At 70.1% G+C, this 53,251-nt stretch carries 47 protein-coding genes, 4 tRNA genes and 1 pseudogene (1 of these 52 running past the window's edge); 23 read left to right on the forward strand and 29 right to left on the reverse strand.

Annotated features, from left to right (window positions below; translation table 11 throughout):
• Together ACZ69Q_RS17920 and ACZ69Q_RS17925 are read right to left on the reverse strand one after the other, a co-directional pair.
• Window positions 1-147, reverse strand: partial view of an SDR family oxidoreductase gene (locus tag ACZ69Q_RS17920; RefSeq protein ID WP_471042667.1) — the 5' end (the start) only. The gene continues 1,611 nt to the left of window position 1, outside the view; the window shows 147 of its 1,758 coding nt (coding positions 1-147); it begins with the start codon at window positions 145-147; its stop codon lies off the left edge, out of view.
• Between the two features lie 8 nt (window positions 148-155).
• Window positions 156-1,007: a M24 family metallopeptidase gene (locus ACZ69Q_RS17925; protein WP_471042467.1), complete on the reverse strand. Its 852-nt coding sequence runs from the start codon at window positions 1,005-1,007 to the stop codon at window positions 156-158.
• A 254-nt stretch (window positions 1,008-1,261) separates the two neighbouring features.
• Here ACZ69Q_RS17925 and ACZ69Q_RS17930 point away from each other — a divergent pair, with 254 nt between their 5' ends.
• From ACZ69Q_RS17930 to ACZ69Q_RS17955, 6 genes are all read left to right on the forward strand, one after another.
• Window positions 1,262-2,245 (forward strand): ABC transporter ATP-binding protein, encoded by a 984-nt coding sequence (locus ACZ69Q_RS17930; protein WP_471042670.1) that lies wholly within the window; start codon window positions 1,262-1,264, stop codon window positions 2,243-2,245.
• Complete coding sequence (locus tag ACZ69Q_RS17935; RefSeq protein ID WP_471042470.1) at window positions 2,235-3,158, forward strand: ABC transporter permease; 924 nt, start codon at window positions 2,235-2,237, stop codon at window positions 3,156-3,158. Before ACZ69Q_RS17930 ends, ACZ69Q_RS17935 begins: the two co-directional genes overlap by 11 nt.
• Window positions 3,155-4,066, forward strand: coding sequence for an ABC transporter ATP-binding protein (locus ACZ69Q_RS17940; RefSeq protein ID WP_471042473.1), 912 nt, complete (start codon window positions 3,155-3,157; stop codon window positions 4,064-4,066). The genes ACZ69Q_RS17935 and ACZ69Q_RS17940 overlap by 4 nt, the downstream gene beginning before the upstream one ends.
• Before the next feature lie 10 nt (window positions 4,067-4,076).
• Complete coding sequence (locus ACZ69Q_RS17945) at window positions 4,077-4,796, forward strand: ABC transporter permease (protein WP_471042476.1); 720 nt, start codon at window positions 4,077-4,079, stop codon at window positions 4,794-4,796.
• A 144-nt stretch (window positions 4,797-4,940) separates the two neighbouring features.
• Entirely contained in the window at window positions 4,941-5,243 is a 303-nt protein-coding gene (locus ACZ69Q_RS17950) for an SGM_3592 family protein (RefSeq protein WP_471042479.1), read from the forward strand.
• A gap of 283 nt (window positions 5,244-5,526) precedes the next feature.
• Window positions 5,527-5,631, forward strand: a tRNA-OTHER gene (locus ACZ69Q_RS17955).
• Window positions 5,632-5,717: 86 nt separating this feature from the next.
• On the opposite strand, the gene ACZ69Q_RS17960 is transcribed toward ACZ69Q_RS17955, so the two are convergent.
• From ACZ69Q_RS17960 to ACZ69Q_RS18000, 9 genes are all read right to left on the reverse strand, one after another.
• A complete protein-coding gene (locus ACZ69Q_RS17960) occupies window positions 5,718-6,524 on the reverse strand; it encodes an HAD family hydrolase (protein ID WP_471042481.1) in 807 nt (268 codons plus the stop codon).
• The gene (serS, locus tag ACZ69Q_RS17965; RefSeq protein ID WP_471042483.1) at window positions 6,521-7,798 is read right to left on the reverse strand and encodes a serine--tRNA ligase; all 1,278 of its coding nucleotides are present in this window, start codon (window positions 7,796-7,798) and stop codon (window positions 6,521-6,523) included. Before serS ends, ACZ69Q_RS17960 begins: the two co-directional genes overlap by 4 nt.
• A gap of 600 nt (window positions 7,799-8,398) precedes the next feature.
• A complete protein-coding gene (pheA, locus tag ACZ69Q_RS17970; RefSeq protein WP_471042486.1) occupies window positions 8,399-9,331 on the reverse strand; it encodes a prephenate dehydratase in 933 nt (310 codons plus the stop codon).
• Between the two features lie 138 nt (window positions 9,332-9,469).
• On the reverse strand, window positions 9,470-10,843 hold the full coding sequence (efeB, locus tag ACZ69Q_RS17975; protein WP_471042489.1) for an iron uptake transporter deferrochelatase/peroxidase subunit: 1,374 nt from the start codon (window positions 10,841-10,843) through the stop codon (window positions 9,470-9,472).
• 8 nt (window positions 10,844-10,851) lie between these two features.
• A complete protein-coding gene (locus tag ACZ69Q_RS17980; protein ID WP_471042491.1) occupies window positions 10,852-12,858 on the reverse strand; it encodes a copper resistance CopC/CopD family protein in 2,007 nt (668 codons plus the stop codon).
• A gap of 13 nt (window positions 12,859-12,871) precedes the next feature.
• The gene (locus ACZ69Q_RS17985; protein ID WP_471042493.1) at window positions 12,872-13,327 is read right to left on the reverse strand and encodes a copper chaperone PCu(A)C; all 456 of its coding nucleotides are present in this window, start codon (window positions 13,325-13,327) and stop codon (window positions 12,872-12,874) included.
• Window positions 13,324-13,977, reverse strand: coding sequence for an SCO family protein (locus tag ACZ69Q_RS17990; protein WP_471042496.1), 654 nt, complete (start codon window positions 13,975-13,977; stop codon window positions 13,324-13,326). The genes ACZ69Q_RS17985 and ACZ69Q_RS17990 overlap by 4 nt, the downstream gene beginning before the upstream one ends.
• Before the next feature lie 114 nt (window positions 13,978-14,091).
• Window positions 14,092-14,829, reverse strand: a complete 738-nt coding sequence (locus ACZ69Q_RS17995; RefSeq protein ID WP_471042499.1) for a YcnI family copper-binding membrane protein — start codon at window positions 14,827-14,829, stop codon at window positions 14,092-14,094.
• 209 nt (window positions 14,830-15,038) lie between these two features.
• The gene (locus ACZ69Q_RS18000; protein ID WP_471042502.1) at window positions 15,039-15,872 is read right to left on the reverse strand and encodes a hypothetical protein; all 834 of its coding nucleotides are present in this window, start codon (window positions 15,870-15,872) and stop codon (window positions 15,039-15,041) included.
• Between the two features lie 268 nt (window positions 15,873-16,140).
• On the opposite strand from ACZ69Q_RS18000, the gene ACZ69Q_RS18005 reads away from it, so the two are divergent.
• From ACZ69Q_RS18005 to ACZ69Q_RS18015, 3 genes are all read left to right on the forward strand, one after another.
• Window positions 16,141-16,590 carry an ATP-binding protein gene (locus tag ACZ69Q_RS18005; RefSeq protein WP_471042504.1) on the forward strand — a complete coding sequence of 150 codons (450 nt, stop codon included), beginning with the start codon at window positions 16,141-16,143 and terminating at the stop codon, window positions 16,588-16,590.
• Window positions 16,591-16,692: 102 nt separating this feature from the next.
• Window positions 16,693-17,610, forward strand: coding sequence for an intradiol ring-cleavage dioxygenase (locus ACZ69Q_RS18010; protein WP_471042507.1), 918 nt, complete (start codon window positions 16,693-16,695; stop codon window positions 17,608-17,610).
• Between the two features lie 11 nt (window positions 17,611-17,621).
• Entirely contained in the window at window positions 17,622-18,449 is an 828-nt protein-coding gene (locus tag ACZ69Q_RS18015) for a triphosphoribosyl-dephospho-CoA synthase (protein WP_471042510.1), read from the forward strand.
• A 103-nt stretch (window positions 18,450-18,552) separates the two neighbouring features.
• On the opposite strand, the gene ACZ69Q_RS18020 is transcribed toward ACZ69Q_RS18015, so the two are convergent.
• Complete coding sequence (locus ACZ69Q_RS18020) at window positions 18,553-20,037, reverse strand: aminopeptidase P family protein (protein WP_471042513.1); 1,485 nt, start codon at window positions 20,035-20,037, stop codon at window positions 18,553-18,555.
• 193 nt (window positions 20,038-20,230) lie between these two features.
• On the reverse strand, window positions 20,231-21,742 hold the full coding sequence (locus ACZ69Q_RS18025; RefSeq protein ID WP_471042672.1) for a PP2C family protein-serine/threonine phosphatase: 1,512 nt from the start codon (window positions 21,740-21,742) through the stop codon (window positions 20,231-20,233).
• Between the two features lie 503 nt (window positions 21,743-22,245).
• Between ACZ69Q_RS18025 and ACZ69Q_RS18030 the strand changes: the two genes are divergently transcribed.
• Window positions 22,246-22,905, forward strand: coding sequence for a bifunctional DNA primase/polymerase (locus ACZ69Q_RS18030; RefSeq protein WP_471042515.1), 660 nt, complete (start codon window positions 22,246-22,248; stop codon window positions 22,903-22,905).
• A 55-nt stretch (window positions 22,906-22,960) separates the two neighbouring features.
• Window positions 22,961-23,632, forward strand: a complete 672-nt coding sequence (locus ACZ69Q_RS18035; RefSeq protein WP_471042517.1) for a hypothetical protein — start codon at window positions 22,961-22,963, stop codon at window positions 23,630-23,632.
• Window positions 23,633-23,874: 242 nt separating this feature from the next.
• On the opposite strand, the gene ACZ69Q_RS18040 is transcribed toward ACZ69Q_RS18035, so the two are convergent.
• The 3 genes from ACZ69Q_RS18040 to ACZ69Q_RS18050 form a co-directional block, all read right to left on the reverse strand.
• Window positions 23,875-24,840 carry a DUF5926 family protein gene (locus ACZ69Q_RS18040; RefSeq protein ID WP_471042520.1) on the reverse strand — a complete coding sequence of 322 codons (966 nt, stop codon included), beginning with the start codon at window positions 24,838-24,840 and terminating at the stop codon, window positions 23,875-23,877.
• Between the two features lie 262 nt (window positions 24,841-25,102).
• Entirely contained in the window at window positions 25,103-25,741 is a 639-nt protein-coding gene (locus ACZ69Q_RS18045) for an ATP-binding protein (RefSeq protein ID WP_471042523.1), read from the reverse strand.
• A 254-nt stretch (window positions 25,742-25,995) separates the two neighbouring features.
• The gene (locus ACZ69Q_RS18050; protein ID WP_471042526.1) at window positions 25,996-26,823 is read right to left on the reverse strand and encodes a glycerophosphodiester phosphodiesterase; all 828 of its coding nucleotides are present in this window, start codon (window positions 26,821-26,823) and stop codon (window positions 25,996-25,998) included.
• 292 nt (window positions 26,824-27,115) lie between these two features.
• Between ACZ69Q_RS18050 and ACZ69Q_RS18055 the strand changes: the two genes are divergently transcribed.
• Together ACZ69Q_RS18055 and ACZ69Q_RS18060 are read left to right on the forward strand one after the other, a co-directional pair.
• Window positions 27,116-28,675 (forward strand): S1C family serine protease, encoded by a 1,560-nt coding sequence (locus tag ACZ69Q_RS18055; protein WP_471042529.1) that lies wholly within the window; start codon window positions 27,116-27,118, stop codon window positions 28,673-28,675.
• Between the two features lie 313 nt (window positions 28,676-28,988).
• Window positions 28,989-29,243, forward strand: a complete 255-nt coding sequence (locus ACZ69Q_RS18060) for a hypothetical protein (protein WP_471042532.1) — start codon at window positions 28,989-28,991, stop codon at window positions 29,241-29,243.
• Window positions 29,244-29,379: 136 nt separating this feature from the next.
• Here the strand turns inward: ACZ69Q_RS18060 and ACZ69Q_RS18065 are convergent, their stop codons facing one another.
• The gene (locus tag ACZ69Q_RS18065) at window positions 29,380-30,453 is read right to left on the reverse strand and encodes a M4 family metallopeptidase (protein WP_471042535.1); all 1,074 of its coding nucleotides are present in this window, start codon (window positions 30,451-30,453) and stop codon (window positions 29,380-29,382) included.
• An 845-nt stretch (window positions 30,454-31,298) separates the two neighbouring features.
• Here ACZ69Q_RS18065 and ACZ69Q_RS18070 point away from each other — a divergent pair.
• Together ACZ69Q_RS18070 and ACZ69Q_RS18075 are read left to right on the forward strand one after the other, a co-directional pair.
• Window positions 31,299-31,739 (forward strand): hypothetical protein, encoded by a 441-nt coding sequence (locus ACZ69Q_RS18070; RefSeq protein ID WP_471042538.1) that lies wholly within the window; start codon window positions 31,299-31,301, stop codon window positions 31,737-31,739.
• 378 nt (window positions 31,740-32,117) lie between these two features.
• Window positions 32,118-32,204, forward strand: a tRNA-Ser gene (locus ACZ69Q_RS18075).
• Between the two features lie 46 nt (window positions 32,205-32,250).
• Here ACZ69Q_RS18075 and ACZ69Q_RS18080 read toward each other — a convergent pair.
• Window positions 32,251-32,682 (reverse strand): hypothetical protein, encoded by a 432-nt coding sequence (locus ACZ69Q_RS18080; RefSeq protein ID WP_471042540.1) that lies wholly within the window; start codon window positions 32,680-32,682, stop codon window positions 32,251-32,253.
• Between the two features lie 192 nt (window positions 32,683-32,874).
• Window positions 32,875-33,741, reverse strand: coding sequence for a bifunctional DNA primase/polymerase (locus tag ACZ69Q_RS18085; protein WP_471042542.1), 867 nt, complete (start codon window positions 33,739-33,741; stop codon window positions 32,875-32,877).
• Between the two features lie 376 nt (window positions 33,742-34,117).
• Between ACZ69Q_RS18085 and ACZ69Q_RS18090 the strand changes: the two genes are divergently transcribed.
• The 6 genes and pseudogenes from ACZ69Q_RS18090 (at window position 34,118) to ACZ69Q_RS18115 (ending at window position 40,320) form a co-directional block, all read left to right on the forward strand.
• Entirely contained in the window at window positions 34,118-34,444 is a 327-nt protein-coding gene (locus ACZ69Q_RS18090; protein WP_471042544.1) for a hypothetical protein, read from the forward strand.
• Window positions 34,445-34,935: 491 nt separating this feature from the next.
• Complete coding sequence (locus ACZ69Q_RS18095; RefSeq protein WP_471042675.1) at window positions 34,936-35,964, forward strand: bifunctional MaoC family dehydratase N-terminal/OB-fold nucleic acid binding domain-containing protein; 1,029 nt, start codon at window positions 34,936-34,938, stop codon at window positions 35,962-35,964.
• A gap of 14 nt (window positions 35,965-35,978) precedes the next feature.
• Window positions 35,979-36,395, forward strand: a pseudogene (locus ACZ69Q_RS18100) (MaoC family dehydratase); the annotation flags it as partial.
• A gap of 185 nt (window positions 36,396-36,580) precedes the next feature.
• A complete protein-coding gene (locus tag ACZ69Q_RS18105) occupies window positions 36,581-37,747 on the forward strand; it encodes a lipid-transfer protein (RefSeq protein WP_471042546.1) in 1,167 nt (388 codons plus the stop codon).
• Window positions 37,748-37,893: 146 nt separating this feature from the next.
• A complete protein-coding gene (locus tag ACZ69Q_RS18110; RefSeq protein ID WP_471042548.1) occupies window positions 37,894-38,454 on the forward strand; it encodes a SigE family RNA polymerase sigma factor in 561 nt (186 codons plus the stop codon).
• Between the two features lie 222 nt (window positions 38,455-38,676).
• A complete protein-coding gene (locus ACZ69Q_RS18115; RefSeq protein WP_471042677.1) occupies window positions 38,677-40,320 on the forward strand; it encodes a long-chain fatty acid--CoA ligase in 1,644 nt (547 codons plus the stop codon).
• 101 nt (window positions 40,321-40,421) lie between these two features.
• Here ACZ69Q_RS18115 and ACZ69Q_RS18120 read toward each other — a convergent pair whose 3' ends face one another.
• A complete protein-coding gene (locus ACZ69Q_RS18120; protein ID WP_471042551.1) occupies window positions 40,422-44,741 on the reverse strand; it encodes a PAS domain-containing protein in 4,320 nt (1,439 codons plus the stop codon).
• Between the two features lie 549 nt (window positions 44,742-45,290).
• Window positions 45,291-45,785: an SSI family serine proteinase inhibitor gene (locus tag ACZ69Q_RS18125; RefSeq protein ID WP_471042554.1), complete on the reverse strand. Its 495-nt coding sequence runs from the start codon at window positions 45,783-45,785 to the stop codon at window positions 45,291-45,293.
• A 169-nt stretch (window positions 45,786-45,954) separates the two neighbouring features.
• Here ACZ69Q_RS18125 and ACZ69Q_RS18130 point away from each other — a divergent pair.
• Window positions 45,955-46,045: transfer RNA gene (locus ACZ69Q_RS18130), tRNA-Ser, on the forward strand.
• Between the two features lie 222 nt (window positions 46,046-46,267).
• Window positions 46,268-46,340: transfer RNA gene (locus ACZ69Q_RS18135), tRNA-Arg, on the forward strand.
• 80 nt (window positions 46,341-46,420) lie between these two features.
• On the opposite strand, the gene ACZ69Q_RS18140 is transcribed toward ACZ69Q_RS18135, so the two are convergent.
• The 8 genes from ACZ69Q_RS18140 to traB all read right to left on the reverse strand — a co-directional run.
• On the reverse strand, window positions 46,421-47,704 hold the full coding sequence (locus ACZ69Q_RS18140; RefSeq protein ID WP_471042556.1) for a tyrosine-type recombinase/integrase: 1,284 nt from the start codon (window positions 47,702-47,704) through the stop codon (window positions 46,421-46,423).
• Window positions 47,704-47,901 (reverse strand): helix-turn-helix domain-containing protein, encoded by a 198-nt coding sequence (locus ACZ69Q_RS18145; RefSeq protein ID WP_471042559.1) that lies wholly within the window; start codon window positions 47,899-47,901, stop codon window positions 47,704-47,706. Before ACZ69Q_RS18145 ends, ACZ69Q_RS18140 begins: the two co-directional genes overlap by 1 nt.
• 174 nt (window positions 47,902-48,075) lie before the next feature.
• Window positions 48,076-49,224, reverse strand: a complete 1,149-nt coding sequence (locus tag ACZ69Q_RS18150) for a DUF3631 domain-containing protein (RefSeq protein WP_471042561.1) — start codon at window positions 49,222-49,224, stop codon at window positions 48,076-48,078.
• Window positions 49,221-49,568, reverse strand: a complete 348-nt coding sequence (locus ACZ69Q_RS18155; protein ID WP_471042564.1) for a hypothetical protein — start codon at window positions 49,566-49,568, stop codon at window positions 49,221-49,223. The genes ACZ69Q_RS18150 and ACZ69Q_RS18155 overlap by 4 nt, the downstream gene beginning before the upstream one ends.
• Before the next feature lie 77 nt (window positions 49,569-49,645).
• Entirely contained in the window at window positions 49,646-50,551 is a 906-nt protein-coding gene (locus tag ACZ69Q_RS18160) for a bifunctional DNA primase/polymerase (protein ID WP_471042567.1), read from the reverse strand.
• Window positions 50,552-50,641: 90 nt separating this feature from the next.
• Window positions 50,642-50,968 (reverse strand): hypothetical protein, encoded by a 327-nt coding sequence (locus ACZ69Q_RS18165; protein ID WP_471042570.1) that lies wholly within the window; start codon window positions 50,966-50,968, stop codon window positions 50,642-50,644.
• An 11-nt stretch (window positions 50,969-50,979) separates the two neighbouring features.
• On the reverse strand, window positions 50,980-51,288 hold the full coding sequence (locus ACZ69Q_RS18170) for a hypothetical protein (RefSeq protein WP_471042573.1): 309 nt from the start codon (window positions 51,286-51,288) through the stop codon (window positions 50,980-50,982).
• 169 nt (window positions 51,289-51,457) lie between these two features.
• The coding region (traB, locus tag ACZ69Q_RS18175; RefSeq protein ID WP_471042576.1) for a plasmid transfer protein TraB at window positions 51,458-53,251 on the reverse strand (1,794 nt) is incomplete at its 5' end.

Raw genomic sequence — 53,251 nt, forward strand, 5'->3', positions numbered from 1 at the left:
CGGGGCGACCTCGGACCACACCTCCTTGCTGTCCGGATAGCCGTGCACCAGGATCACCGTCGGTTGCCCGGGGTCGCCCAGCTCGGCGACGCACAGCTCGACGCCGCCGGTCCGTACGACGCGCTCGCGCGCGCCCTGAAGAGTCAACGGCACCGTCACTTCTCCTCCGCCCAGCGCCGCACGTGCGGCAGATCGTCGTCCAGCCAGAAGGCGCTCTGCTCGGGGTCCGCGGAGTCGGTGACGACCAGGATCTCCTCGAACTTCGCGCCCGTGCCCCGGAAACCCAGGTGGGGTTCGACCGCCCACAGGCCCGGCTGCGGCGGGTGGTCGGAGAAGCGGTACGGCGACCACAGCGGGGACCAGCCCTCGCGGTGACCGTGCAGCGCGTCACTCGCCAGGCCCTTCAGGGACTGGGTGCCGAACCCGAACACATGCGCTGACCAGCGGCGCTGCTCGACCCGGTCGACCTTGTGCGCGATCACACCGAAGGGATAGGCGCGATGCCGGTTGGCGTAGCCCTGGCGGACCATGAGGCGGTCCACGTCCTCGTAGATCTCCCGAAGCGACCTGCGCTCGCGCACCTCGCGCAGGATCAGCTCCCGGTGCGCCTCCAGGTCGGCCATCAGCTTGTCCTGGACCGGGTTGATACCGAGCGAGCCGGAGTAGCCGATGTCGGCCGTGTAGCCCTTGTACACGGGGGCCATGTCCAGGATGAACGGCATCCCGGGCGCCAGCCGGCGGTTGGTGGGGAAGAACTGCAAGGGGATCCGGAAGTTCACGAACGCCGTGCGGTCCCCGAACCAGGCGAAGGGCAGATGGAACCAGTCACGGACGCCGCGCTCACGCAGCCACTCGCGCTGCATGCGCGCCGCCTCGCGCTCGGTGATGCCCGGTTCCAGTTGCGCCGCGACGGCCTCCGCGCACTCGTACGCCAGCCGCTGGACCTGCCTGAACCCGCGCAATTCCGCGGAAACCACCGAGCTCTCGCCCGAAACCGCCGTAGTCATGCCACCGCCCCACCTGTCCACATCGACTGCGGTACGTGTCCGTAACTTGACACCGGTGAATGTGACAGTTGTTAGAGGCTGCGTCAATAGGGCCGTCGAAGGCTGTGGAAAACCCCCATGATGTGGAAAACCGGGGCGTCGTTGTTCGACCTCAGGGTGACCCCTAGGGCCCCGTAGTCCTGGAGGTTGACTTCAAGACAGCTCTGCGGGGTGACGCCGGGCGTGGTCCGCGTCACTACCTTCGTGGTGTGACTGTGATCGCGACCGAAAGCCTGAGCAAGCGGTTCCCCCGGGTGACCGCGCTTGACCGGCTGACCATGGACATCGGGCCCGGGGTGACCGGACTCGTCGGAGCCAATGGAGCCGGCAAGTCCACCATGATCAAGATCCTGCTGGGTCTGTCCCCCGCCACCGAGGGCCGTGCCGAAGTGCTCGGACTCGACGTCGCCACCAAGGGCGGCGCCATCCGCGAGCGCGTCGGGTACATGCCCGAGCACGACTGCCTGCCGCCCGACGTCTCGGCCACCGAGTTCGTCGTGCACATGGCCCGCATGTCCGGCCTGCCCCCCACCGCCGCGCGCGAGCGCACCGCGGACACCCTGCGCCACGTCGGCCTGTACGAGGAGCGCTACCGCCCCATCGGCGGCTACTCGACCGGCATGAAGCAGCGGGTGAAGCTGGCGCAGGCCCTGGTGCACGACCCGCAGTTGGTGTTCCTGGACGAGCCGACCAACGGCCTCGACCCGGTCGGCCGCGACGAGATGCTCGGCCTGATCCGCCGTATCCACACCGACTTCGGCATCTCGGTCCTGGTCACCTCGCACCTGCTGGGCGAACTGGAGCGCACCTGCGACCACGTCGTCGTCATCGACGGCGGCAAGCTCCTGCGCTCCAGCTCCACCACCGACTTCACCCAGACCACGACGACCCTCGCCATCGAGGTCACCGACAGCGACGACCACCCGGACGGCACCCGCGCGGTGCGTGACGCGCTCCACGCGCGCGGGGTGGAGGTCCTGGACGGCAGCGGCGGCCTTCCCGGCGCCGGCCACATCCTGCTGCTCACCGCGCAGGGCGAGGAGACCTACGACCTGGTGCGCGACGTGGTCGCCGACCTCGGCCTCGGTCTGGTGCGCATGGAGCAGCGCCGGCACCACATCTCGGAGGTCTTCACCGACGGCGAGCAGAGCAACAGCACCGACGCACAGCGGAAGGAGGCGGTCGGCCATGGCAATTGAGCACCCCGTAGCCGCGAAGACGGGTGACCAGACCCGTATCCACAACATCGGCTATCGCAACTACGACGGCCCCCGCCTCGGCCGCTCCTACGCGACCCGCTCGCTGTACTCGCAGTCCCTGCGCGGCTCCTACGGCCTCGGCCGCTCGGTGAAGTCCAAGGTGCTGCCGATGCTGCTGTTCGTGGTGATGTGCGTGCCCGCGGCCATCATGGTCGCCGTCGCGGTCGCCACCAAGGCCAAGGACCTGCCCGTCGACTACACGCGCTACGCGATCATCATGCAGGCCGTGATCAGCCTGTACGTCGCTTCGCAGGCACCCCAGTCCGTCTCCCGCGACCTGCGCTTCAAGACCGTGCCGCTGTACTTCTCGCGGCCGATCGAGACCGCCGACTACGTCCGGGCGAAGTTCGCGGCGCTGGCCTCCGCGCTGTTCACCCTGACCGCGGCCCCGCTGCTGGTGCTCTACGTGGGCGCACTGCTGGCCAAGCTCGACTTCGCCGACCAGACCAAGGGATTCGCGCAGGGACTCGTCTCCGTGGCACTGCTCTCGCTGCTGTTCGCCGGCATCGGCCTGGTCATCGCGTCCGTCACGCCGCGCCGCGGCTTCGGCATCGCCGCCGTGATCGCCGTGATGACCATCTCCTACGGAGCCGTCTCCACGCTCCAGGCCATCGCCGACGCGCAGTCCATCAACGGCGGGGGCAGCGCCGACGCCATCGCCTGGATCGGCCTCTTCTCGCCGGTCACGCTCATCGACGGTGTGCAGTCCGCCTTCCTCGGCGCGACCTCCGCCTTCCCCGGCGGGGTGGGCCCGAGCAATGGTGAAGGCGTCGTCTACGTCCTCGTCAGCCTGGGCCTGATCGCCGCCAGCTACGGCCTCCTGATGCGCCGCTACAAGAAGGTGGGACTGTGACCACGCTCCAGATCGACCACGTCTCCCGCTGGTTCGGCAACGTGGTCGCCGTCAACGACATCACCATGACGATCGGCCCCGGCGTCACCGGCCTCCTCGGCCCCAACGGCGCCGGGAAGTCCACCCTCATCAACATGATGGGCGGCTTCCTGGCCCCCTCCACCGGCACCGTCACCCTCGACGGCCAGCAGGTGTGGCGCAACGAGTCGATCTACAAGCACATCGGTATCGTCCCCGAGCGCGAGGCGATGTACGACTTCCTCACCGGCCGCGAATTCGTCGTCGCCAACGCCGAGTTGCACGGCCTGGGCGACAAGGCCGCCCAGAAGGCGCTGGCCACGGTCGAGATGGAGTACGCGCAGGACCGGAAGATCTCCACGTACTCCAAGGGCATGCGCCAGCGCGTGAAGATGGCGAGCGCCCTGGTGCACAACCCCTCGCTGCTGCTGCTCGACGAGCCCTTCAACGGCATGGATCCGCGTCAGCGCATGCAGCTCATGGACCTGCTGCGGAAGATGGGCGACGAGGGCCGCACGGTGCTGTTCTCGTCCCACATCCTCGAAGAGGTCGAGCAACTCGCCTGGCACATCGAGGTGGTGGTCGCCGGACGGCACGCGGCCAGCGGTGACTTCCGCAAGATCCGCCGCCTGATGACCGACCGCCCGCACCGCTACCTGGTGCGCTCCAGCGACGACCGCACCCTCGCGGCCGCGCTGATCGCCGACCCGTCGACGTCCGGCATCGAGGTCGACCTCACCGAGGGCGCGCTGCACATCCAGGCCGTCGACTTCGGCCGCTTCACCACGCTGCTGCCGAGGGTGGCGCGTGACCACGGCATCCGCCTGCTCACGGTCTCGCCGTCCGACGAGTCCCTCGAGTCCGTCTTCTCGTATCTCGTCGCGGCGTAGGAGGCCGAAGATGTACGACCCCACAGTCGCCAGGCTCACCTATCGAGCCCTGCTCGGCCGCCGCCGGGCCCTCATCCTGGGCGCGCTGCCCGTGCTGCTCATCGCGATCTCGATCGTGGTGCGCGCGCTCGCCGGAGCCGACGACCAGACCGCGTCCGACCTGCTCGGCGGGCTGGCGCTGGCCACCATGGTGCCGATCATCGGCGTCATCGCCGGCACCGGCGCGATCGGGCCCGAGATCGACGACGGCTCGGTGGTGTACCTGCTGTCCAAGCCGGTGAAGCGGCCGACGATCATCTTCACCAAGCTGATCGTTGCGATCGCCGTGACGATGGTGTTCTCGGCGCTGCCGACCCTCATCGCCGGGTACATCCTCAACGGCAACGGCCAGCAGATCGCCGTCGCCTACACGGTCGCCGCGCTGGTGGCCTCCATCGCCTACGCCGCGATCTTCCTGCTGCTGGGCACGGTGTCCCGGCACGCGGTGGTCTTCGGTCTCGTCTACGCGCTCGTCTGGGAGGCCCTGTTCGGCTCCCTGGTCGCGGGCGCGCGCACGCTGAGCGTCCAGCAGTGGTCGCTGGCGGTGGCCCAGAAGGTCGCCGGCGGAGACCTGGTCACCTCGGACGTCGGCCTGACGACAGCCACGGTGCTGCTCGCGGTGGTCACGGTGCTCGCGACCTGGTACGCGGGCCAGAAGCTGCGGTCGCTGACGCTCGCCGGCGAGGAGTGAGCAGGCGGCGAGTGAGCAGCCGGGGAGAAGGAAGCGGGGCGTAAAGGAGCGGGCCCCTGAGCGGGCCCGCTCTTGACGAGGGCTTCACCCGTGGCCGGGGACACTGGGCCAAACGGGGTGTACTGCACGAACTGGAGGACGGGGATGGCAGGCGGCCAGTCACAGCACGAGGATCGCGAGCAGTCGCGGGACGACACCTGGGACGCCCCGGTCCTGGACGACCTGGCCCGGGACGCCCCGGTCCTGGATGACCTGGTCCGGGACGACCTGGTCCTGGACGACGACTTCATCCGTGCTGCCGAGACCTCGGAACCGTCCGCCCGGGCCCGGATGCTGGCCGCGCGCTGGCGCCGGGAGGAGCCCGAGCCGCAGCCGTGGCGCTCCGACGAACCGCCCGCGGGCTGGTTCTTCAGCAAGGCGCGGCGGCGCAAGTGGCGCCGCAGGTAAGGGGCGTACGGCGCCTTCCCGGGGCCTCTTAATCGGTGGCGCCCAACTCGTCGTACAGGCACAGTGGTTATGTCCACATCGCCGGACGGTGAGTCCGGCGCCACGTTCTGGGAGAGGAGCCGGACGATGTCCATGCACGACAGTACGTCCAGCTCCCGTCAGGGCAGCCGGCGGCGGACTTCGGGGTAATCCCTACTCCTCCGTAGAGTCCGTACCGCACGGGGAGCTGCCCGGGGCGGCCGCTTCGAGCACGCGATGTCGCTCTCGCGTGGGCCGCCCACCCGGAGGATTGGCCGAGTGGTAAGGCACTGGCTTGCGCTGTGTTCCATCAGGGGCGAGTCATGGTCGGGTTGGAAAGCCCGCGCACGTTCGATCCGTGCATCCTCCGCAAGACGTTGCCACTGGGGCTGGGCCGTTGTGCCGGGCTTGGCGCCTGCTGAGAAGTGACCCATGCCGGGGTCGCGCAGCCCGGCGTCAGGCGCCCAGCAACCGCTCCAGCACCACCGCGATCCCGTCCTCCTCGTTGGAGGCCGTCACCTCGTCCGCCACCGACTTGAGCTCGTCATGGGCGTTGGCCATGGCCACGCCTCGCGCCGACCAGGCGAACATCGGGATGTCGTTGGGCATGTCGCCGAAGGCGATCGTGTCCGCCGCCTTCATGCCCAGGCGGCGGGCCGCCAGGGACAGGCCGGTCGCCTTGGACAGGCCGAGGGGGAGGAGCTCCACGATGCCCTCGCCCGCCATCGCCACGGTGACGAAGCCGCCCGCGGACCGGCGAGCGGCCTGCGCCAGCTCGTCGTCCGTCAGGTCCGGATGCTGTATGTAGATCTTGTTCAGCGGGGCGGTCCACAGGTCCGACGCGTCCGTGAACGGGGTCGACGGAAGGTTGCCCGTGACCGCGTAGCCGGGGCCCACCAGGACCTCGCCTTCCAGACCGTCACGGCTCGCCGCGAGGAACAGCGGGCCGACCTCCGCCTCGATCTTGGCCAGTGCCACGCCCGCGAGCTGGCGGTCCAGGGTCACCGACGTCAGCAGGCGGTGCTCGCCGGCGTCGTACACCTGCGCTCCCTGACCGCACACGGCCAGGCCCCGGTAGCCGAGGTCGTCGAGGATGTGCCGCGTCCAGGGGACCGCCCGGCCCGTGACGACGATGTGCGCGGCACCGGCCTGTGTGGCCGCGGCGAGCGCGTCACGGGTGCGCCGGGAGACCGACTCGTCGGAGCGCAGGAGCGTTCCGTCGAGGTCGGTCGCGATCAGCCTGTAGGGGAAGCCGGCACTCACTTCGCGACCGGCTCCAGGAATTCACGGCCGCCCAGGTAGGGGCGCAGCACCTCGGGGACCCGGACGGTGCCGTCGGCCTGCTGGTGGTTCTCCAGGATCGCCACGATGGTGCGCGGTACGGCGCACAGCGTGCCGTTGAGCGTCGCCAGCGGCTGCACCTTCTTGCCGTCGCGCATGCGGACGGACAGCCGGCGTGCCTGGAAGCCGTCGCAGTTGGACGCCGAGGTCAGCTCGCGGTACTTGCCCTGGGTCGGGATCCACGCCTCGCAGTCGTACTTGCGGGATGCCGACGAGCCCAGGTCGCCCGAGGCCACGTCGATCACCTGGAAGGGCAGCTCGAGACCGGTGAGCCACTGCTTCTCCCACTCCAGGAGCCGCTTGTGCTCGTTCTCCGCGTCCTCGGGGGCGACGTACGAGAACATCTCGACCTTGTCGAACTGGTGCACGCGGAAGATGCCGCGCGTGTCCTTGCCGTATGTGCCGGCCTCACGGCGGAAGCACGGCGAGAAGCCCGCGTAGCGCAGCGGCAGCTTGTCGGCGTCGAGGATCTCGTCCATGTGGTACGCGGCGAGCGGGACCTCGGAGGTGCCGACCAGGTAGTAGTCGTCCTTCTCCAGGTGGTAGACGTTCTCCGCGGCCTGGCCGAGGAAGCCGGTGCCCTCCATGGCGCGCGGGCGGACCAGCGCCGGGGTGAGCATCGGGGTGAACCCGGCCTCGGTGGCCTGGGCGATCGCGGCATTGACCAGCGCCAGTTCCAGCAGGGCGCCTACGCCTGTGAGGTAGTAGAAGCGGGAGCCGGACACCTTGGCGCCACGCTCGACGTCGATGGCGCCCAGCGCCTCGCCGAGCTCCAGATGGTCCTTGGGCTCGAAGCCCTCGGCACCGAAGTCGCGGATGGTGCCGTGCGTCTCCAGCACGACGAAGTCCTCCTCGCCGCCCACGGGGACGTCGGGGTGGACGAGGTTGCCGAGCTGCAACGCGAGGCGCTTGGTCTCGTCGTCGGCGTCGTTCTGCGCGGCCTCGGCGGCCTTGACGTCGGCCTTGAGCTGCTCCGCCTTCTGAAGGAGCTCCGCGCGCTCCTCGGGAGAGGCCTTGGGGATGAGCTTGCCGAGCGACTTCTGCTCGGAACGGAGCTCGTCGAAGCGGACGCCGGACGACCTGCGCCGCTCGTCGGCAGACAGGAGGGCGTCGACGAGCGCGACGTCCTCTCCACGGGCGCGCTGCGAGGCGCGCACTCGGTCGGGGTCCTCACGAAGCAGGCGAAGGTCAATCACGCGCTCAAGGCTACCGGGGCGGGGTGACAGCCCACGACCCGCTATTCCGAACTGCGGCTTACGTTCCGTCATGAGGGAATTGCGAGGCGTGTCAATAAAAGGTGTCTCACTCCCTGGAACGGGTAAGGCGCACGGTCCCGGGTTGACTCGATTCCCTTGTGGAGAACGGGACTTGGGCCGCGGTTGTCCACAGGAGTCCCCAGCCTCCGAAGAGTTATCCACAGGGTGTGTGGATGAACTGTGGACGCCGGAATTGATCACTCCGTAACTCGGTGATCAAGTAGAGGATTCCCAGGACAAACCCATCCCACCCGCTCTTTTGAGTGGAAAACGGTCGCCCCAAAGGATTGCCCAAAGGAAAAGAGTGGACGAAGGGTGACTTGCTTACCGGTGGACTCCGGGACGGCCTGGGGGGCGATTTGTCGACAGGTTCACCCTCGACTATCGACTTGTCCCCAGGTCGAGATGAGTACCTGTGGATAACCTCTGTGGATAACGATAATCGGCTGGTAGTACCGGTTGGAAACCGGCACGAAAGCGGCTCCGGAGCAGCTTGGGAGCAGCTCGGGAACCGCAGGCCGACCGGGGCGACGGCGCCGCTCAGAACCGCCCGTCCTGGCAGCGCGCCACCCAGTCCGCCGCCAACACGAACGCCTCGTCCGACGTCCCCAGGCGCGGCCGCTCCGCGTCCCCCGGCTTGATGTCCGCACGCGGATACGACCCCAGGAAGCGCACCTCCAGGCAGATCCGCTTGAGCCCCATCAGCGCCTCGGCGACCCGGCGGTCGGAGATATGGCCCTCGGCGTCGATGCAGAAGCAGTAGTTGCCGATGCCGGCGCCGGTCGGCCGGGACTGGAGCAGCATCAGGTTGATGCCACGTGTGGCGAACTCGCCCAGGAGGTCGCGCAGTCCACCGGGATGGTCGTCGCGCTGCCACAGCACGACGGACGTCTTGTCCGCACCCGACGGCGCGGCGGGCCGTGCCGGCCGGCCCACCAGTACGAACCGGGTCTGGGCGTTCTCCGCGTCGTGGATCCCGGTCTCCAGGGCCTCCAGACCGTACAGCGCGGCGGCGAACTCGCCGGCGAAGGCCGCGTCGTACTGGCCCTCCTGGACCAGTCGCGCGGCGTCCGCGTTCGACGCCGCCGACTCCCAGTGGGCGTCGGGGAGGTTGTTCTTGAGCCAGTTGCGCACCTGGGGCTGGGCGGCCGGGTGCGCGGAGACCGTCTTGATGTCCGACAGCTTCGTGCCCGGCCTGACCAGCAGCGCGAAGGTGATCGACAGCAGCACCTCGCGGTAGATCATCAACGGCGCGCCCGCGACCAGCTCGTCGAGCGTGGTCGTGATGCCGCCCTCGACGGAGTTCTCGATCGGTACGAACGCGGCCTCGGCCTCACCGACGCGCACGGCGTCCAGCGCGGACTGCACGGACACGTAGGGGATCAGTTCCCGGGTCGCGGCCTCGGGAAGCGTGCGCAGGGCGGCCTCGGTGAAGGTGCCCTCAGGGCCGAGATAGGCATAGCTCGCTGGCATGACCTCACCCTAATGGGCCTAGTGAAACCCGGCGCACGCCTCTCGGCCCCGCGCCACCCCTCAGAGCGACCTCACTGCCGTATGACCGACCTCACTGCCGTACGACTGTGCAGAACCCGCACGCCCCTCCCGGCCCCGTCACCCCTCCAGCAGCCGCTGCCCCACGTACTCCCCCTCCGCCGCGCCGCCCGGGACCGCGAACAGGCCGCTTGCCTCGTGGCGGATGTACTTCGACAGGGCGTCGCCCCGGTCGAGCTTGCGCTGGACGGTGACGAAGCCGCGCAGCGGGTCGGCCTGCCAGCAGATGAAGAGCAGGCCCGCGTCGGGCACGCCGTCCGCGTCGATGCCGTCGTGGTACGAGAACGGGCGTCGCAGCATCGCCGCCCCGCCGTTCTGGTCGGGCCGGGTGATACGGGCGTGGGCGTTGATGGGGACGACCAGGTTCCCGGCCTTGTCCGTCTTCTCCAGGTCCATCTCGGTCGTCTCGGTGCCCCCGGACAGCGGCGCCCCGTCGGACTTGCGGCGCCCGATGACGTCCTCCTGTGCCTTGACCGAGAGCTGCTCCCAGTCGTCGAGGAGCATACGGATGCGGCGTACGACGGCGTAGGAGCCGTTCGCCATCCAGGCCGGGTCCTTCGAGCCGGACTCCGGCACGAAGATGCGCTCGTCGAAGTCGGCTTCCGCCGGCTTCGGATTGCGTGTGCCGTCCATCTGGCCCATCAGGTTGCGGGCCGTCATCGGATGCGAGGTGGCACCCGGCGAGCGGTTGAAGCCGTTCATCTGCCAGCGCACCTTGGCGGCCTGCCCCGCGTCTTTCTGGATCGCGCGCAGGGCGTGGAAGGCGACCAGCGCGTCATCGGCACCGATCTGCACCCACAGATCACCGTTGCTGCGCGCTTTGTCGAGCTGGTCGGAGGAGAAGTCGGGCAGCGGGTCCAGGGCGAGCGGACGCTGCTTCTCCAGGCCGGTCCGCGCGAAGAAGCTGTACCCGAAGCCGAAGGTGATCGTCAGCGATGACGGCCCGGCGTCCCGGGCGACATCCGTGTCGTCCTGTTGGGCGGCCTCGCCCGCCATCAGCCGCCGTGCCGTCTCCGACCAGCGGCGCAGCAACGCCGCCGCCTCCTTGCGGCCCGCGCCCGCTGCCAGGTCGAAGGCGACGACGTGACCACGCGCCTGGAGTCCCTGGAGGATGCCGGGCTGATGTTTCCCGTGAAACATCACCTGATCGGCCCCCAGCGAGGCGAGCGGTGTCGCCTCGGCGGGCCGGGCTGCATACCCCACGGCCCCGCCCGCCGCGCCCAGCACCAGACCGGTGGCACCGGCCGTCCCGAGCAGCCGTCGCCGCGAAAGGACCCCCGCGCGGGAGGCGCCTTCGGAGGCGTCGTCGGAAGCGCCGCCATTAAGTGGGCTCTCGCCCTTGGGCGCCGGCGTCGACGTCGGCTTGGACGTCGCTTTGGACGCCGCCTTGGGCGTCCTCGGAGTGCGGGCCTCCGGAATGGACTGGTCAGCCATGGTGAGGGTCAGCCGATCTGCGCGTTCTTGGAGACGGTGGCCTGGTCGATGTCGGAGGTCCGCACGGTCACGGCGACCTTCCATTCGCCGGCCATGGGGATCTGTACCCCGCTCGCCGACCAGTGTCCGGTGGCGATGTGGTCGGGGACGACGGGCAGCGGACCGATGTCCTGGGACTCCAGGGTGAAGGCGACCTTCACCTCGGGGATGTCGAAGGCGCGGCCGTTGGGACGCTGCACGTACACATGCATCTCGTTGCCACCCACGCGCGCGGGATCGAGATCGACCCGGACCACGCCCTTGCCGTCCTCGCCACCGGTGTCGAAGGACATGTCCAGGGTCAGCGCCCCGGCCGACGACGCGTCCGCCGCCGAGGACGAGGCCGCGGCCCGGGCCTGCTCCTCCGTACGCCCCGGCTCGGTCGACGTCAGCATGGTGGTGACGGCGAGCAGGACGACGGCGACGCCCGCCTCGGCGAACACCGAGCGGCGCAGCCCGAACCGGTTCGGGTCGGCGTCGCGCCGCTGCTTCTGCCGTGCGGTGTCGATCGCGGCCTGCTGCCGGGCGAGCTGAGCGACCCGCTCGGAGTCGCCGTCCGACTCGTCCGACACGGCTGCGGTGGCGCTCTTCTTGCCGGAAGCCGCGGTTCCCTTGCCCGCGGAGCCGGAACCCGAACCGGAGGCGGAGGCGGAACCCGAACCGGAGCCGGAGGCCCCCGCCCGCGCGGCGGCAGGCTCCTTCTCGTCGGCGCCCGCGCCCGACTCCTCCCGCGGCTTCACCACGACGGCCTCGGCCAGCCGGCCGGTCCACCGCCGCGAGAGGCACGCGATCCCCACCAGCAGCACCACGAGCCCGATCTTGACCAGCAGGAGCTGCCCGTAACGCGTGTCGGTGAACGCCGTCCACGAACCGAGCTGCCGCCACGACTGGTAGATCCCGGTCGCGACCAGCGCGAGCACGCTGCCGAAGGCGAGGCGCGAGAACCGTCGTACGGCCGTTGCGTCGACCGGGGTGTCCGCGGGCGCCCGGTAGAGAGCGACGAGCAGTGCGGCCAGCCCGCCGAGCCAGCCCGCGACGGCCAGCAGATGGATGATGTCGACCGGCATCGCGATCCCGGCCTGGAGCCCGGTCGAGGCGTGCTCGGACATCGCCCAGCTCGCCGCGAGCCCCGCCGACACCACGACCCCGCCGATGGCGAGCCCGAACGTCAGGTCCCGCTTCTCCTCGTCCTCACGCTTCTCGTACGCCCCGAACAGCACGGCGATGAACAGTGCCGCCGCGGCGAGCAGCAGCAGCCGGGACACCAGTGCCGCACCGGTCTTGGTCTGGAGCACCTGCCCGAGCAGGTCCAGGTCGAAGATGTCGCCGACCTTGCCGGTGCCGGTGTACGAGCCGCGCAGAAGCAGCAGGCCGAGCGTGGCCGCGGTCAGCGCCAGCCAGCCGGTGACGGTGAGCCGCTGAAGCGCCCGCACCCCCGCCCCGCGCTGCCAGCAGGCGAGCACGAAGGCGGCGCCGCCGACCATGACGATGAAGCCGGCGTACGACACGTACCGCCCGAACCCGTAGAGCGTGCCGACGACTCCGCCGCCCGCGGTCTGCCCGGAGACGGAGACGGTGGTCTGGGAGGGCGCGCCGATGGAGAAGGTGTAGGCGCCGGCGACGGGATGGCTGTCCTCGGACACCACCTGGTAGGTGACGGTGTACGTGCCGTCGGGCAGGCCACCGTGGAGCTTCACGGCGTACGTCGAGCCGCTGAGGTTGGCCGGGTCGCCGCGGTCGACGCGCTTGCCCTTGGGGTCGAGCACCCGCAGGGAGTCGTCGGACAGGGCGACCTTCTCGGAGAAGGTCAGCGAGACCTGTGCCGGGGCCTTGCCGACCACCGCCCCCTGCTGGGGGGCGCTGCCGGTCACCGCGGCGTGCGCGGAGACCGGCCCGGCACCGGCGAAGAGCAGGCCGGTGGCGGCCAGGAGCAGCAGCACCAGGGTCCGGACGCGGGGTGCGATGGTCTGGGTCAAGGCGATCTCTCCCTCAGTGTCCGGTCTTCGGGTTGTACGTCGCCGACTTCACCGGCATCCGGACCGTGACGGTGCCGGACTCGGTGAAGTGGAGCTTCACGGTCACCGTCTCGCCCTGCACCGGCTTTCGCTTCAGCTTCTCGAACATCAGATGGCTGCCGCCGCTTTTGAACACGAGTTGACCGTGCGCGGGGACGGGGAGGTCCTTGGCCTCCTGCATCGACGAGTCGACGGTCTCGTGGGCGGTCACCTCGCCGACGTCGCTGGTCACGGACGTCAACTCGTCCTTCGTACCGCCCTTGTTGGTGACCGTCAGATAGCCGGCCGCCATGGAGTCGGACACGGGCTGCGGCATGTAGGCGCCGCTGACCGACACCTCGGCCGCGGAGCCCTGGCCGTCATCGGAGCCGCAGCCCGCCAGGACCAGGGCACCGGTCAGTACCGCGACGGGCGCGACGAGGCGCCTCACGGCTTCTCTCCCTTGATCAGCTTGGGGAGGTCCTTGGTGTAGTCGTCGACGGTGGCGTCCTCGGTGTAGAGGACGTACCCGGCGTCGGTCTTCGGCGAGAACGCCACGACCTGGGTGCCGTGGGTGGAGACCATCTTGCCGTTCTTGTCCTTGTGCGGCGCCTCGATGGAGATGCCGAGGGTGCGGGCGCCGGCCTGGATGGTGGCGAAGTCGCCGGTCAGGCCGACGACCTGCGAGTCGATGCCCTTGAGCCACTTGCCGAGCGCGACAGCGGTGTCGCGCTGCGGGTCGGTGGTGACGAACACGATGTTCAGCTCGTCCTGCTCCGCCTTGGGCAACTGCTTCTTGGCGACGGCGATGTTGTTCATCGTCAGCGGGCAGACGTCGGGGCAGTTGGTGTAGCCGAAGTAGATCAGCGTCGGCTTGCCCTGGGTCTCCTTGCGGAGGTCGTACTTCTTGCCGTTCGTGTCGGTGAGGACCAGGTCCGGCTTCTCGAACGGCTTGTCGAGCACGATGGCCGCCTTGTCCGAGCCGGGTTCCTCGGAGACCACGGTCACGGGCGAAGCGCTGTCGTCGCCGTTGCCGCAGGCGGTCAGGGTCAGGGTCGCGGCGGCGAGCAGGGCAGCCGCGGCGAAGGTCTTCTTACGCATGCCAGGTCTTCTTACGCATAGAAAATGTCCTAGTTGTCCAAGTCGGCCCATGGGCGAGGGCTCAGGCGCGCACCGGGGGCGTGCCCCGGTGCGCGCCGTGAACCGAAGGGGCCGTCAGGCGTCGGTGCGCCGACGGCCGGCGAGCACGCCGTACGCCACACCCAGCGCGCCGACGACGATGCCCACCACGCCGAGGACACGGGCGGTGGTGTCGCTGCTGTCGGCGGGCTCGGCGGCCTCGGTCTTCGCGGCGGCGGCCTCGGCGTCCTCGGAGTGGGAGGCCTTGTCGGAGGAAGAGGAGCCGTGGTGGCCTTCCTCGGCGGCGGACAGCGCGAGCACCGGAGCCGGGTTCTCGGGCTCGTCCTGGCCCTCCTGCGGGACCTCGATCCAGCGCACGACCTCCTTGTTGGAGTACGTCTGGATCGCCTTGAAGGCGAGTTCGTCGGTGTCCTCGGGGAGCTGGCCGATGGAGACCGGGAACTTCTGGAAGTAGCCCGGCTCGACGCCCTTGCCGTCGGCGGTCCAGGTGATCTTGGAGACCGCCTCGGAGATCTTCTCGCCGTGCATCTCGATCGGCTTGTCGAGCTTGGACTTGGTGACCTCGATCTTCCAGCCGTCCATGGCCTCCGGCATCGCGGACGCCAGCGGGTGGTCGGTCGGGAAGCTGACCTCGAGCTTGGTGGTCGAGGCGTTGTCGCGCTCGTTGGGCACCTTGAAGTCGACGACCGCGTAACCACCCTTGGCGGCCGTGCCCTCCGGCTGCACGCTGACGTGGGCGAAAGCGGGCACGGACAGGGCGAGCACGGCCGTGCCGGCGAGGGCGCCTGCGGCGGCGATACGAGAGGCCTTCATGCGGAGCACTCCACTGTGAGTGAGATTCGGATTCCGGTGGTGAAGAGGAGTACGCGCGCGTAGTGGTGCCCGATCAGCGGGAAGGCCGGGAAGTCCGGCCGGAAGAGATCGCTGGATCGGAGAATTCGCGCACGCGCGCGTGCCGCACGACGGCGGCCTCCCACGGAAGTGGAGTCAACCCACGGAAGTGGAGCGAAGGTCGCGTCGTGTCAGGCGGCGAGGGCGAGCGCGTCGGCCGGCGGGCCGCGCCTGATCACGGTGTGCTGGAGGGCGACCGTGCGTGGCGCGCGGCGCGCGGGGGACTCGGTGCGCAGGAAGCGCGGGCCCGCCTCGGGTGCGCCCGGGAGCCCGGCACGCAGGGCGCGCACCAGCGCGAGCGCCCCGCGCAGGGAACGTACGAAAGCCCCCTCGGCGACCGAGTGCGCCGACAGCGCGGACATCTCGACTATCCGCAGCAGGGCCAGGTCCCCGCGCCGCAGCAGCCACCCCGCGACGACCGCCGCCAGTACGTGGGCGAGCGCCATCGGCAGGGACGGCAGCAGCGAGGCGGGAGAGCCGGCGGCAACGGACATGGCGTCCGCCGAGGAGTGCGAGGCGTGCGCCCCCGTGGCCGGGCCGATCCGCGCATCGGTGAGGAGCCGTTGGGCCTGGGCGGGGCTGATGGCCGCCGCGGCGGTGCCGCACACGAGCCGCGCGGCCCGCTCGACGAGCGCGGCGTCGGACAGGGACCCGGACCCGGATGCCGCGGACGGCGCGGTCACCGTCACATGCTGACCCAGCCCGAACACCGTGTGCAGAACGGTCTGGCCGACCGCGAGCAACGCCGCGATGCCGGGCAGCGAGCGCTCGCGCCCCGCGAACGGCAGGGCGACGACCAGGACCCCGAGGAACCCGGCGCCCAGCGTCCACAGCGGAATCGTGGCGCAGGAGCCGAGTACATGCCCGACCCCGGCCAGCACGACGCAGACCGCGGCGAACACCGCGGCCCGCAGGACCCGGAGATCGCTTCCGGAGCGCGCCGTGCGCGGGTGGGGGGCAGTCATGGCGGGCTCATCATCGCACTGGCCTTATGACCGCCATACGGCAGGTCCGCAAGATGAGGTACGGGCGGTTGGGGACGAAGAAGAGGTACGGGGTATACGGGGCTGTAGAGCCGGAAGATCACCTTCTGGTGTGGGCCGCCCCCACATACACCGATTACGGCGTGGGCGCATCGACCATATGGGCGGCATCACGTCAAGGATGTGCTTACGGCCGGGCACTCGTGGCAATACGTAACGGTATGTCGAGCCGCGGCCAGGAGGCTGGAGCATGAGCATCTGGTGGTCACTCCATTTGCGCCGTGAAGCCGCGAGCGTTCCCCTCGCCCGGCGCCTGCTGCTCGGCACCATGGAGACGGCGGGGGTGGACCCGGACATCTCCTACGACCTCTCCGTCGCGCTCAGCGAGGCCTGCGCCAACGCCGTCGAGCACGGCGGCGGCGTCACGACCGACGGCTCCCCGCAGGCGTATCGAGTCACGGCCTATCTGGACGGCGAGAAGTGCCACATCGAGGTCGCCGACTCGGGTCCCGGCTTCACGGCACCCCATCGCGCCCCCCGTCTTGCGTCCTACGACGCCGAGGACGGCAGGGGCCTGTGCCTCATCAGCGAGCTCGCCGACCACGTCCAGATCGGCAACAAGCCGGACCGGGGCGGTGCCGTCGTGAGCTTCGACAAGATCCTCAAGTGGCGCAAGGACGCCCCGCTGATGGCGGTGTAGCGCCGGCGGAAAGGTCCTGCGCCGCCTGCTTCCTCGGCACTCACAGCCGTCGCACAGCGGCGCCCCAAGCCCCTGATGGGCGGCGTCCCTAACTTCCTGGCCATGACGGGAAACCACAAGGACAAGTCGATCACCCGGCGCCGCGCCCTCGCGGTGACCGGGGGCACGGTCGCGGCGGGCGGACTCGCGGTCGCCGGTTATCAGGCGGCCTTCGCCGACACCGCCACGACCACGGCCGAAGGGGCAACGGCGGCTTCCGCGAGCCCCTCGGAGAGCTCCGGCTGCATGACGCTGATGTCGAGCGTCACCGAAGGCCCGTACTACCTCGACGGCGCCTTGGTGCGGAAGGACATCACCGAGGGCAAGAGCGGCGTCCCGCTGACCCTGCGGCTCACCGTCGTCGACGCCACCGACGGCTGTACTCCGGTCAAGGGCGCCGCCGTCGAGATCTGGCACTGCGACGCCTGGGGCTACTACTCCGGCTACACCACGGCCAACCCCGGCGGCTCCGCGCCCGCCGAGAGCGAGGACGGCTCGACCGCCGACGACGACACCTACCTGCGCGGCTACCAGATCGCGGGCGCCAACGGGGTCGTCAAGTTCGAGACGATCTTCCCCGGTTGGTACACCCCGCGCACCTGCCACATCCACCTCAAGGTGCACACCGGCGGCCAGCAGGAGGACGGCACCTACGAGGGTGGCAAGGTCAACTACACCGGCCAGCTCTTCTTCGACGACGAGAGTGCCGAGGAGATCTTCACGCTGGAGCCGTACTCCAAGCACTCCGGCAGCTACACCACCCTCGACGACGACATGGTCTACGACGGTGGCGGGGCCTCCAGCGGCCTGTTGACCCTGAAGGCCGTACACAAGAAGGACCCCTCCAAGGGCTACAAGGGCTTCCTGACCGTCGCCATCGACCCCGACGCCGAGAACACCGGCGCGGGCAGCGGGGGCGGTGGCGGTACGCCGCCCGGAGACGCGCCCAGCGGCACGCCGTCGGCCCCGGCGTCCTCTTGAGGAGTACGGCCATGAGCAGCCGCGAGGACGAGGCGCTGGCGCAGGCGGCCGTGAGCGCGCTGACCGGACAACTGGCCCTGGCTCCCAAGCCGGGCCTGCCCGACCCGCGCGACCTCGACGCCCGTACCGGTCGCAAGGACCACTGCACGCTGCGCTGGTCGGCCAAGGCGCTCGCGCCCGGCCTCGCCGCGATGGCCGCGGCCGCCCGGCGCGCGGGCGGGCCGACCCCCGGGCTCCGTACCGAGCTGGGCGCGATCGGCAGGTGCACCGAGCACTCGGTGCACCTCGCGGGAGGCGGTCACCGGGGCGCGCTGTGGGCGCTCGGCCTGCTGGTGGCCGCGGCCGCGCTCGACCCCCGGGCCGGGGAGGGGGACGTCGCCGCGACCGCCAAACGCATCGCCGCGCACACAGACAAGCGTGCCCCGCGCAGGCCCTCCCGGGGCTCCTCGGTGTCCGCGAAGTACGGCGCCGCCGGCGCCCGGGGCGAGGCACGAGCCGGATTCCCGCATGTGCGGCGGGCGTTGGACACGCTCACCCAGGCCCGCGCGTCCGGCACCACCGAGGAACAGGCCCGCCTGGACGCCCTGCTCACGGTGATGTCCACCCTTCAGGACACCGAACTCCTCCACACGGCGGGCCCCATGGGGCTGCGCCACGTCCAGGCGGGCGCCCGCGCGGTCCTGGAGGCGGGCGGTACGGCGACCGAGGCAGGCGCGGACGCCCTGGCGTCGCTCGACGCCGACCTGCACGCACGCGCGTGGAGCCCGCGGGGCAGTGCGGGCCTGCTGGCAGGCGCGCTCTTCCTGGACTCATTGCCAGTACTGGTACGCGCCGCGTAGGGCAACGTCCCGGGGGCGCGGGGAACTGCGCGACAAGCCACCTGAGGCCCGCAGCCCGCGACGATGGCCGGACACCCTTCGGCATCCGGCCATCAATCCAACGTCAGCCCTTCAGCGAGGCCATCCAGCTCTCGACCTCGTCCGACCGCCGGGGCAGCCCGGCGCTGAGGTTCCGGTTGCCGTCCTCGGTCACCAGGATGTCGTCCTCGATCCGGACCCCGATGCCCCGGTACTCCTCCGGCACCGTCAGATCGTCGGCCTGGAAGTACAGCCCCGGCTCGACGGTCAGCACCATGCCGGCCTCCAGCGTGCCGTCGACGTAGGACTCCACGCGCGCGGCAGCGCAGTCGTGGACGTCCATGCCGAGCATGTGCCCGGTGCCGTGCAGCGTCCACCGCCGCTGGAGCCCGAGCTCCAGCACCCGCTCCACCGGCCCCTCGACGAGCCCCCACTCGACCAGCTTCTCGGCGAGCACGCGCTGCGAGGCGTCGTGGAAGTCCCGGTACTTCGCGCCCGGCTGCACGGCCGCGATACCGGCCTCCTGGGCCTCGTACACGGCGTCGTAGATCTTCTTCTGGATCTCGCTGTAGCGGCCGTTGATCGGCAGCGTGCGCGTGACGTCGGCGGTGTAGTACGTGTGCGTCTCGACGCCCGCGTCGAGCAGCAGCAGGTCACCGGAGCGCACGGGCCCGTCGTTGCGCACCCAGTGCAGCGTGCAGGCGTGCGGGCCGGCCGCGCAGATGGAGCCGTAGCCGACGTCGTTGCCCTCCACGCGCGCGCGGAGGAAGAAGGTGCCCTCGATGTAGCGCTCGGAGGTCGCCTCGGCCTTGTCGAGGACCTTCACCACGTCCTCGAAGCCGCGGACCGTGGAGTCGACGGCCTTCTGCAGCTCGCCGATCTCGAACTCGTCCTTGATCAGCCGCGCCTCGGAGAGGAAGACGCGCAGTTCGGCGTCCCGCTCGGCGGTGACCTTGTCGGTCAGCGCGGCCTCGATGCCGGCGTCGTAGCCACGCACGACACGGACCGGGCCGGTGGCCTCGCGCAGGCTGTCGGCGAGCTCGCGCACGTCGGAGGCCGGGATGCCGTACAGCTTCTCCGCCTCGGTCAAGGAGTGCCGGCGGCCGACCCACAGCTCGCCCTGGCCGGAGAGCCAGAACTCGCCGTTGTCCCGGTCGGAGCGGGGCAGGAGGTAGATCGTCGCCTCGTGGCCGTCCGCGACGGGCTCCAGGACGAGCACGCCGTCCTCGGTCTGGTTGCCGCTGAGGTAGGCGTACTCGACCGACGCCCGGAAGGCGTACTCGGTGTCGTTCGAGCGCGTCTTGAGGTTGCCCGCGGGGATCACGAGGCGCTCGCCCGGGAACCGTGCCGACAGTGCGGCGCGGCGCGCGGCGGTCTCGGCGGCCTGGGCGATCGGCTGCAGGTCGTGCAGCTCCGTGTCGGCCCAGCCGGACTTCATGTTCTCGGCGAGCTCGTCGGACACGCCCGGGTACAGGCCGTTCTTGCGCTGCTTGATCGGCTCTTCTGCGCCCTCTTCCGGGCCCGCTGCGGTAGCAGCAATGGACTCGGCCGGGGTGAGCTCGTCGGCCACGGTCATCCTCCTCGATACGGCACTGGACCCCATCCATCGTACGGTCGTACGGGACGGAGCCCAGGGCAGCAGGACGGCATGCCCGCCGGTGCTATGGCGCGGACCACGTGCCTGTTATGGCGGACCGCGTCCCTTTCACGGGCGGGTGACCAGGGCCACTTCACGGGCGGGTGACCAGAGCCACACGGGCCGCCTATTCGAAGCGTGCGGCCAGCAGGACGACGTCCTCGTCGCTGTCCGCCAGGTCCGCCCCGTCCGGCAGCACGGTCCGCAGGACGTGGTCGACGAGGGCGTCCGGATCGTGCCGGATCGCCCGCGGCACCCCGGCCGCCGCCGCGTGCAGCCGCGCGAAGGCGCGGTCGGTGGCGTCGCCGGTGCGGTGCAGCAGCCCGTCGGTGTACAGCAGAACCGTCTCTCCGGGTTCCGCGGTGACCTCCACGCTCGGCGCCTCCCAGCAGGCCAGCATGCCCAGCGGGGCGGAGACGGAGGTCTCCACGAACTCCGTGCGCCGGTCGCCGATCAGCAGCGGCGGGGTGTGCCCGGCGCCGGCGAGCGTGATCTTGCGCAGGGCGGGCTCGCAGTAGGCGAACAGCGCGGTGGCGGAGCGGGCCGGTTCGGTGAGCCGGAGCAGCAGCTCCAGGTCGGACAGGACCGCGACCGGGTCCTCGCCCTCCATCACGGCGTACGCCCGCAGGCTGGCCCGCAGCCGCCCCATCGCGGCGACCGCGCTGGGGCCGGACCCGGTCACCGAACCGACCGCGAGGCCGAGCGCGGCGTCCGGCAGCGGCAGGGCGTCGTACCAGTCGCCGCCCCCGCGCGGGCCGGTGCGGTGCCGCACGGCGAGCTGGACGCCGGCCATGCGCGGCAGCCGGGAGGGCAGCAGTTCCTCGGCCATCGTCCGCATGCACGCGCGTGTGCGCTCGACTTCGAGGAGCCGGGCCAGATGCTCGGTGGCGTAGCGGGTGTACAGGCCGATGAGGTGGCGCTGGCGCTCGGCCGGTTCGGCGGGCTCGTCGTACAGCCAGACGGCGGCGCCGAGACGCCCGGCGTCGTCCGTGGACAGCGGCAGGGCGTAGCTGGCCGCGTAGCCGAGGCGGGCGGCCACCTCACGGTGGCGCGGATCGAGTCCGTCCTCGGAGAGCAGGTCGGGCTGGGCGATCTCGCCGTCACCGCCCGGCAGCCCGTCGAGGATCCTGCCGTACGACATCGCGCTGCGCGGCACGGTCTCGATGTGCCCGAGGTCGGCGCGGGCGAGGCCGAGGCCGATGGTCGTGTCGGGGCCCAGTCCGTCCGCGGGTTCCAGGACGACGAGCCCGCGCCGGGCGCCGACGAGGGCGGAGCCGGCCCGCAGCAGTTCCTCGAGGGCGTCGGCGAGCGTGGCCGTGCGGGCCAGGCTTTCGGTGAGTTCGTGGAGCGTCGTGAGGTCCGAGACCCAGCCGGCGAGACGGTCCTGGAGCAGTGCGCTGGGTGCGCTCGGCGGGGTGACGGCTGAGGTTGCCGAGGTCGCGGGCGCGGGCGCGACAGTGTGTGCGGGCGACGGAACCGTCGAATCGATTCCGGCCACTTTCGGAGGGTGAGGAGCGTTCATGGCGTCCGGCTTTCCGACCGGTGCGTATTGCTCAAAAGCATCGCAAACCCCCATGTCATTCTGCGCCGCTAGCAGTGTCTCCACATGTACACGCACTCGTAAGGGGATGTCCAGCATTGTCCTGCTGGGATTCCTGGTGTCCGTGGGCAACCAGAGCACTCCTCGTAGACCTCTTGCGCAATGGCAAAGTTGGCTTAAAACTGCCTCAGGGAACGGGGTATTGCGGTCGACTGGTTTCGCTCCACGGAGCGTCACAGCGGTCGTGATGGGTACGTACTCGGTGAAGGCCAGGGGCGGTTGACAACCGCCCGGAACCTGGTGACGGACCCGGGCGTCTTAGCCACCGACGATCGTGCCCCATCCTCCCGTGGCGGAGGCGAAGAGAAATACGCGCGACGGTAAAACGCCAGACTTCGCCACCCCACGCCACGCCCATGCTTTTGCTGGACGCAGTATGGACGAGGCTGCCGCGGAAGCAGCCAACGCTCGGCCCATAGGGGTTTCCCTTGCTCAAGGCAGGGGTGTGATGCGCCAACAGGTACGCACAGTGAAGTGATCGACACATGGTGTGATGTGGTCCACGGTGTTGCCAGCGGTGCAACGGAAAGGAACGAGCGCTCATGCGCGAGATCCTCGGAAGGCGACGCAGGCTCCTGCGCGGTGACGGGAAGTCTGAGCTGATCAGCGCGGCCCTGACCTTCGCGACGGAATGGCAATGGCCCGTACTCCCGGGCGTGACGACGCAGCCACAGGGGCACTCCCGCTGCGGCTGCCCCGACCCTGACTGCACGGTTCCCGGTGCCCACCCCTTCGACCCCGGCCTCCTCGCGGCCACCACCGACGAGCGCATGGTGCGCTGGTGGTGGACCAACCGGCCCGCGGCGCCGATCATCCTCGCCACCGGCGGTCAGGCGCCCTGCGCGGTCAGCCTCCCCGCCCTGCCGGCCGCTCACGCACTGACCGCACTCGACCGCATGGGCATGCGCCTCGGCCCGGTCGTCGCCTCGCCCGCCCGCTGGGCGATCCTGGTGAAGCCGTACTCCATGGAGCAGCTCGGCGAACTGCTCTACGCCAAGGACTTCGTCCCCGGCTCGCTGCGCTTCCACGGCGAGGGCGGCTATCTCGCACTGCCCCCCTCCGAGACAGGTCAGGGTCCGATTAGCTGGCAGCGCGCCCCGCTGCCCGGCTCGGCCTCCCCGTGGGTGCCCGATGTGGAGGCCGTCGTCGACGCCGTGGTCGAGGCCCTCACTCGTACGGGTGTGAGCGCCCCCGAGTTGTAGGGGTGTCCGGCGCGCGCGGAACGGCGCACGCGCGCGCGGTCGTTATCTTCCGGATATGCCGCGTCATTCCAGGGGAAAAAGGGCACCGTCGTCGTCGCATCGCCGCGGGCCGAACCAGCGAAGAGTCCGTCTGATCGCCCTCGCGTCCGTCGCGGCGGCCGCGATCGCGCTGCCGCTCGCCTGGGCCGCCGCCGGTCAGGTCGTCGAGGCGGGCCGCGCCGCTGTGGGCGCGCCCGCACGCGACGCCGTACGGTCCTCCCCGCATGCCCCGAAGGACGGCACCGGACGTCAGGCCCCGCCCGGCGACGCCAAAGCGCCCACGGCCACGCCCAGCGACTCACCGGCACTGCTCGACCTGGGCCTTTCGACCGCCGTGCGCTGCGGTCCCGAACTCACCTCGCCCGAGGGCGTCGAGGCGCAGACCTGTGTCCTCACCCAGGGCGAGGACACCTGGGCGCGTACCTACTACCGCAATGCGACCGGTGGTGCGCTGGACTCCGTACTGAGCCTCATGGGGCCCGGTGGACGCACGATGCAGATGCGCTGCGAAGTGAGCGCCGAGGACGAACCCGGGACGTGTGAGACGCCGCGGCAGCCCACGCGCGCGGGACTGGACGCCTACACCGCGGTCACGGAGTTCGCGGAGCGGGCCGGTGGGGGTGCGCTGCTGCTGCGTTCGGCGAGTAACTCCGCGCCGGACAAATCGGGCGGACCCACGGACGGTTGACGGTCGACGTCATTCCGTAAAGAACCGTGCACATGGAAAGACCCGGTTGCTGGCGACGGGGGATGCACCAGCAACCGGGCTAATGGAACGGTAACAAGAGATCGGCGGTTCGCAAATTCGATCCGGGCTTTCAAGTCACGGATTCCCTTGCTCCGCAGGGGAGTTGTGATCGGTTTCACCCTCCCGCACGGCCCGGTTCGGCTGAACGGCCGTTCAGCCGAACCCGGTCTTCGCGCCGCGCGTCAGCTAAGCGTGACCTGCCGGTTGGTCAGGCCGCCACGCGCGCGACGCTCGTCCGGCGTGAGCGGAGCGTCCGTGGCCAGGGCCGCGGCGAGGCGCTCGGCGAACTCGGCCGCCGGCTTCTCCACGTCCTCGGCGCCGACGCCGCTCGGCAGGTCCCAGACCGGCACGGTCAGGCCGTGAGCACGGAAGGAACCCACCAGCCGGGTGCCCTCGCCGAGGCTCGACCGGCCCGCCGCGTGCAGCCGCGCGAGGGCGTCCAGAAGCTGCTCCTCGGGGTGCGGCATGACCCAGCGCAGGTGGTTCTTGTCCGGCGTCTCGCACCAGTAGGCCGCGTCCACACCGGTCAGCTTCACGGTGGGGATGGCCGCGGCGTTCGCCCGCTCAAGGGAGGCGGCCACCTCCGGAGTGGCGTTCTCCGCGTCCGGGACCCAGAACTCGAAGCCCGGGTGGACAACTGGCTCGAACGTGCCTTCGGGGTCGAGCAGATCCTGGAGCCGGGGACCCTCGGCGGGGGCGCGGCGGCCCTGGACCGGGGTGCCGGGCTGGGCGGCGAGGGCCTGCTGGAGGGTGTCGGCCAGGTCGCGGCTGATGTCGCCCGACGCCGTGTCGTTCTGCAGGCCGAGCAGCACCGAGCCGTCGTCGCGGCGCAGGGCCGGCCAGGCCATCGGCAGCACCGTGGCCAGCGTGACGGACGGAACGCCTTCCGGCAGGCCGCCCTTCAGGGGCAGCTCGACGGTGGCGGCCGGCACCAGCTCACGCAGCGCCACCCAGTCGCACTCGCCGGGCAGTCCCTCGAAGGGACGCTGCACCAGCTCGGTCACCGCCTGCGCGGCGGCCCGGCCGTGACAGGCCTTGTAACGCCGGCCGCTGCCGCAGGGGCAGGGTTCGCGCGCGCCGACCACCGGGATCTCTGCGTCGCTGAGCTGCGGGCGCTTGGCCTTGGTCTGGACTCGCTTCTTGGCCATCGTGGGTGTCTCCCGGTTACGGCTCGTCTGGTACGGGCGCGAGCCTAGCCGTTCACGCCATGGCCGATGGGAGGCTGTGGACAACGCAGCGGGTCGTGCCGGGAGTCTGTGGACAAACCGGGGTCGTAGTGGCCGGGAGCGCGTGGACAAATCGCCGTCGCAGTAGCCGGGAGACTGCGAACAAACCGCCGTCGCAGTGGTCCGGAGTCTGCGGACAGACCGCCGTCGCGGTAGCCGGGAGCTGAGCTGGTGCGGTCCGTCGTCAGTCCAGGTCGTCGAAGGCGTCCGCGAAGTCGAGGCGGGGTATCGCGTGAACCGACGGGGCTGCGACGCGCGTAGCGAAGTCGTCCCGGCGGGGCCCGGCATCGGGATCGTGCACGTCGTCGTGGACCACGACCCAGACCGTGACCTCGCCCCGGGCGTCGTCCCGTACCCCCCAGTCGTCGGCGAGGGCGGTGATGATGTTCAGCCCGCGGCCGCCGTGCGCGGTGACCGAGGGCGTGGCCGGAGCAGGGCGGGTGGGTCCGCCGCCGTCCGTCACCTCCACCGTGAGCCTGCCGCCGGACCCCACACGCCATGCGGCCCGGACGTCACCGTCCCCTGACAGCGCGTCGCCGAGTGGTCGGCCGTGCTTGCACGCATTGCTCAAGAGTTCGGAAAGAATAAGTACGGCATCGTCGATGACCGATTCCGCAACGCCACCCGTGCGCAGTTGCTTGCGCATCCGGTGTCTTGCTTCCCCCACGCCCGCAGGACCATGGGGTACGGCCATGCTCGACGACGTGGGCACCTCCTGTGCCACCACCAACGCCACCCCCGAGACCTCCTTTGCCCCACGCCACGGTGTGGATGCCCCATTGGCCTGTACCGGAAACCGGCCAATCAACGTCCGGCGACGCATTCGTAACGATCGAATACGGACCGAACGCGCCGGAGCACTCCCTGTAATCGAGATGGCTGGAATTCTTCGGTGTGGCCGAGAGTGGAGGATGGGGCCGGAGGGGCAGTGGGGTCAAGAGGTTGTGCAGGGATTGAAGGGGATATAGGGGTTTCCCGGTGTGCGACCCCCTCCGAAGGTGCGCGTGGGTCGGGTGTGGGACCCGCTTCGCGGGCGCGCGTGGGTCGGGTGTGCGACCCGCTTCGCGAACGCGCGTGTCAGCGGCCGAGCTGGTGCAGCACCGCGCGCGGGCGGTTGGTGATGATGGCGTCGACGCCCAGCTCGACGCAGAGATCGATGTCCTCGGGCTCGTTCACGGTCCATACGTGCACCTGGTGGCCGGCCTGCTTCAGGCGGTCCACGTAAGCCGGGTGGCTGCGCACGATCCGGATCGAGGGCCCGGCGATGTGGACCCCCGCGGGCAGCCGCCCGTCGCGCAGCCTCGGGGAGACGAACTGCATCAGGGAGACCGTCGGCAGCGTCGGGGACGCGGCACGCACGCGATGCAGCGAGCGCGCCGAGAAGCTCATGACCCGCACCGGGGACTCGGCCGCCGAGGCGGGCGTATCGAGGCCGAAACGCTTCAGCAGAAGCAGCAGCCGCTCCTCGACCTGCCCCGCCCACCGGGTCGGATGCTTGGTCTCGATGGCCATCTCCACGCGCCGCCCGGCGTCGGCGACGAGCTCCAGCAGCCGCTCCAGGGTCAGCACCGAGGTGTCCTCGGGGTCCTCGGGCCGGAACTCCCAGTCGGGCTCCTCGGCCCGGTTCTTCCACGAGTCACGGTTCTTGCGCGAGCCGAAGTCGAGGGCGGCGAGCTCGGCGAGCTCCAGCGCCGAGACCGCGCCGCGGCCGTTGGACGTACGGTTGACGCGGCGGTCGTGTACGCAGACGAGATGGCCGTCCGCGGTGAGGCGTACGTCGCACTCGAGGGCGTCGGCACCGTCCTCGATCGCCTTCTTGTACGCGGCCAGGGTGTGCTCAGGAGCGTCCTCGGACGCTCCTCGATGGGCGACGACTTGGATCTGGTGCTGCCGTGCGTGGGTCACCGCGTCATGGTGCCACCGCCCCGGGGTATCCGTGCGACCGGAGCGGATTCGGGAGTGGTTTCCCGAGCCGTTTCCGAAGCGTAGGGGTTGCGCCCCTTTAGTCGCTGATGACCTATATAAAGAGTGGCCGCGGACGCACAGGCACCGCTTATGGTGCTCTGACGGCCCGTGGGAAAAGCTGACGGCATACAAAAGACATGCATAGCTGAAGCGCACCGGCCATGAACAAGCGTGAACGGGCGTGACCGAGTGCGACCGACAACACCAGCCGTGGATCTATAGGAGAGAAGCTGTGAGCACCGAGAACGAGGGCGCCGCGGTCCCCCCGGCCCCGTCCGCACCCCCCGTGCCGGCGGATGCTCCTGCTGCTCCGGCATCCCAGGAGCCCCCGGCTCCGCCGGCCGACGCCGAGCCCACCACCCCGCTCCCGCCCGTGCCGAACACCGCCCCGGCGAGTTCGAACGGCACACAGCCTTACGCCGCGCAGCCGCACGCCGCACATGCCGCCGCCAACGGCGCGCAGCCGCCGGCCGACGGATCCCAGCCGCCGGCCGACCCCCACGGCGCCCAGCCGCCCGCCTCCCAGGGCTCGGCCCCCGACGCCTCCTGGCCGCCTCCGCAGCCGCCCGGCGCACCGTCGTACGGCGACAGTGGTGGCGCCGGTGCGGGTGGTGCGGGTGGTGCCGGTGGGGGCTCCGGCTGGGGTGCCACGTACCAGCAGCCGGCGCCGAAGTCCGGCCGCGGGCGCGGCGGTCTGCTCGCCGCGGTCCTCATCGCCGCGCTGGTCGCCGGCGGTCTGGGCGGCGGCCTCGGCTACACCCTGGCCAAGAACGACGACAACACCTCCTCGACGACCGTCTCCGCCCCCGACAGCGGCGGCTCGGTCAAGCGCGACCCGGGCACGGTCGCGGGCGTGGCCGCCACGGCGCTGCCCAGCACCGTCACCATCCAGGCCGAGAGCAGCAGCGGCGAGGGCGGCACCGGCACCGGCTTCGTCTTCGACACCGAGGGCCACATCCTCACCAACAACCACGTGGTGGCCGACGCGGTCGACGGCGGCAAGCTCACGGCGACGTTCCCGAGCGGCAAGAGGTACGACGCCGAGGTCGTCGGCCACGCACAGGGCTACGACGTGGCGGTCATCAAGCTCAAGAGCGCCCCCTCGGACCTCAAGCCGCTCACGCTCGGCGACTCCGACAAGGTGGCCGTCGGCGACTCGACGATCGCCATCGGCGCCCCCTTCGGCCTGTCCAACACGGTCACCACGGGCATCATCAGCGCCAAGAACCGCCCGGTGGCCTCCAGCGACGGCACCGGCAGCAACGCCTCCTACATGAGCGCCCTCCAGACGGACGCCTCGATCAACCCCGGCAACTCCGGCGGCCCGCTGCTGGACGCGAAGGGCAACGTCATCGGCATCAACTCCGCGATCCAGTCCGCCGCCAACGGCCTGGGCGGCACCAGCCAGTCCGGCTCGATCGGCCTCGGCTTCGCCATCCCGATCAACCAGGCCAAGTACGTCGCCCAGCAGCTCATCAAGACCGGCAAGCCGGTGTACGCCAAGATCGGCGCCTCCGTCTCCCTGGAGGACACGGGCGACGGTGCCAAGATCACCGAGCAGGGCGCCAGCGGTTCGGACGCGGTCGAGGCGGGCGGCCCCGCGGCCAAGGCCGGCCTCAAGCCGGGTGACGTCATCACCAAGCTCGACGACTCGGTGATCGACTCCGGCCCCACCCTGATCGGCGAGATCTGGACCCACCAGCCCGGCGACAAGGTCACGATCACCTACGAACGCGGCGGCAAGACCCACACCGTCGAACTGACCCTGGGTGCCCGCACCGGCGATAGCTGACACGACGGGCACGCGCGCGTGGGCCGGCTTCGACAGGAGCCGGCCCACACGCGTGCCCGGTACTTTTCGGAGCCGGGGCCCCGGTCTGGCCGGCCTGCCATTTCACCGGCAAGTGCCTGCTGGGCTCGGCGTGGAGGGCCTGTCCTATACTCGGATCGCCGTTGATCAACTGATCGGCAAAGCTTCACGAACAGGCAGTGAGAATCGGCTATTTGGCCAAAAAATCTCATTGGGCGAGTCAAAGCATCGAGCAGAGCATCGAGCGGCTCGGTCGCCATTCGTGAATGCAACCCCCCACGAAGAAGAGGTTCATATGCGGAAGTTGGCAACACTTGCTGCCGCCGCCATTGTTGCAGCGGGCATCCCGCTGTTCGCTGCTGCTCCGGCACAGGCGGCCCCGGATTACGCCTACAAGTGCATGAAGTACCTTGATGGCAAGGGCTACAGGATCGGGCCCAAGGTGCAGGCGGCGTGCAGCGACGAGATCCTGCACTGCCAGCAGGGTCTCCAGCGGGCAGGCGTCAGGCAGTCTCACGCCATTTGGGCGTGCGAAGAGGGACGAGGCTAAGCCCAACTTCTCTCTGCGAGGCCGCACCGCCTGTGCAGGTCAAAAACGTGCCGGCGATGAAGGGGTGCCCCAATATAGGGGCACCCCTTCATTGGATCCGATCACCCTGCACTGAGCGGTCACGGGCGTCGCTGTGCTACCAAATGCCCTGCTGACGCGCTGCGGCCCTGACCACCTGAGGAGCCTCGCGGGACACCTTCTTGTTCGTGGCGAGTATCGCTGCCTGCGACGCCGCGACCGCGGCGGCGTCCTTGAACTTGGCCGTCGGCCAGAGATTCTGCAGCGTCTGATACATGATCAGAGTTCCTTCGGCGATGCCTATTTCACGGCAGATCAAGTAGAACCAGCGGTTGGTGATACCCGACATGAGGTGCGGGTCCGCCGGCTCGAAGTAGCCGCTCATGTCACGTGGTTGCGGATCGCGCCCCATAAGGGGGTTGTCGTACGCGGTTCCTGGTTCGGCCATGTTGCGCAGGGCCTCTCCGATCAGCTTCGGGGCCATGATGTCGTCACCGATCAGCCAGTCGTGACTGTCCGCGTCGCGACCGTTGACCCACGCGTCGATCGCCGAGGCGATCATGTCGCTGAACGACTCGTTGAGGGCGCCGCTCTGGTCGTTCGTGTAGTTCAGACCGCTGGTGAACTGTGTCACGCCGTGGGTGAGTTCGTGGGCCGATACGTCGATGTCCGCGGTGAGGTCCCGGAAGACGACGTTGCTGCCGTTTCCGAAGACCATGAGGAGTGCGGTCGGATCAAAGAACGCATTGTCGAAACCGACTCCGAAATTCACGTTGGCGACCACGTTTAGTCCGAAGTTGTCCAGGGAGGAGCGCCCCAATTTATCGCGATAGTACTCCAGGACCTTGTGCATGTGATCGTACGCGTCGTTGGCGTTCTGACCGGCGACGGCAGGGTCACCCTCGCCTCGCACGGCCTTCACGTTGTACTTCCACTGATTCAGGTCGTCATAGACGATGACGCCGGCAGATCCTGGCTTTGGGATCTGGACGCCTTGGATCAGTCCCTCGTCGATTTCTTGAGGGGCAGGCGCGTTCGGTGCGAACACGGGTGCCTGATTGCGCGTCCTGCGGAATTGATCTGACACGACCGCGGACCGTTGGGCGTCAGTCGGATCGAGGCCTTCCCGTGCATGGACCCTCGCAATGTGGTCCAGCACATGGGCGGGGACGAAAGAGCAGACGTAGGGCATGAAAGATCCTCCCGGATGGTGTTGGCTGCCTATTCATCTACTCCCGATGTCCACGTGTGTCGATGGGGCGTTGCGGCGTAAAAATGACTGACTTGCGGGCTGATTCCCTTGGCTCTCTGGCCCCTCATCCGTCTACTCAGCCTCGGTAAACCACTCCTATGTAATCGCACTTCAGTAAGACCCTGGTTTCCGGAACTTGCAGTTCCCGTACGGAATCGTGAGATCCGCAGGGGGGATTAATATACGAGTTCCCGAGGACGGCGTTGACAGATTCCGTGTGTGCCGCTCAGGGTGCCCAATGGCGCGAGTTCGCGCATCAGACGGGAGGGGTGACGTCATGGACGAGGGTGCCCTGCTAGGGAATGATGTTGGCCGAATTGATCTCCTGCGCCGCCGATCAGTGGAGGATATGAAACCGGCGGACCTCAAGTTCGATGTGACGGCACAGGAGATCGAACCTCGCGCGGGAGTGGGCTGGGGGCAGTGCACGAACGCCACAGACGAGACACTTCTCGTGTATGGCCCCAAAATGGGAACGTCTCCATGGGACAACAGTCTTTACTGCCTCCCCTCTGGATGGACGACTCCGACCTATTGGGACTGTGACGGATTCTTCGTCCCCGACAATCGTTTTGCAGACCAGGCACTCAACGTGATTCGGGGACCATTGGCTATCAAGTACTTTGACGGCATGCATTTCGTTGTCACCAAGTCCGCTCCGGATCGCTATCGCTGCCCGTTTAACGTCGGTGCGTTCCGGCCTGGGCAAATCAACTGGTTTATACCTGGCATACATTCCGGAATAGTCCAGGCTGTGTGCTCATAGATGGAGGGAGACGAAAGGCGTGAGCGAAGAAGCGAAGAAGCTGTTGCTGGATGTCGCCTCTGCAGCCGGTGGCGCCGCAGAGTCATTCGACTACAAAACCACCGCACTTGAGGGGGCGGCGGAGCGTGGGGTAACTTCCCCAGCGGCTGGCGGCAGCTATTACGTCGTCTGGTTCCAAAATCAGACGACGGAGAACTTTGTAATTCGGGTCTATTACGCATCGTCCGCAGTCGCGGGCGTCCAGCAGATCGAACAAGGCGTTGCCAGCGGACAGTCGGTTCCCTTCCTTCTTGGAGGAGCCGGCCAGTGCCAGAATCTGGTGGCCTACCTGGTGCATCTCTTCTGGAATGGCGACCTGGTCTACCAATTTCCTGAAGAGGGCGTGATGACTCCGGCGCGGGCCTCGCAGTACAACCCAGCCGACAATGAACCCTGCATCGATTTCTGGGGTATCGGATAGCAGTCATCCGGCGCAAATCCGAACATCGCCGCCGCCCTCGCGCTCACGGCTCCGCGTGCGCGAGGGCGGCGCAACGGCTTTGGGGCGGTGATCGTCGAGGCTCGCGCTCGGTTCCACCGTTGAGCCCTGACGGCAACGACGGCACACAGAGGCCGTTGATCTCGGCCATCAGGGATCATCTGGGAGGAAGGCGGAGCCCCCACCTAACCGCCGGCCGGACCTCCCCACGCCTGGCTCGGACTGGTCATCGGGTGCTGAGCGAGGCGATGGGGCCGGCGGGCGAAAGCAGGGCCAGTGGGCCATGTGTGGACCATGAACCCCGCCCAACCCGCGAGGCCGGTACGCTGTACCCGCTCCGCCCCTGGTGGGCCGGGGCGAGGTGGGTTGCCCGAGCGGCCTAAGGGAACGGTCTTGAAAACCGTCGTGGCAGCGATGTCACCGTGGGTTCAAATCCCACACCCACCGCACCTGCCTGAAGGGGCGTCTCTCCTGGAGAGGCGCCCCTTCCGTTCTAGAGCGCGTAGTCCCGCGCCAGTCCCTCCCAATCGACCTCCCGAAGCGTGTCCTCGGCGTCGCAGCCGGTCGGCACATGCGTCGTGGGCTGGAACCAGATGATCGTCAGGGTGGAGCGGTGCAGGACCGGGTCGGAGTCACGGTCGAGGGCCGTGGAGTGGAACGCGCCCACGCAGGCCACCGGTGGCAGCACCTCGACCGGGCCGAACGCGCCGGAGTACTGGTCGGGATACTCGCGCGGCGGCGGCACGAGGTGCACCGGTGCGGCGGGGTGGGCGCGTTCCGCGGCGATGACGAGGCTCTTGATCTTCATCTCGTTGAGCGGCTTGCACGGGTAGCCCTCCAGCATGCCGCCGTACGTCGAGGAGAGCCGCAGCTCCGATAGGTCGAGCGAGCGGCCGGACGTGAGGACGACCCTGGTCAGCGACATGGTCGGCACTCTAAGGCGGTGGCGCATCGAGCTCCCGTGAATTTCAGGGCCGGTCAGTCGCCCGACTCCGTCGAGGTCGGCGGCCTCACGCCGTCGGGCGGTCGTACGTGTGCGTCTATAGCGTCGTCTGTTGCCTCTGTCGCCTCTGTTGCGTCCGTTGTGCCTGTCGGGGCGGTCGTACGGCCACGTCCGTCAGGGTCGGTGCCCCGTCATACGTGCCGCCGACGCGATCGTCGCGCGGGCCTCTCGTTCGGTCAGGCCGGTGTTGAGGGCCGCCTCGACCAGCGGGTCGACGAGGGCGGGGCCGATGCCGTCCTCGTAGGCGCGGCAGGCCGCCCAGAACAGGCGGGTGTTGCGCTGGCCCTCGTGCGCGGCGAGCACGAACTGGACGAGGCCCTGGCCGTGACCGCCGGTCGACGGGGGCGCGGGGTGGTGCGTGCGAGGTGGGGGGAGCAGCAGGCGCAGGAGGGCGCGCGGGCAGCGCGCGGGGGCGATGTGGGCGGTGCCGGGGGCGGTGCTGTAGACGCCGTGGTCGGTGCGGGAGCCGGGGCCGACGAGGTAGCCGCCGGCGCCCCGGATGTCGATGCCGGGTGCGAGGCGGCCCGCCGAGTTGGGGACGACGACGTCGGGCGGGCCGGTCAGCCAGAGGTGCCGGCCGCCGCTCGGGGTCAGGACGACCACCGTGGGCGGAATCGTGAACAGATGGCGCAGCGCCAGTTCGCGCAGGGCTGCGGAGGAGTCCGTACCGGATTTGGTGTCGAGGTCGATGCCGATCAGTTGGTGCGGGGGCAGCCCGCAGGCGATGCCGTAGCCGGTCGCCCATGGGGCGGCGGCGAAGAGTTCGCGGATGCGGGCAGGGTCGGTGGAGGCGTCGTAGACGCCGTGCCCGAAGCGGCCGCACTCGCCGTGGCAGGGCGCGGGGTCGGGTTCGTCGCGGTGGGGGGAGCGCAGGGCCGGGAGCTTCGTCCGGGACAGGGGGATGACGGCCAGTCCGCGTTCGGCGGCTGACAGGGCGTGTGCGAGGGCCAGCGTCGTGGCCTGCCGGTCGGTGGTGGCCATGCCTCCATGTTCGTACGGATGTTCGAAAAAAGAAAGAGGGATTGGCTGCGACTCGCCGAGGACTCGTCTGTGGGCGGAGGTTGGCCGGAAGGGTGCTGGAACCTTTCACCTCTTGTGCCGCTTGAGGTCGACCTGTCCGTACTGCCCTGGACTGTGGGTTGAGAGTGACGAAAGGGGTTTATCGACTTGTCATCACGCTTGAGGGCGAATAGGGGCTTCCGGGGTGGTTCGCCGGGGATTCGGTGGGCAACTCTGATCTCGCGACGTCGTGAACGACTCCGGGGTGGTCGGCCAACTGCCTTGGAACAAGCCGTACTTCATGCACCACCAAAGCGCCCGGCGGGGAGCCTGGGCGCACCTGTTCTGGAGGAACAACATGGCAAGCATCCGTACTGCCCGCGTCATCGCAGCCGTCTCCGCCCTTCCGCTCGCTGTCGCCCTGTTCTCCGGCGTCGCGACGGCGGACAACGGCGCCATCGCGGACAACGGATCCAGCGCGGCTGTCACGAACGCCGCTCAGGGCCTCATCGGCAGCGGGGTCGGCGGCGACAACTACGGCACCTCGTCCACCACCCAGCAGCAGGCGACCGGCTCCGGTGCCTCGAACCAGAGCAACACCGCCCAGGTCAACGGCTCCGCCTTCACGTCCGTCAACCAGGGCAATGACAACACGGCGGTCAACTTCACCCCGCTCTGGTGGTGAGCTGAGGGGGTCGGTGCTCCGGTGCTCAGGCATCGGCCTCCTCGCAACTGTGGGTGTGCTGTGGGGTGTAACGCGTCTGCGCGGCGGTACTTCGGTACCGCCGCGCAGGCGTTTTCGGCTGTCGCGACGGGGGTGCTGCCGTGTGTCGCGGTGCGGGTGCTGCCGTGTGCCGAGGTGCGGTGCTTCCTGCTCTCGATGCGCGGGCGTTCGCGGCCCTCGCCGTACAGGCGCTTCCCGTCGCCTTGACAGTGCATCGCATCTGACGGACAGTCAGAAATCTTGACGGGGCCTCACGGCGGACTGCACGGCGTGCGGAACGAGGCATGTCGCGTGCGGCGTGCGGTGGACAGCCAGGGGCCTCGGAAAGTTCTCCAGAACTCGTGGGAACCGGATCGGCGGGCGCGGTGTACCAGAAGTGTCAGCGCGATGCGCCGTGGGGCGATGAGGACGAGGGGGCGACGGTGGGTTACGGGCCGGAGGTGAGCCGCGAGGTGGCGGCGGACGACGAGCTCGACACGCGGCTGAAGGCCTACGAGGGCCGGCCCGCGGCGGTGGCACGTGCGGGCAAGGACCCCGTGAACGCGCCCATGATCCGGCACTGGTGCGAGGCGATGGGCGACACCAACCCGGCGTACTCGGGCCCGGACGCCATAGCGCCACCCACCATGCTCCAGGCGTGGACCATGAGCGGCCTCACCGGCCAGCCGGGCCGCGCGCACGCCTACGACGAGCTGCTCGGCCTGCTCGACGAGGCGGGCTACACCTCGGTGGTCGCCACGGACTGCGAGCAGGAGTACCTACGGCTCCTGCGCCCCGGGGACGAAATCACCTTCGACTCGGTCATCGAGTCGGTGTCGGAGAGGAAGACGACGAAGCTCGGCACCGGTTACTTCGTCACGACCCGCATGGACATCCACGTCGGCCCCGACCTCGCGGGCACCCACCGCTTCCGCATCCTCAAATACGCCCCCGCACACCGGGCGGCAGGACAGCCACGGCCGGACCGTGACCGTGACCGTCAGCCGCGGGCGGACCGTGACCGTGACCGTCAGCCACGGTCGGACCGTGACCGTCAACCGCGGCCGGACCGTGACCATCAGCAGCGGCCCACCCGCCCCCGCCCCGTCGTCAACCGCGACAACGCCGGCTTCTGGGAGGGCGTTCAGCACCACAGACTGCTCATCCAGCGCTGCACCGCCTGCGGCACCCTGCGCCACCCCTGGCTGCCCGGCTGCAACGCCTGCGGAGGCCCGGACTGGGACACGGTCGAGGCGTGCGGCGAAGGGACCGTCTATTCGTACGTCGTGATGCACCACCCACCCTTCCCGGCCTTCGACCCCCCTTACGCGGTCGGCCTGATCGAGCTGTCCGAGGGTGTGCGGATGATCGGCAATGTGCTCGGGGTGCCGTACGACAAGGTGCGCATCGGAATGCCGGTTCTGCTCGAATTCCACGCGTACGACGAGGAGTTGGTGCTGCCGGTCTGGCGGGCCCGGGACGCCGAGGAGGCTGTCGCATGAGCGGCGACGAGCGGATGGTCGAACGGATCGCGGAGCGCCGGTTCAGGGTCGGTGACGAACTGGCGCCGCTGGAGATCCCGATCACTCGCACGCTGATCGTCGCCGGAGCCATCGCCTCCCGCGACTACCAGGACGTGCACCACGACACGGAGTTGGCCCACCAGAAGGGCTCCCCCGACATCTTCATGAACATCCTCACGACGAACGGCCTGGTCGGCCGCTACATCACCGACCACTTCGGACCGACGGCCGTTCTGCGCAAGGTGGCCATACGACTCGGGGCGCCCAACTACCCCGGAGACACGATGGTTTTGACGGGCAGGGTCGAGGAGGTCGACGGCGACACGGCGACGGTACGGGTGATCGGAGCCAACGGCATCGGCAAGCACGTGACCGGCACGGTGACGGTGACCGTGCCGGCGGGAGAACCGTCCGCCCCGGCGACCGCGACCGCCACCGTCCCCGCGACCGCGACCGCGACCGTCCCCGCGACCGCCACCGTCCCCGCGACCGCGACCGCGACCGTCCCCGCGACGGCGACCGTCCCCGCGACCGCGACGGCGACCGTCCCCGCGACCCCGACCGCGACGGCTACCGAGACCGCGGAGCACCCGGCATGAGCGTGCGCGAGCGGGACGTCCTGGGTGGTCGGGCGGCGATCGTCGGTGTCGGGGCCACCGAGTTCTCCAAGGACTCCGGGCGCAGCGAGCTACGGCTGGCCGTGGAGGCGGTGCGGGCCGCGCTGGACGATGCGGGGCTGACACCCGCAGACGTGGACGGGCTGGTGACGTTCACGATGGACACCAGCCCGGAGATCACCGTGGCGCAGGCGTGCGGGATGGGGGAGCTGTCCTTCTTCTCCCGTATCCACTACGGCGGCGGCGCGGCGTGCGCGACCGTCCAGCAGGCGGCGCTCGCGGTGGCGACGGGGGTCGCGGAGGTGGTGGTCTGCTACCGGGCCTTCAACGAGCGGTCGGGCCGGAGATTCGGCTCGGGCGTGCAGCATCGGGAGCCCTCGGCGGAGGGCGCGGCGCTCGGCTGGTCGCTGCCGTTCGGGCTGCTCACCCCGGCGTCCTGGGTGGCGATGGCGGCGCAGCGCTATCTGCACACCTATGGGCTGACGCCGGAGGCGTTCGGGCATGTGGCGGTGGTGGACCGCAAGTACGCGGCGACCAACCCGGCCGCGTACTTCCACGGCAGACCCATCACTCTCGCCGACCATGCCGCCTCACGCTGGATCGTCGAGCCGCTGCGGCTGCTGGACTGCTGCCAGGAGACGGACGGCGGCCAGGCGCTGGTCGTCACCTCCGTCGAGCGGGCCCGCGACCTGCCGCACGCACCGGCCGTCATAGCGGCCGCGGCTCAGGGCGCCGGCCGCGGGCAGGAGCAGATGACGAGCTTCTACCGGGACGACCTCTCCGGTCTGCCGGAGATGGCCGTGGTGGCGCGGCAGCTCTGGCGGACGGCGGGGCTGGGGCCCGGGGAGATCGATGTGGGGATTCTCTACGACCACTTCACGCCGTTCGTGCTGATGCAACTGGAGGAGTTCGGGTTCTGCGCAAAGGGCGAGGCCCCGGGCTTCGTGGCCGAGGAGCGGCTGCCGCTCAACACCCATGGGGGCCAGCTCGGGGAGGCGTATCTGCACGGGATGAACGGAATAGCGGAGGGGGTGAGGCAGGTGCGGGGGACGTCCGTGAACCAGATATCCGGTGCCGAGCGGGTGCTGGTGACGGCCGGGACAGGGGTGCCGACATCCGGGCTGGTGCTTGCTGCCGACGGGTGACCCTCAGGGGTAATCCCGCAGTAGGCGTCCCTCCCTCGTCCACCTTCAGGAGGTGGAGTCAGCCCCACCCCTACAACCTGAGGCGGACGCGGCTTCGGCACCTGCGGCCGATCCGCCGAAGTAGGGGCCGCTCATAGCGTGGAGCCATGACCACACCCGTCTGCACCAGCGCTTCCGACGCCGCGACGCGGTCCCGTCCGAGCGCGACGTATCCCTCGTTCACGTCGTACGTACGGGCCCGCCAGCCGGTGCTGCTGCGTACCGCCCGCTCGCTCACCGCGAACCCGTGCGACGCGGAGGATCTGCTGCAGACCGCGCTGACCAAGACCTACGTCGCCTGGGAGCGCATCGAGGACCATCGTGCCCTCGACGGCTATGTGCGCAGGGCGCTGGTCAACACCCGGACGTCGCAGTGGCGCAAGCGCAAGGTCGACGAGTTCGCCTGCGACGAGCTGCCGGAGCCGGAGCCGGTGGCGGGCCAGGACACCGACCCCGCGGAGCAGCAGGCGCTGCACGATGCCATGTGGCGCGCGATCATGCGGCTGCCGGCACGGCAGCGGGCGATGGTCGTCCTGCGGTACTACGAGGACCTCAGCGAGGTCCAGACGGCCGAGGTGCTCGGGGTCTCGGTGGGCACGGTGAAGTCGGCGGTGTCGAGAGCGCTCGGCAAGCTGCGCGAGGACCCGGAGCTGGGGCTCGTCCGATAAGGGCGGCCTGCGGTCGGCGGTGAGCCCCTCCCTCTCACCCCTGACGGCAGAGCTCCCCCTCGCGGCAGAGCTCCTCCCTAGCGGCAGGGCTCTGTGAACGCAACGTGACATGATCGATCACCCGGCCCTAGTGACATACCGCGCGGTATGCGCGCAGAATCTCCGCAACCCTTACCACCGCGTAGGCAATGTCGCCCCCGGGAGGACGCCGTGCTGAGCACCATGCAGGACGTACCGCTGCTGATCTCGAGGATCCTGGCCCACGGGTCCACGATCCACGGAACATCGCAGGTCACCACCTGGACGGGTGAGGCCGAGCCGCATCGTCGTTCCTTCGCCGAGGTCGGTGAGCGCGCGGCCCAGCTCGCGCACGCCCTGCGCGAGGACCTGGGGGTGACCGGCGACGAGCGGGTCGCGACCCTGATGTGGAACAACGCCGAGCACGTCGAGGCCTACTTCGCGATCCCCTCCATGGGCGCGATCCTGCACACCCTCAACCTCCGACTCCCGGCCGAGCAGTTGGCCTGGATCGTCAACCATGCCGCCGACCGGGTCGTCATCGCCAATGGTTCGCTCCTCCCCCTGCTCGCCCCGCTGCTCCCGCACCTCAAGCCGGTCGAGCACGTGGTGGTGGCCGGCCCGGGTGACCGCTCCCTCCTCGCGGACGCCTCCGTCCAGGTGCACGAGTACGAGGACCTGATCGCCGGCAAGCCGACCACGTACGACTGGCCGGAGCTGGACGAGCGGCAGGCCGCCGCCATGTGCTACACCTCCGGCACCACGGGCGACCCGAAGGGCGTCGTCTACTCGCACCGTTCGATCTATCTGCACTCCATGCAGGTCAACATGACCCAGTCGATGGGTCTGACCGACCAGGACACCTCGCTCGTGGTGGTCCCGCAGTTCCATGTCAACGCCTGGGGCCTGCCGCACGCCACGTTCATGACCGGCGTCAACATGCTGATGCCGGACCGCTTCCTGCAGCCCGTGCCCCTCGCCGAGATGATCGAGCGCGAGAAGCCGACGCACGCGGCCGCCGTGCCCACCATCTGGCAGGGCCTGCTCGCCGAGCTCAACGCGAACCCCCGTGACGTCTCCACCCTCGGCCAGGTCACCATCGGCGGCTCGGCCTGCCCGCCCTCTCTCATGGCGGCGTTCGACAAACTGGGCATGCGGGTCTGCCACGCCTGGGGCATGACGGAGACCTCCCCGCTCGGCACGGTCGCCCGTCCGCCGGCCCACGCGATCGGCACGGAGGAGGAGTTCGCGTACCGGCTCACCCAGGGCCGCTTCCCGGCGAGCGTCGAGGCCCGGCTCACCGGCCCCGGCGGCGAGCGCATCCCGTGGGACGGCGAGTCGGCGGGCGAGCTGGAGGTGCGCGGCCCGTGGATCGCCGGCGCCTACTACAACGGCCCCGACGCCGAACCGCTGCGCCCCGCCGACAAGTTCAGCGAGGACGGCTGGCTGAAGACCGGCGACGTCGGCACCATCTCGGCCGACGGCTTCCTCACCCTCACCGACCGGGCCAAGGACGTCATCAAGTCCGGCGGCGAGTGGATCTCCTCGGTCGACCTGGAGAACGCGCTGATGTCCCACCCGGACGTCGCCGAGGCCGCCGTGGTCGCCGTCCCCGACGAGAAGTGGGGCGAGCGCCCGCTGGCCACGGTCGTTCTCAAGGAGGGCGCCAGCACTGACTTCGAGGCGCTGCGGAGCTTCCTCGCCGACGAGGGCAAGATCGCCAAGTGGCAGTTGCCGGAGCGGTGGACGGTCATCGCGGCGGTGCCGAAGACGAGCGTGGGCAAGTTCGACAAGAAGGTGCTGCGCAGGCAGTACGCCGAGGGCGGCCTGGACGTCACCAAGCTCTGACGGAACGCCGTTGCGGGGAACTGCGCGACCGGGCCACGGACAACCCGCGGCCGATCGACGACAGTTCCCCGCGCCCCTTTCGGGGCGCCTCCGGTCGGGAGCTAGTTGGTCCCGATCCGCGACAGCAGGTCCACGATCCGGGCCTGCACCTCGCCGCTCGTCGAGCGCTCCGCGAGGAACAGCACCGTCTCGCCGGAGGCCAGCCGGGGCAGGTCGGCCTGGTCGACCGCGGCCGTGTAGACGACGAGCGGGGTGCGGTTGAGCTGGCCGTTCGCGCGCAGCCAGTCCACGATCCCGGCCTGGCGGCGGTGCACCTGCATCAGGTCCATCACGACCAGGTTCGGCCGGAAGTCGCCCGCCAGTATCACCGCGTCGGTGTCACTCGCGGCCCGCGCCACCTGCATCCCGCGCCGCTCCAGCGTCGCCGTCAGAGCCAGCGCGATCTCCGCGTGCTCCTCGATCAGCAGCACCCGCGGCGGGTGCTGCTCGCTGTCCCGAGGGGCCAGCGCCTTCAGCAGTACGGCGGGATCGGCGCCGTACGCCGCCTCCCGCGAGGCCTGCCCGAGCCCTGCGGTCACCATCACCGGCACCTCGGCCGCGACGGCGGCCTGCCGCAGCGACTGGAGCGCGGTCCGGGTGATCGGCCCGGTCAGCGGGTCGACGAACAGCGCGGCGGGGAACGCCGCGATCTGCGCGTCGACCTCCTCGCGCGAATGCACGATCACCGGCCGGTAGCCGCGGTCGCTCAACGCCTGCTGGGTCGTCACATCCGGCGCGGGCCAAACCAGCAGCCGCCGCGGGTTGTCGAGCGGCTCCGGCGGCAGCTCGTCGTCCATCGGCTGCGGACGCGGAGTGTCGGCCACCTCGACGGCACCGCCCGGCCCGTCGAGCGGCTCGGGTCCCTCGGCGGCGTTCTCGTCCGGCGCGCCTATGGCGTACGACCGTCCGGCCGCCTCGGCAGTCGGCGCGAGCCGCGACTGCCCGGCCATCGACGGCTGCGGCTGCCCGCCGGGCGAAGGCTGCGGCTGGGCCGGGGGCACCGGCTGCTCGCCCTGCGGATGCGGCCGCGCCGCCTGCTCCACGGAGGCACCGGCCCGGGCGGCGGGATCGGGCGGCGTACCCAGCTTGCGGCGGCGTCCGCCGCTGGTCTGATGCGGGGGAGGCGTCGCCGACGACTGTGCGGCGGGCGCGGGCTGCTGCACCTGAGCGGCCTGCCGGGTGAAGGGCACACCCTGCCCCAACGTCCGCACACTGATCGCGCGCCCCTGCGTCGAGTTCGGGTCGACGGGAGCACCGGCTTCGGCCGGAAGGGGCTGCGCCGCCCGCTGCTTCGAGCCCGCGGCTGCGGCTTCGGGAGGCAGCGGTGTACCCGGAGCGGGCGTGCCCTGCCCCTGCGGCGCCCGGCCCGGCTGAGCGGGCTGCGCCGGCTCGGGGGCGTTCGGATGCGGCGGTACGGGGGTGGCGGCACCGTTCGGCGCTACGGCCGTACCGGCGCCGGAGGTGTCGTCGGCGGCCGGCCACGGCTGCGGGGCCGGGACGCCCTGCGCCGGCGTGCCCTGCGCGGGGACGCCCCGACCGGGGGCCGCCTCGACGGGGAGGGGCCCGCCCGGGGCGGCGGCGCCCGGCGCGGGCACGCTCTGCGCGGCGGCCTGAACGGGCTGCCCGGGCACCGGCTGGGCCTGCTGCCCCGGAACCGGCTGGGCCTGGGTCTGCTGCACCGGCACCGGCTGCCCCGGTGCCACCTGCCCCGGTGCCACCTGCCCCGGTGCCACCTGCCCCGGTGCCACCTGCGCCGGGACCTCCTGCGCGGCCGCGCCGACCGCTTCCGCCGGCGGAGCCACGGCACGTCGGCGACGCCCGGTCGGCGCGCTGGTGGGGTGCGGCTGCGGCGGGGTGTGGTCGTCGGCCTGATCATGCGGCACGGCATCGTGCCGGCCCTCGTCGCCGCGTACGCCGCCCGGCGCCCCCTGCCCCGGAACCTGCGGCTGCGGCTGCGCCTGTGCAGGCGCCGGAGCGGCAGGCGAAGCCGGAGTCGGCCCAGCCGTGCCCGGTCCCTGTGCGGCCTGGGCGGGCACGCGGTCCGCCTCGGCCGGCGGCAGGGCGAACACCGTACGGGCACCCGCCTCCTGCGCGGCACTTCGTTCGGCCGCCGCGGCCAGGGCACGACGACGGCGCCCACTCGGCTGGGAGGCATCGCCCGAGGTGGCCGTACCGGACCCGGCAGCCGCCGGAGCCGGGTCGGCGGCCGCAGCGGGCAGGGCGGGCGGCAGCGCGTGCTGCTCCCCGCCGTCCCGCCGGGCACGTCGTCCGCCGGGAGCGGGAACGCCCTGCGGCGGTACGGTCCCGCCCAGGCCGTTGCCGATCGCGGCGGTCCCGGCCGCGTGCTCGGCGGCCGTCATGACGGCGCCCTCGGAGACACCGTCACCGCCTTCGCTGCCGTCATCGGCGGGACGTCCGCGGCGCCGGCCGGTGCCGCCGGATGCCTCGCCGCCGCCGTCACCCGTGCCCGCGGGGAGCTCGGGTGCGGCCGCCGCACGCCTGCGCCGTCGTCCGGTGGGCGCGGCGGCCTCCGCGTCGGCGGCGGAACCCTCGGCGTCGGCCTCGGGCGTGTCGCTCTCCAGGAAGGCGTCGACGGAGGACCGCCGGGCGCGCCGGCGTCCGGTGCCGCCGCCCTGCCCGGCACCCTCGGTTCCGTTCGCCCCATCGGCCTCGCCGGCCCCGTCCGCGGCGGCATCGCCGACAGCGGCGGCCACGGCGCCCGCCCCGCCCCCGATGGGCACTTCGAGGACGAACGCACTGCCGCTCATCCCAGGAACCTCGTGCGTCTGAAGCACCCCACCGTGAGCCCGCACGATCCCGCGCACGATCGGCTCGTGCACCGGGTCTCCCCCGGGATACGGCCCGCGCACCTCGATCCGTACGACCTCACCGCGCTGCGCCGCGGCCACGACGACGGTGTTGTCCATGTAACCGCCCGCCGACACCGGCGAGTTGCCGGTCGCGTCGACCCCGGCGACGTCCGCGACGAGATGCGCGAGCGCGGTGGCCAGGCGCTGCGGGTCGACCTCGGCCTCGATGGGCGGCGCGTGCACGGCGAACTGCACCCGCCCCGGGCCGATGAGCTCGACGGCCCCGTCGACACCCGCGGCGACGACGGCGTCGAGCATCACCTTCGTACGGACGACCTGATCGCTGCCGGAGTCCAACTGCTGGTAGCCGAGGACGTTGTCGATCAGCGTCGTGATCCGCGAGTAGCCGGCGGAGAGATGGTGCAGCACCTGGTTGGCCTCGGGCCACAACTGCCCCGCGTCGTCGGCGGCGAGCGCGGCCAGCTCGCGGCGCAGCTCGTCCAGCGGACCGCGCAGCGACCCCGCGAGCAGCGTCAGCAACTGCTCGTGCCGCCCGGACAGGGCCTCGTACCGGTCCTTCTCGCGCTCGCCGAGCGCGGCGTAGCGATCCTCGCCGGCGGCGAGTTCCTCGGCGTGCCGCTCCTCGAGCTCCTCGACCTCGGTGACGTGCTTCTGCCGCAGGGCGGTCAGCTCGGAGGCGTGCTCCTCGGCGAGCCGTTCGAGTTCTTCGTCGTGCCGCTTCTGCGCGGCGTCCTTCTCCTCGGCCAGCGTGTCGTAGGGCCGCCGGTCGGTGAAGGTCATCACGGCGCCCACGAGCTGGTCGCCGTCGCGCACGGGCGCGGTCGTCAGGTCGACGGACACCTTGGCGCTGCCCTTGGACCAAAGCACCTGCCCGCGCACCCGGTGCTTGCGCCCGGAGCGCAGCGTGTCGGCGAGCGGGGACTCCTCGTACGGGAAGGGCGACCCGTCGGCACGGGAGTGCAGGACGAGCGTGTGCAGCTCGCGCCCGCCGAGGTCGCTGGCCCGGTATCCCAGTATCTGGGCGGCGGCCGGGTTGACGAGGACGATCCGCCCGTCGGTGTCGGTGCCGACGACGCCCTCGGAGGCGGCGCGCAGGATCATCTCGGTCTGCCGCTGCGAACGTGCCAGCTCGGCCTCGGTGTCGACGGTGCCGGAGAGGTCGCGCACGACGAGCATGAGCAGCTCGTCGCCGGTGTAGCCGTAGCCGTCGTAGGCCTGGCCGCCGTTCTCGAGATTCGCGGACGTGACCTCGACCGGGAACTCGGTGCCGTCGGTGCGCCGGGCCATCATCCGGGTCGGCTTGGTCCTGCCCTGCGGGTCCATGTGATCGGGCCGGCGCATGGACCCCGGGATCAGCTTGGAGTCGAACTGGGGCAGCAGATCGAGCAGCCCGCGCCCGACCAACGCGGTCCCGGGAGCCTCGAAGGCCTCCAGGGCGATGGTGTTGGCGTTGACGACGGTCCCATTGGCGTTGACCAGCACCAACGCATCGGGAAGCGCGTCGAGTATGGCTGCGAGGCGAGCAGCGCCTCGGGATGGCCTGCTGCTCACGAGACGCTTCCTCCCTGTTACCGCACCTTGCCGACCGCTCGGGCCATCTTGCCAACCGGCCCGCGGCGTGTCACGCGAGGGAGTCTAAGGGCTGGGGTTGCGCTCGCGACGCCGGATGAGAGGGAGGTCGCACGACGAAGTGACCCAGAACGTATGACCGCCTGTGTCGTCGTCCTTCCTGCGTCCGCCTGGTGTCCATGCCGACTTCGCGAGACCTTCGCGGGACTTTTGCGGATCCGGTGCGTCCGGTATGGAAAGCCTGTGCGACGGGGGACGGGGGATGCGTACGCCGGACCGCACATCGGACGGTGGGCTCATCGACGCCCGTCCACGACCCTCCGGCGATGTACGACCGTCCACGACCGTCCGCTGATCTGCGAACGCCGGCGACCCTCCGGTGATCGCCGCCCGTCCACGACCCACCGGTGATCTACGACCGCCGACGCCCCTCCGTCGGCCTGCGACCGCCGACGACCTTCGACCGCCGATGACCCTCCAGCGCCCCTTCGACCGCCGGCGGCCTTCGACCGTCGATGACCCTCCGGTGATCTACGACCGCCGCCCTTGCGCCCGCAGGTCGGGGAGGAGCGGCACGAGCCGGTCCCATCGGGCGATCTCGCACCCGTCGCTGCGGTCGTAGCGGGCGTCGACGGGGCGCCCGGCCCAGGTCCCGGTGATCTGAGCGGTGGCCGACCCGCCGTACTGCATGGTGCACAAGGTGCCCTCGGGTACGGGTGCGAAGGCGTCCTTGCCCCAGCGCGTCTCGCGGTCGAGCGCGGCACAGGCGTCGGCGGCGTGAGGGTGGCCGCCGCCGGCTGGATGGCAGGTCAGCTCGTAGGTCACGTCGGCGCCGCCGTCGGCGTCGTGGACGGTGACGGTGAGGTGGTCGCCGGCGCGGTCCGGGCCCTTGAGGGACGGGACGGCGGCGGGCGCGGCGGTGGCGGGGGCGAGGGAGGTGAGGCCGACGGCGGCGAGGGTGCCGGTGGCGGTGAGGAGGACCCGGCGAAGGCCGCCGGCCCCGGCGGAACGGTTGACCTGCAACATGACCTGACTAACGCCGCACACCGTCGGACGTTGCGCCCCTCGAAGCACGCCGGGAAGGGCTTTGCCCTGCGACCTCTCCGCCTAGTACCGTGGGAGTCGATTGGTGACAGCACGCTCGACTGTGTCATCATCTGCACGCACCACTCGCGCTCGCGCGGGCGGCTGTGCTGGAGGCGTCGCCTAGTCCGGTCTATGGCGCCGCACTGCTAATGCGGTTTGGGCCTTAAAGCCCATCGAGGGTTCAAATCCCTCCGCCTCCGCGCTCGATCACGAAGCCCCGGTCCCCTGGACCGGGGCTTCGTCGTTCACGCCGCTCGGACCGCCGGTGCACGGCCCGCCCGTCGAGCGCCCCAGAGGGCGTTTTCGCAGGTCACAAGGGGTGGACCAAACGGATTTCACATGGCGGCGGCAGTCATGTAATGTTCTTCCTGTCGCCGCGAGCGGGCCAGAAGGGCCGGGAGCGGCGGAGAAAAACACAACAAGCACTCGTAGCTTAACGGATAGAGCATCTGACTACGGATCAGAAGGTTGCAGGTTCGAATCCTGCCGAGTGCACACAGGTCAAAGGCCCGTTGGGATCATCCCAACGGGCCTTTGACATCAGCCGGTGACATCAACGCGGTTGAAAAGGGCCCTCAGTCCTCGGCGGCTGGCTGTCCCTTGTCCTCCGAAATGTCATCAGAGTTGTCCAGCCTGAGAGCGTCGTCCATCTGATCGGCGGCGGCTCGCAGTGTCGTCCCCATGACGTGCGCGTAGGTGTCCAGCGTCATTGTGATTGTGCTGTGCCCGAGTGTCTCCATGATCGTGCGGGCGTCGACCCCCTGTGCGAGCAGGAGCGAAGCGCAGGTGTGCCGGAGGTCGTGCACGCGCACGCGGCGGACGTTCGCGTCCCGGCAGAGGATCGTCAGCATCCGGTTCAGGCTGCGGGGGTCGGTGACGCGACCCGACACCGTGGTGAAGATCAGCCCGTCAGGCTGCCCAGGCGCAGGCTTCCATTTCTCGCCCGCTACCTTTCGCTCTCGCTCCTGCTGCTCGCGGCGGAGAGTGAGCGCCCGCACACACGACTTCGGCAGGGACACCGTACGGACGGATCGCTTCGTTTTGGGGGTGCCGAATAGCAGCTCACGCCGGATGCGCTGCACGTTCCTGCGGACCCGGAGCTGACCGTTCGCGAGGTCGACGTCAGACCAGGTGAGCGCGAGAGCCTCGCCACGGCGCAGGCCGGTGGACACGAGCAGCAGCCACAGGGCGTAGAGACGGTGGGAGCGAGCTGTCTTGAGCAGCAGGCGGACTTCTCCGGCGTCCAGCGGACGCACCTCCTTGGCGTCAACAGTGGGGGTCTCTACGATCCGGGCGACGTTCCGCGCGATCAGCTCCTCGCGCATCGCCTGTTGTAGAGCGGACCGCAGGACGGCATGGACGTACTGGACGGTGCGAGCTGACGGACGGCGCTCACAGCAGCGGCCCAAGGCGCAGCACGAGCGCTTCTCCTCCGGCCGTTCCTTGTCGGCGCCGCGCAGGCAGCACAGGCAGGACACCTTGAACTCCGTCAGGAAGCGGCGTACGTCTGCCGGGGAAAGACGGTTCAGCCTCTTCTTGCCGAGTGCCGGCCGGATGTAGAGGCGGGTCAGACCCTCGTAGCTGCTCAGTGTTGAAGGCTTGAGTCGCTCCGGCGCGATGGTGGCAAGCCAGTAGGTGAGGTAGTCGCCGAATGACATGGTTGACTCGGCGGCAGGGATGCCGTTCCGGGTCTTCTCCTGCAACTCCGTGAGCTTGTCGGCTACTTGCTCACGCGTCTTGCCGTAGACGAACTTGCGGGTTCGCGTCCCGTCGGGACGGTAGACGTAGGCGGCGGCGTGGAAGCGGCCGTCTGCACGCTTTGTGATCGTTCCTTCGCCGTTGGCGCGACGCTTGGCCATCAGGCAGCTTCCTCCATTCGATCGCGCATATAGGCGCGTACGGCATCGACCGGGATGCGGCGGGATCGGCCGATCGTGAAACTCGGGAGCTCGTTCGAGCGAATGAGGTCGTAGACCTTTGAGCGGCTGAGGCGTAAGGCCCGCATGACCTCAGGCACCTTGAACGCTTCGGGAGTGGCGGGGACAACGGTGAGCACGTCGAACCTCCGTGAGGGGCTGGGGCGGCCTCTGGCCCCGTCTCTGAGGGGCGCTACTTCCGCTACCGCCGCTACCGTGCAGGTCAGGGGCCTGTTTGGGGTAGCGGGGAGGGGTAGCGGTAGCGGATGGGTAGCGACAACCGAAGCCGGTTGCCGCTACCGCGTTATCGCTGGTCAGGCCGGGTTTTCGGTGCCGGGTAGCGGAGGTAGCGGAGTTTCCGGGGGTGGGGCGCAGTAGCGCTGCCAGGCGTCGTGCAGGTCGGTGGCGTAGTAGCCCTTGAGGACGCTGCCGGCGGTCTTGATGTTGCGGGATGCGATGGGCTCGTTGTCAGCCGTCATGTACTCCGCGAGCATCTTCGACAGGCGCCGGTTGTCGAGCGGCTTGCCGTGCAGGTCGGCCCAGGGGGCGTCATCGAGGGCGTTGAGCCGGTCGAGGATGGCGACGGTGGGCAACCGGTCGATGCCGATCATCACGTGGTCGCGCAGGTCGGTCAGCAGACGGATGCCGATACTGCCCTTGTCGTTGACCTGCGATGCCTTGACCAGCGTCAGGCAGGCTTCACGGGCCCGGCGGGGCCAGTCCCCGCCTGCCGCGTCGGCGATGGCGAGCAGTGGTTCCCACACGTCCGCCGGCCGGTCGGCGACCCCGTCGGGCATCTCCGGGAACACGTCTGTGACCTGCTCCTGGACCGTCTCGGCCCACTTGGCGAGCCGGTCACGGAGCTGGTTGCCCTCCCGCACGTGGATGCGGGTGCGGAACTGCTCCACCTTTTCGTTGCGGGCCCGGCGGCGCATGCGGATGATGACGGACCGGGTCATGATCGTGGCGGGCAGGGAGCCGAGTCCGGCGACGGCGACGGCGCAGTACGCGGGGAAGCCCTGTACCTGCTGGTTGGCTCCGTCGCCGACGCACCGGTACATCTCCCTGCCGCGGGTGTGGCCGGCGTTGATGAACCCTCGGAGCTGTTCGTTCTCCCCTGCCTTGGGCCCGAAGATGGTGTCAATCTCATCGAACAGGATCGTGGGCCGGCCGCCGTCGACGCCGGACACGGACCGGAACAGGGCGGCGGCGGAGGCGTCCACGGCCGCCATGGCGCGCGGCACGAGCGTCTCCACCACCTCCAGCGCCCGGGACTTCCCGGAGCCCGGTTCCGGAGAGAGGAACGCAAGCCGCGGGGTGGAGTCGAACGCGTCGAGCAGGTGCGCGTGCGCGTCCCACAGCGTCACAGCCACGAACGCGGCCTCGGTGGGAAACACGTTGAAACGGCGGTGAAAGTCTTCCACCTCGTCGAGCAGCGCGGCCCCGTCGATACTGTCGGTCATGCGGCGGCCCTCCCTTCCGTGGAGGCTGCGGGTGTGTCGGTGCAGCCGGATGTGTGGGCGGCGTACTCGTAGACCAGCGCGGCCACGGAGTCATGCCCCTTGGCGGTGCCGGTCTGCCCGCAGGGGCAGGCGTAGGCGGCGTTGGGGGTGTCTCCCTGGCGCTTGGACCAGCGGGCGCCGTCGTAGTGGTCCCGGTAGACCGGTGGGGCATAGATGCGGATACCGGGCCGCTCCGGCGTCGGGTCGGTGCTGGGGCGGACGTCGCTGCGCCGGAAGCCCTTAGAACGAAGGGCAGTTACGACGCCCTTGCGGGCGGCGCCTTTCGGCTCGCCAACGGCCGGCATGTCCACAGCCTGTGGAGCGGCCGACGGTCCGTCCGGGGTGCTGGGGATGCTCTTCAGGCTGGGGCGGGATGAGGCGCTCATGCCGTGGCCCCCGTGCGGCTGTTGTGGGCGATGGACCAGTTGAGGGCGCTGCGGAGAGTGGAGCGGCACTCGGACGCGGCGAGTCCGGCCGTCTCCCCCGCCTCCTGAAGAGCCTGCTCAACCACGTGTCGGGGGAGGTCGCCCCACGCGATGAACCGACCCAGGGCGCGCGCTGCGGTGAACAACTTCCGCTCGCGTTCGCCGTGTTGGGCCGTGCCCACGTTCCGCACCTCATTGGCGAGCGCTACATCCGCATATCGCCGTGATTGCCCCGCTGTAGCCACGGAGGGCGCCTGAGAGCGTTTGGGGGCCGGTTGTAGGACGGTTTGGAGCCACGATGGCAGTACGGCCGCCTCAGGGGTGCTCAAGACTTCGTACTGTCCGGCGGGCAGGATGCTGCCGGCAGCGACGACGTATCCACCCCATCCGCGGGTATCGACGGATGGAGCCACGGTGCCGGCGGTGTTGCCGATGCGCACGCCCGTCGGGGCGGTGAAGTACAGGTGGGTTCCACCGCTGGTGGTCCGCACCCGGTAGGTATCGGGGACGGCATGCCCGGTGCGCTCGCAGAGCGCTCCAAAGGTTGCCGCGCCGTCAGGCGCGTCCGAACTGCCCTTGTGTTCTGGCGTGTCGAGGTCGACGACCAGCAGCCCGGAGGGGCCGGTGGCGATGCCGACGTTGAACGGTGCTCGCGACCAGGCCGCGCGGATGCGGTCGGGGTCGGTGGTGGCGCGCTGCTCCCACTTCTGGTGCCCACCGGCACACTCGCCGGTGCGGGTGCAGGACTTCTCTCCGTGCAGGGCAGGCGGCTTGCCACCAGGCCGGAGAGGGAAGACGTACCAGCCCCGTTCGGCCGCGTCTAAGGCGGCGCGGAGCAGCGCGGATCGAGGGTCATGGGTCATGCTGGATGTCTCCAGTTCCTTGATGGGCGACTGGCGAGCAAGGGCGGTCCCGCGTTCTTTGGCGAGAGGTGGGGGCCGCCCTTGGCGTAGCTAGTCCTGAGGGGTCCGGCGGTGCCAGACGTCGCGGCGCGGGGCGTGCGGCAGCAGGCCAGTGGCAAGCAGGTCCTCGTAGTCCAAGCCGGTGCAGGGGCGGCGCTGCTCGGTGCCGTCGGGCAGGAACCAAAGGGTCATGCCGTCCTCGTCGCAGAGGGGGCAGTCGGCGTGGCTGCTGCGGTGTTCGGCGGCGATGAGCAGGTTGCTGCGGGTGCCGCCCGCGACCGGGATGCGGCGTACGGAGGTTGCGTCGACCGAACCGAGGACGGTTTGGGCGATGACAGGGACGTCGGAGTGGTCGCAGAGAATGCGGATCTCGATCACGGTTCTCCTTGTCAGCGTTTGGAGCCGAAGAGCTTGAGGCTGATGCCGCCGACGCTGAGCGGTCCGGTGGCGGCGGCGATCTGGACGGCGGTGTGGGCGGCGAAGTCGAGCAGGGCGAGGAACGCGGCCACGGTGGCGAAGATCCCGATGGCCGCTGCTCCGGCGACGGCAAGCGGGATCAGGTAGTGGCGCAGCGGCCGTCCGTTCGGGGTGGCGGTGTGGACGACGATGACGACCGGGGCGCCGGTGGCTTCGGCGCGGCGGTAGGCGTCGGCGGGGATGTGCGGGGCGATGATCCCCGGCGGATCACGGTGGGACATTCGGGCTCCCTCGGGTGAGCCGCGGGCCCGCGCCACGAGGTGTGACGCGGGCCCGTGCGGATGGGTGTCAGGCAGGCGTGAGGGGGTGTGACGCGTCGGGTGTTAGGGCGCGTAACACCGCGCCTGCCTAGGGGTTTGGGTGTTAGGGCGCGTAACACCGTTACGGGTGTTACGCGGCCGTGAGGACCGGGATGATGCGCCACCGGCCGGTGGTGTTCGTCGCCTCCAGCCGCCCATCGAGGGCAGCCTCCTTCAAGCGAAGGGAGACCCACGAGCGCGAGAGGCTGTGGCGGTCGCACCAGTCGGTGAAGTCCACCGGGCCCACGATCATGCGGCCCTCTTCCTCGAACTCCTCCAGCGCGCGAGCGAACAGCTCCCGGGCCTCCTCCGGGGAAGGCTTGTGCCCGCTCTCCTGGCCGAAGATCGGGGCATCGTCGCCCTCTTCCGGCTCCGGCAGTTCCGCCTCCGGGTCAATGCCGTCGTCCTCGGGGTCGATCAACGGTCCGTCGTGGTCCATGTCGTCGTCCCCGTCCACGAGGGTCAGGCGCGGCCCGGCGGTGTCGCTGTCGCCGGCGCGGTGGGTGTAAGCGGTGCCGGCGACGCTCGCGGCGGCACCGGCCGTAATCGGGTCGGCAGGGGCGCGGTTGGCCAGGGCCCACGCGGCGAGCTGCTCCATGATCGGGGCAGCACGATGGGTGAAGGCGCGAGTGCGACCCGGCGACGGGTAGCGGTCCTCATCAATGCCCGGGGTGACCAGGTAGCAGTAACCCGGGCGCCGGTTACCCCACGCACCCGGATGAGCGCCTGCGTCGATGACCGTCTCCGGCAGGGAGAACCCCTCATCTCGCGGGTCGCAACCGAGTGCGATCACGGACGTGAGGGATGCGCGGGTGCTGGTGGACATCTGGTCGTAGGAGGGGCGCTGGAGCGAGACGATCAGCGAGATACCTGCCGACCGTGCTTCCTGGGAGATGCCGGTGAAGGCGTCGTCTCCGAGGTTGCGCAGGGTGTTGGCGGCCTCTTCCATCCACGCGACCAGGTACGGCATGCCCTCACAGCCGCACGCCCGTCCGTCCGGGCGGCAGGTGTGAGCGGTGCTGTTCTGCACCTGCGCCGCGGCAGGGATCCACTGGCGGTAGCCGTGCTGGCCCAGCCACCCCGTACGCGCCGGGATCACCGCTTGAAGCGCCGCCACCATGACCTCGGTGGGGCTTCCTCCTTCGGCTGCCCAGTCGATGCCGGGCAGCAGGGGGCGGAAGTCCTGGAACATCTTCGGATCCGACAGCCACAGCATCACGTCCGTGCGGGAGAGGATCTCCGTTTGGACGTTGAGGGCGGTGTCGCCCTTGCCGGAGCCGGTGCCGCCCGCGATGAGCAGGTGGCTGGCGTTGCGGTTCGCCTCCGGATCCCCGGGCAGCCACAACAGCATCGGGGAGCCGTCGTCGTAGCGTCCGATCACGATCGGATCCGCGATCGACCCACCCAGGTTCGAGGGTCCGTCCCACTCGACAACGTCGTGCAGCATGTCCTCCGGCACGATCACCAGCTCGCCCCGCCGCTCGGAGCCCGGGTCGGGGCGGTAGCGGACGGCGTTGCGGGGCAGGTCGAGGGCGGAAGCGAGCCGGGACAGGCTCTTGGTGACGTCGTCGTGGGTCTGCTCGCCTGCCTCCAGCGCGAGCGGTGCGGTGACTCGGTTCGGTTCCACCTTCACCGCCCCCACCTGCGCCCGAGCGAGACCGACCTTGGCGAGCAGGCCCTTGTCGGTGCTTTCGCCGGTGGGGTCGGGGTTGCGGCGCAGGATCATCCGCACGTTCCACGACAGCGCCACCACCGGGCCGCCCATCAGGTACAGATCATCGATCGGCCCGGTGGTCGGTCCGGCGAGGCACGCGGCGGTGAGCCAGGCGGAGCCGGCGGCGACGGTGATGGCGGAGTGGAGGCGGCGCTGCTGGCTGGTCGACTT

Source organism: Streptomyces sp. NPDC036764, from assembly GCF_055609385.1.

Coding starts and splice junctions, on each gene's coding strand:
- ACZ69Q_RS17925 (WP_471042467.1), bottom strand. CDS start 1,007: ATGACTACGGCGGTTTCGGGCGAGAGCTCGGTGGTTTCCGCGGAATTG.
- ACZ69Q_RS17935 (WP_471042470.1), top strand. CDS start 2,235: ATGGCAATTGAGCACCCCGTAGCCGCGAAGACGGGTGACCAGACCCGT.
- ACZ69Q_RS17945 (WP_471042476.1), top strand. CDS start 4,077: ATGTACGACCCCACAGTCGCCAGGCTCACCTATCGAGCCCTGCTCGGC.
- ACZ69Q_RS17950 (WP_471042479.1), top strand. CDS start 4,941: ATGGCAGGCGGCCAGTCACAGCACGAGGATCGCGAGCAGTCGCGGGAC.
- pheA (WP_471042486.1), bottom strand. CDS start 9,331: ATGCCAGCGAGCTATGCCTATCTCGGCCCTGAGGGCACCTTCACCGAG.
- efeB (WP_471042489.1), bottom strand. CDS start 10,843: ATGGCTGACCAGTCCATTCCGGAGGCCCGCACTCCGAGGACGCCCAAG.
- ACZ69Q_RS17990 (WP_471042496.1), bottom strand. CDS start 13,977: ATGCGTAAGAAGACCTTCGCCGCGGCTGCCCTGCTCGCCGCCGCGACC.
- ACZ69Q_RS17995 (WP_471042499.1), bottom strand. CDS start 14,829: ATGAAGGCCTCTCGTATCGCCGCCGCAGGCGCCCTCGCCGGCACGGCC.
- ACZ69Q_RS18000 (WP_471042502.1), bottom strand. CDS start 15,872: ATGACTGCCCCCCACCCGCGCACGGCGCGCTCCGGAAGCGATCTCCGG.
- ACZ69Q_RS18005 (WP_471042504.1), top strand. CDS start 16,141: ATGAGCATCTGGTGGTCACTCCATTTGCGCCGTGAAGCCGCGAGCGTT.
- ACZ69Q_RS18010 (WP_471042507.1), top strand. CDS start 16,693: ATGACGGGAAACCACAAGGACAAGTCGATCACCCGGCGCCGCGCCCTC.
- ACZ69Q_RS18015 (WP_471042510.1), top strand. CDS start 17,622: ATGAGCAGCCGCGAGGACGAGGCGCTGGCGCAGGCGGCCGTGAGCGCG.
- ACZ69Q_RS18025 (WP_471042672.1), bottom strand. CDS start 21,742: ATGCTGGACATCCCCTTACGAGTGCGTGTACATGTGGAGACACTGCTA.
- ACZ69Q_RS18030 (WP_471042515.1), top strand. CDS start 22,246: ATGCGCGAGATCCTCGGAAGGCGACGCAGGCTCCTGCGCGGTGACGGG.
- ACZ69Q_RS18035 (WP_471042517.1), top strand. CDS start 22,961: ATGCCGCGTCATTCCAGGGGAAAAAGGGCACCGTCGTCGTCGCATCGC.
- ACZ69Q_RS18040 (WP_471042520.1), bottom strand. CDS start 24,840: ATGGCCAAGAAGCGAGTCCAGACCAAGGCCAAGCGCCCGCAGCTCAGC.
- ACZ69Q_RS18045 (WP_471042523.1), bottom strand. CDS start 25,741: ATGCGTCGCCGGACGTTGATTGGCCGGTTTCCGGTACAGGCCAATGGG.
- ACZ69Q_RS18060 (WP_471042532.1), top strand. CDS start 28,989: ATGCGGAAGTTGGCAACACTTGCTGCCGCCGCCATTGTTGCAGCGGGC.
- ACZ69Q_RS18065 (WP_471042535.1), bottom strand. CDS start 30,453: ATGCCCTACGTCTGCTCTTTCGTCCCCGCCCATGTGCTGGACCACATT.
- ACZ69Q_RS18080 (WP_471042540.1), bottom strand. CDS start 32,682: ATGTCGCTGACCAGGGTCGTCCTCACGTCCGGCCGCTCGCTCGACCTA.
- ACZ69Q_RS18085 (WP_471042542.1), bottom strand. CDS start 33,741: ATGGCCACCACCGACCGGCAGGCCACGACGCTGGCCCTCGCACACGCC.
- ACZ69Q_RS18090 (WP_471042544.1), top strand. CDS start 34,118: ATGGCAAGCATCCGTACTGCCCGCGTCATCGCAGCCGTCTCCGCCCTT.
- ACZ69Q_RS18105 (WP_471042546.1), top strand. CDS start 36,581: ATGAGCGTGCGCGAGCGGGACGTCCTGGGTGGTCGGGCGGCGATCGTC.
- ACZ69Q_RS18110 (WP_471042548.1), top strand. CDS start 37,894: ATGACCACACCCGTCTGCACCAGCGCTTCCGACGCCGCGACGCGGTCC.
- ACZ69Q_RS18115 (WP_471042677.1), top strand. CDS start 38,677: ATGCAGGACGTACCGCTGCTGATCTCGAGGATCCTGGCCCACGGGTCC.
- ACZ69Q_RS18125 (WP_471042554.1), bottom strand. CDS start 45,785: ATGTTGCAGGTCAACCGTTCCGCCGGGGCCGGCGGCCTTCGCCGGGTC.
- ACZ69Q_RS18140 (WP_471042556.1), bottom strand. CDS start 47,704: ATGGCCAAGCGTCGCGCCAACGGCGAAGGAACGATCACAAAGCGTGCA.
- ACZ69Q_RS18150 (WP_471042561.1), bottom strand. CDS start 49,224: ATGACCGACAGTATCGACGGGGCCGCGCTGCTCGACGAGGTGGAAGAC.
- ACZ69Q_RS18155 (WP_471042564.1), bottom strand. CDS start 49,568: ATGCCGGCCGTTGGCGAGCCGAAAGGCGCCGCCCGCAAGGGCGTCGTA.
- ACZ69Q_RS18160 (WP_471042567.1), bottom strand. CDS start 50,551: ATGACCCATGACCCTCGATCCGCGCTGCTCCGCGCCGCCTTAGACGCG.
- ACZ69Q_RS18170 (WP_471042573.1), bottom strand. CDS start 51,288: ATGTCCCACCGTGATCCGCCGGGGATCATCGCCCCGCACATCCCCGCC.